Origin of the sequence: Enterobacter cloacae complex sp. SHL018, assembly GCF_049237905.1 — a bacterium.
GTDB classification, from domain to species: domain Bacteria; phylum Pseudomonadota; class Gammaproteobacteria; order Enterobacterales; family Enterobacteriaceae; genus Enterobacter; species Enterobacter hormaechei_C.
In genome coordinates this window covers 345,356-403,026 of sequence record NZ_JBMKJE010000004.1, presented here as the reverse complement: position 1 = coordinate 403,026, position 57,671 = coordinate 345,356, and the positions used below count along the sequence as shown (strand labels likewise).

Here is a 57,671-nt window from a genome sequence, read left to right as displayed (position 1 = left end):
GCCGCCGCCTTAATGGTCACCGCCGTGTCGCCGCCCGCCAGCGAGAGCAGCTGAGACTGTTCGAGCTTGAAATCATAGGCTTTTTCAAACGCTGGCAGGGCATCAGCGCGCTCGATAAACTCTGCCGAGGCCGCGAGCTTAAACTCGCCCTTCTCTTTCAGGTAGCGGCTGAGATCGTCAAGCGAGGTGAGCTTGCCTTTCTCGGCAATATCTTTACGCACCGCGATGGTCCAGGTGTTGTTGGCCGGTGCCGGCGTAAGCCAGACCAGCTTATTTTTTTCCGCGTCCAGCTTTTTGACTTTTTCGTACCCGGCTTTGGCATTTTTCCAGGCCGGATCGTTTTCATCCTTGAAGAAGAATGCCCCGTTGCCGGTGTATTCCGGGTAGATATCCAGCTCGCCGGACGTGATGGCACCGCGTACGACAGGTGTGGTGCCAAGCTGTACTTTATTGACCGTTTTCACGCCGTGGCTTTCGAGTACCTGCAAAATGATATTGCCGAGCAACGCGCCCTCGGTATCAATTTTGGAACCCACCTTAACCGGCTCTGCGGCCTGTAGCGGCAGGCTTAGCGCCGCCAGAAGCACCGCCGATCCTGTTATCCCCTTAATAATCGTCATTCTGCTTTCCTCATTATTTTGTGGCCTTTTTCATAGGCTTGAGACAAAAGCGTAGCTTAAAACAGCGAATTTAACCGTTTTTCGTACGAGATGAGAGGCATCCCCCGCCAGGCGGGGGATGGGGAGGAAGGTAAGATTATTGCAGCTCGAATTCGGCTTTGTTCACGCGGGCGGAATCCACGCCAATGAAGACGTTGAATTTGCCAGGCTCGGCATCGTATTTCATCTGCTGATTCCAGAACTTCAGCGCATTCACGTCAATCGGGAAGCTGACCGTTCTGGTTTCGCCCGGTTTCAGGTTGACCTTCTCGAAGCCGCGCAGCTGTTTCACCGGACGGCTCATGGAGGCCGTGACATCCTGAATGTACATCTGGATCACCGTCGCGCCTTCGCGTTTGCCGCTGTTGGTCACCTCCACGCTGGCGGTCACTTTGCCGTCATGCTTCAGGGTCGGCGCTGACATTTTCACGTCAGAGACCTTAAAGGTGGTGTAGCTCAGGCCATAGCCAAACGGATACAGCGGGCCGTTCGCCTCATCGAAATAACGAGACGTGTACTTGTTCGGCTTGTCGGCGTTATACGGACGACCGGTGTTCAGGTGGCTGTAGTAAACCGGGATCTGCCCGACGGAGCGCGGGAAGGACATCGGCAGCTTGCCGGACGGGTTGTAATCGCCAAACAGCACGTCGGCAATGGCGTTACCGCCTTCGGTACCGGCGAACCAGGTTTCCAGAATGGCGTCAGCCTGCTGGTCTTCTTTCACCAGCGCCAGCGGACGCCCGTTCATCAGCACCAGCACCAGCGGCTTGCCGGTGGCTTTCAGGGCCGCGATCAGATCGCGCTGGCTTTGCGGGATGGTAATGTCGGTACGGCTGGAGGCTTCGTGCGCCATCCCCTGCGCTTCACCCACCACCGCGACCACCACGTCGGACTGCTTCGAGGCGTTCACCGCTTCGTCGATCATCTCTTTCGGCGTGCGCGGATCCACCTTCACCGCTTCCTCATACTGGTTGAGGAAGGTCACGATGTCTTTATCGTTGGTGACGTTCGCGCCTTTGGCGTAAACCACTTTTGCATTTTCACCCACGGCGCTCTTAATGCCGGTCAGCACGGTAACGGACTGATCCGCCACGCCTGCGGCGGACCAGCTGCCCATGACGTCACGCTTGCTGTCGGCCAGCGGACCGACCACGGCAATGGTGCCGGATTTTTTCAGCGGCAGCGTGTCGAGACGGTTTTTCAGCAGCACCAGGCTTTCGCGCGCTACTTCCCGGGCTTCTTTACGGTGCAGACGGCTTTCGGCGTTGGTGTCCGCCGGGTCTGAATCCTTCGGCCCCAGATGGCTGTAAGGATCGTTAAACAGCCCCATGTCATATTTCACGTTCAGCACGTGGCGAGCGGCGTCGTCCAGCTCTGCCATCGTCACTTTGCCGCTCTTCACCAGCCCCGGCAGGTATTTGCTGTAGTACTCGTCGCTCATGCTCATGTTGATGCCGGACTTGAGCGCCACGCGTACCGCGTCTTCCGGATCGGACGCCGTGCCGTGTTTAATCAGCTCTTTAATCGCGCCGTGGTCAGAGACGGTAATGCCCTTAAAGCCCCACTGGTCGCGCAACACGTCTTTCAGCAGCCACGAATCGGAGGTGGCAGGCGTGCCGTTGAGAGAGTTCAGCGCTACCATCACCGCCCCGCTGCCCGCGTCCAGCCCTGCCTTGTATGGCGGCATGTAGTCGTTGAACAGGCGCTGTGGGCTCATGTCGACGGTGTTGTACTCTTTACCGCCCTCCACCGCGCCATAGGCGGCGAAGTGCTTGACGCTGGTCATGACCGAGTAACGATCTGCCGGGCTTTTGCCCTGCATCGCTTCCACCATGGTTTTGCCCATCGTGGCGGTTAAATACGTGTCTTCACCGAAGCCCTCCGAAGCGCGGCCCCAGCGCGGATCGCGGGAGACGTCAACCATCGGCGCCCAGGTCATATTCAGGCCGTCGTCTGCGGCTTCATATGCCGAAACGCGCCCGACGGTTTTCACCGCATCAAGATTAAAAGAGGAGGCTAAGCCGAGGCTAATCGGGAAGACGGTACGCTGGCCGTGCACCACGTCATAAGCGAAGAACAGTGGAATTTTCAGGCGGCTCAGCTCCATCACCTGATCCTGCATCTTGCGGATATCCTGGCGGGTAACGGTGTTAAAAATGGCCCCTACCTGCCCGTCTTTGATCATCTCGCGAATGGCTTCTTTCGGGTTATCCGGACCGACGCTGATCAGGCGCAGCTGGCCGATTTTCTCATCGACCGTCATCTTTTTGAGTAAATCCGTGACAAAGGCGTCGCGGGCTTCGGGCGTGAGCGGGTGATTACCAAACAAATCCTCTGCCAGCGCAGGTTGCAGCGCCAGGCTGACGGCAACACCTACAGAACATAGCCATTTCATGTTGTTATTCTCTCTCATCAATAACCGCGGGAAGCACCCGGCCAGACCGTGCGAAAAGCGCAGTGTGCCATAAAGCCTGAAAACCTTGCAGGGTTATTCTCTGATTTTTCTCATGAATACCCGACCGCTCAACGGCTAATCGCGCTATGCTTTACAGCGAGAAATTTGCCCCACCACAAGGAGTGGAAGATGTCTTCTGTTCGAACTGACGATAACACTACATTTATTAACGAACTGTCTCGCCTGGTTGGTCACTCTCACCTGCTTACCGACCCGGCCAAAACCGCCCGCTATCGTAAGGGCTTCCGCTCCGGCCAGGGCGACGCGCTGGCGGTAGTCTTCCCCGGTACGTTGCTCGAACTGTGGCGCGTGCTCAGCGCCTGCGTTGCGGCAGACAAGATTATTTTAATGCAGGCTGCGAATACCGGCCTGACCGAAGGCTCCACGCCGAACGGCAACGATTACGATCGTGACATCGTGATTATCAGCACCCTGCGCCTCGACAAACTGCACCTGCTGGACAAGGGCGAACAGGTGCTCGCCTTCCCCGGCACCACGCTTTACTCGCTGGAAAAAGCGCTTAAACCGCTGGGACGCGAGCCGCACTCGGTGATCGGCTCATCGTGCATTGGCGCCTCGGTGATCGGCGGGATCTGCAATAACTCCGGCGGCTCGCTGGTGCAGCGCGGCCCGGCTTACACGGAAATGTCGCTGTTCGCCCGTATCGATGAAAACGGCAAGCTGACGCTGGTTAACCATCTGGGGATCGATCTGGGCGTAACGCCAGAGCAGATCCTCAGCAAACTCGACGATGACCGCGTGAAGGACGAAGACGTTCAGCACGATGGCCGTCACGCGCATGACCACGATTACATCACCCGCGTGCGCGATATCAATGCCGATACGCCGGCGCGCTATAACGCCGATCCGGATCGCCTGTTTGAATCCTCCGGCTGCGCGGGCAAGCTGGCCGTTTTTGCGGTGCGCCTCGATACCTTCCCGGCAGAGAAAAAGCAGCAGGTGTTTTACATCGGCACCAATCAGCCGGAGGTGCTGACGGAGATCCGTCGTCATATTCTGGCCGAGTTCACTCACCTGCCGGTGGCGGGCGAGTATATGCACCGGGACATTTACGACATCGCCGAGCGCTACGGCAAAGATACCTTCCTGATGATCGACAAGCTCGGCACCGACAAAATGCCGTTCTTCTTCACTATGAAGGGCCGCACCGACGCGATGCTGGAGAAAGTATCGTTGTTCAAACCGCACTTCACCGACCGCTTTATGCAGAAGCTGGGCAACGTCTTCCCGGCGCATTTACCGGAGCGGATGAAGACCTGGCGCGACAAGTATGAGCACCATCTGCTGCTGAAAATGGCCGGGGACGGCATTGCCGAAGCGCAGAGCTGGCTCACCGAATTCTTCAAAACCGCCGACGGGGATTTCTTTGCCTGTACGCCGGAAGAAGGCAGCAAAGCCTTCCTGCACCGCTTCGCCGCGGCGGGTGCTGCCATCCGTTATCAGGCGGTGCATTCCGAAGAGGTGGAGGATATTCTGGCGCTGGATATCGCCCTGCGTCGCAACGATACCGAGTGGTTTGAACATCTGCCGCCGGAGATCGACAGCAAGCTGGTGCATAAGCTCTATTACGGCCACTTTATGTGCTATGTCTTCCATCAGGATTACATCGTCAAAAAAGGGGTTGATGCACACGCGCTGAAAGAACAGATGCTGGCGCTGCTGCACGAGCGTGGCGCGCAATATCCTGCCGAGCACAACGTAGGACACCTGTACAAAGCGCCGGAGACGCTTAAACAGTTTTATCGCAAAAATGACCCTACAAACAGTATGAACCCGGGCATTGGTAAGACAACGCGGAAGAAATACTGGAAAGAGAGTGCCGAAACAGAGGAACACAATACGCAAGCCTCTGATGAACTCTTATAGCCAAATTTAAGAGATTGTTAAGCCCTCCTCAAACGTACTAGAGTATCTGCCTGTTGCCAGAGAAACGTTTCTCTGGCTTTCCAAACAAGGAGCGGGCAGAACATGTCGGCTGTAGAAATTTTCCCCGAAACTGAAATCGAGGTGCGCGACGCCCTTCCTGACGATGCGCATGCCATCTCGGCGATATACGCCTGGCATGTGCTTCATGGCCGTGCGTCCTTCGAGGAAATTCCTCCCACCGTCGATGAGATGCGTCAGCGGATGAAGAGCGTGACCGACAGCGGTTTACCGTGGCTGGTTGCGCTGTATCGCGGCATTGTTGTCGGCTACTGCTACGCCACGTTTTATCGTCCACGCCAGGCCTACCGGTACACCCTTGAGGAATCCATCTATGTGGATGCCAGCACTACCGGGCGCGGGTTTGGCTCGGCCTTACTCCAGGCACTGATCGCCCGTTGTGAACAAGGACCCTGGCGGCAGATGATTGCCGTGGTTGGTGACGGAAACAATAATGCGGGATCGTTACGGCTGCATAAAAAACATGGCTTCGAGGTTGTCGGTCAACTGCGCAGCGTGGGGTATAAGAAGGGCGACTGGCGGGATACGTTGATCATGCAGCGTCCACTCAACGATGGTGACTGGACGCTGCCGGAGTAGGCGCTTTCGCCCGGTGGCGCTTCGCTTACCGGGCCTACGTATCGGGGCCGCTTTAGGGCCGTAGGCCGGGTAAGGCGAAGCCGCCACCCGGCACAGACAGGCGGCTCAGTCGTTCTGCGCCGTCGCCATCTGTTCCGCTTTCTGCTTTTTATACGCCAGCGCTGAAGCCGGCACCGGCTGCACTTTCCCGGTTTCAATCCAGGTGCGCAGGCGGCTGGCGTCCGCAAAGTGGGTATATTTGCCGAAGGCATCCATCACCACCAGCGCCACTGGCTTACCGTTAAACACGGTGCGCATCACCAGGCAGTGCCCTGCCGCATTAGTGAATCCGGTCTTGGTTAACTGAATATTCCAGTTATCGCGATACACCAGATGGTTAGTGTTGCGGAACGGCAGCGTATACGCCGGGTTCGAGAATGTCGCCATCTCCTCACGCGTGGTACTGAGCTGACCGATCAGCGGGTATTGCTTACTGGCGATCAGCAGCTTGGTTAAATCACGCGCCGTCGAGACGTTATGAATCGACAGACCGGTTGGCTCTACGAAATGGGTATTTTTCATCCCCAGCGCTTTGGCTTTGGCGTTCATCGCGCGGATAAACGCGTCGTAACCACCAGGATAATGGTGGGCAAGGCTTGCCGCCGCGCGGTTCTCAGAGGACATCAGCGCCAGCAGCAGCATATTTTTACGGCTGATTTCACTGTTCAGACGCACGCGAGAGTAGATCCCTTTCATCTCTGGCGTGTGGCTGATATCCACCTTCAGCTTTTCGTCCAGCGGCAGTCGTGCATCAAGCACCACCATCGCGGTCATGACTTTGGTTATGGAAGCGATCGGGCGCACCAGATCCGGATGACTGGCGTAGATCACCTTGTTGGTATTCAGGTCAACGATCATCGCGCTGCCGGACGCAATCTGGGGTTGCGCAGCAGCGGTGGCGACTGCGGTCGTTTTGGCGATGGCTGGCGCGGTAGCGGAGACGCCCAGCAGCAGCGCAAGACTAAGGAGTGACACTCGAAATTTCAGCATGATGAGACTTCTGATAATGATTCACGCACGTTATGACGTACACCGCCTGTGTCAACGGATAAACACAGGCTGGCTTCGGCATCATAGCGATCACCGTGCGTTGTCGCCAGCGGAGAATCATAACCAGATGCTGCATTGCTGGCATTTACGCCAGCAATGCAGGGAACTTAAAAGAGACGGTATCCATAACCCCAAAGAATAACTGTCAGGGCCAGTAGCGCCTCAAGGACCAGTACGCCGATGGCAAGCGTAGAGCTGGAGAAGCTCAGGCCCTCTTCTTTATTGATATTGAGGAAGGTTGGCACCCCTACATACAGCAGATAACCGGTGTAAAAGAGGGCAACCGTACCGATCAGCGCGCACAGCCAGACCAGTGGATAGAGCGCGACAATACCGCTTAAAAACAGCGGGGTCGCGACGTATCCGGCGAAGACCATACAGTGTGCCAGCGACGGGCGCTGCGGATAGTTGCGCGCCATCCAGTGGATGACCCGCCCCATCACCGCCACCCCGGCCAGCATCAGGCCATAAAACAGAATGGCCAGGTACAGTCCGGTAAACCAGGAAAGCTGAACCACGGTGCCGTCACCAAAGTTCCAGCCTATCTGCGTAGTACCAATAAACGCGCAGACCACCGGCACCGCTGCCATCAGCAGGACATGGTGGGTATAGTGATGCGCGACCGTTTCGTTCTCGTTACGGATCACCTGCATTTCACGATCGGGATGGGAGAAAAGTCCCCAGACATGGTTCATAACGCCCCCTTGTTGTCGGCCCGTCAGCGATAGCTTAAGTATAATGCAGGCTTTAGATTATTTTATGTACAGTGGGAAATTTCCGTTGATTGCCGCGCGGTTGATGGATGGGGTATATGATTAACGCAGGCACAGTAAGGGAGATGACGTTTACGTAATGGATATCAACGGTCTTATTGAACAATATGGATACGCCGCGCTGGTGATCGGCAGCGTCGCGGAAGGCGAAACCATCACGCTGCTGGGCGGGGTGGCCGCACATCAGGGATTGCTGAAATTCTCGCTGGTGGTCGCCGCCGTCGCGTTGGGCGGTATGATTGGCGATCAGCTGCTCTACTTTCTGGGGCTGCGCTTTGGCCCAACGCTTTTGCAACGTTTTGCTAAGCATCAAAAGAAAATTCGCCGTGCTCAGCGGCTTATCCAGCGACGTCCCTGGCTGTTTGTGATTGGTACCCGCTTTATGTACGGCTTTCGCATCATCGGGCCAATACTGATTGGCGCGAGCCGCTTACCGCCGAAAATCTTCCTGCCGCTGAACATTCTCGGGGCGATTGCCTGGGCGCTGATTTTCACCACGCTTGGCTACGTGGGTGGCGAAGTAATAGGTCCGTGGCTGCATAATCTCGATCAGCATCTTAAACACTGGGCCTGGTTGATCCTGGTTGTTGCAGTGGTGATTGTGGTACGGCTGTGGCTCAAGCATCGCGAAAAGCGGCGGGATGAAGAGTGAGTTCGGCCTGCTGCCCCTCACCCTACCCCTCTCCCCAAACGCTATACACCCTCTCCCCTTGGGGGTGAGGGGAATGCTTATTCCGCAGGCTTAAACTGCGGATTCGCCAGCATAAAACCGCCGTCGACGATAAACGACTGCCCGGTGGTGTAGCTGGCGTCGCTGTCACACAGCCACGCCACCAGGCTGGCAATTTCTTTGGTATGCCCTGGCCGTGCCAGCGGGATTTCCGGCATTGCGCCTTCTTTCACTTCGCTGTCGTCCATATCATTCATCGGCGTGGCGATCGCTCCGGGCGCAACGGCGTTCACCAGAATCTTATGTTTAACCAACTCCAGCGCCATCGACTTTGTTAACCCGCCCAGCGCATGTTTGGCCGCCGTATAGGCGCTGGCGTCCGGCAATGGCGTATGTTCATGCACCGAGGTGATATTCACGATCCGCCCCCCTTCCCCCTGCTTCACCATCTGACGCGCCGCGATTTGCGAGCAGAGAAACGCGCCGTCCACGTCAACGGTGAATATGTGCCGCCAGTCGTCAAACGACAGGTCCAGAAATGGCGCTTTATTCATCGCCCCGGCATTGTTAACCAGCACATCCAGCCGCCCGAAACGCGTAATCAGGGTTTCAATGGCCTTTGCGCCTTCCGGCAAATTGCTTAAGTCGAGATGAATGGCCTCGGCACGCTGCCCGCGCGCTTCAATTTCACGGCAGGTTGCCAGCGCCCCTTTCTCATCTGAATGCCAGGTTACTCCGACATCAAACCCGCGTTCGGCCAGCATCAGGGCCGTCGTTTTGCCAATTCCTGAATCCGATGCGGTAACAATTGCGACTCGCGTCATACTCACCTCCTGATAATCTGCAAAGAGGTAAGTATAGATAATGCGCAATGTTAGCCGTGATGATATCCGCCACCCAGCGCGGAGGTGAGCTGGAGCGTGGCATCCACGTACTGACCTTTCAGCATGAACCCGGTAATACGCTCTTTGAGCGCCGGAATTTTTGCTTCACTCACTCGGGAGCCGGCAATGATCCCGGCGCTGAAACGCGCCTGTGCCAGCGCAACGACGCGCGCCGCATCTTTTTCGATCTGCTGCTGGTGCTGATTTTTGGCGGTCAGCGTTTCCACTTCGCTGGCCGTCCGGGCAACCTGGTTTACGGCATCTACCACGGCCTTGTTGTAGTTCGCCACGGAGAGGTTGTTTTGCGCCTGGGCGATATCCAGGTTCGCATTCAACCGACCGCTGTCAAAAATTGGCAGCGTCAGCCCGGCGGTTACGCCCATTTGCTGCGCAGATGAGCGGAACAGGTCACTCAGGTGCAATGCATCCTGCTGCAAGAATGCCATCAAATTGATGTCAGGGTAGAACGCGGCTCTGGCGGCATCCACTTCGCTCATGGATGCTTCGATATACCAGTGCGCCTCCTGCAAATCCGGGCGCCGAGCCAGCAGTTCATAACCGAGCGTTGACGGCAGCGACGCCTCTGCATCAGGTAAGGCATGCCGGGCGAGCGTGACTGAAGGGGTATGGGTCAACGCATTCAGACGCGCCTCAATGACCTTCATTTTGCCGTGCACGTCAGCGAGCTGCTCATCGGTTTTGCTGGCATTAATATCCGTTTCAACGCCTTCCACCGAGGAGGTAATGCCGTGCTGATAAAGCTCACGATCGGCACCGATGATATTTTCCTGCTCCCGTTTGATTTGCGCGAGTACGTCACCCACCGCGGCCTCGGTCTGCCAGTCCCAGTACAGCCGCGCGACGCTGCTGGCGAGCAGCTGGCGGGTCTGCTCCAGCTCCGCTTTTTGCGCATTCACCTGACCGATGCGGGCCTCAATTTGGGCGCGGTTTTTACCCCATAAATCCAAATCCCAACCCGCCGTCAGACCAAAGGTGCCGTTGGTGTACCAGGGGCCGGTTGTCCCCGCCGCCGGATCGGTCAGCGCAAATGGACCCATCAGCCCCTCTGCCGACATTTTTTGCCGTTCAACATCTGCGGAAAAATCCAGCTGTGGACCCTCAGCAGCGACAGCGGCTTTCGCCTGTGCTTCCGCCAGGGTAATACGCTGACGGGCAATTTGCATATCCGGCGCATCCGCCAGCGCTTTGTCGATCAGCGCGTTGAGCTGGGGGTCGTTAAAGTCTTTCCACCATTCGCTTTTTGGCCAGTCGGCATGACGCAGTTGGGTATTTACAGCTGCGGCGGCGGTTTGCGTTTTTACTGGAGACACCGTGGCATGTTCCGGCGCGCAGGCGGCCAGCATAAAAACAAGAGGAGCACTCAGAGATAAAGTAAGAGAACGTATCATTACGCCATGAACTCAAAAAAAATAAAGGCGCAACTTACGCTTACTGACGTTCCGTTTTTTAGTAACGCGTGGCAATCCGCATATTGTTATACATTTTCATATCCGGAAATTTATTCCCCAAGACAATGATTTAATTTCATGTATTCATGCTAATTATGAATTGGCTGCTACACTTACTTCGACAGACATACGCAGGAGAGGCGAATGAAAATATTATTGTGGGTTATTTTGATTATATTTCTGATAGGGCTGCTGGTGGTAACCGGCGTATTCAAGATGATTTTCTGATTCTGTTGCCCGGCTCCGCGCCGGGCAAACACTTCACACTTCGCTCAGGATTTTGACTGGATCACCCGGGCAATATCCGCAGACGTCTGTAGCGTACGGATCTCCTGAAATAATCCCAGCGCGTCGTCGTACTCTTTACGCAAATAACTCAGCCACTGCTTAATGCGCGCGACGTGATACAAGCCGGTATCGCCCTGCTTTTCCAGCCGCGTGTATTTTTGCAGTAGTTTCACCACATCCGCCCACGGCATCCGCGGCTCATTATATTTCACCACCCGGCTGAGGTTCGGCACGTTCAGCGCACCGCGGCCAATCATCACGGCATTACAGCCGGTCTCTTTGAGGCAGGCCTGCGCGCTCTCATAATCCCAGATTTCGCCGTTGGCAATCACCGGGATCGTAAGCCGTTTGCGGATCTCGCCAATCGCCTGCCAGTTAATGCGCTCGGCTTTATAACCATCCTCTTTGGTTCGCCCGTGCACCACCAGCTCGGTGGCGCCCGCCTGCTGCACCGCGTCAGCAATTTCAAACTGCTTATCGCCACTGTCCCATCCCAGACGCACTTTGACCGTCACCGGCAGATGCGATGGCACCGCCTCACGCATGGCCTTTGCGCCGCGATAAATCAGCTCCGGATCTTTAAGTAGCGTCGCCCCCCCGCCGCTGCCGTTGACCAGCTTTGACGGACAGCCGCAGTTCAGATCGACGCCGTACGAGCCAAGCGTTACCGCGCGGGCGGCATTTTCAGCCAGCCACTCAGGATACTGGCCGAGCAGCTGGACGCGCACCAGCGTACCGGACGGGGTGCGGCTCTGACGATGCAGTTCCGGGCAGAGACGATAAAATGATTTTTCTGGCAGCAACATATCGACCACGCGCAGAAACTCCGTCACGCAGAGATCGTAATCGTTCACCTCGGTAAGCAGCTCGCGCACGAGAGAGTCGAGCACACCTTCCATCGGGGCCAGTAAAACACGCATTCTGAGTACCTGTGAAAAAAGACGCGCTATAGTAGCTGCTCTCTATGTATGTTGAAAGCCCGGCGTTCCATTGCGGAATGTCTGGTATGCCCAAAATTCATGATGTGATCCGTGGCACATTTTCAGGTTTAATTGTATGATGAATACGTCTCAGCAAGGACTTTCACCATGAGCAAATCACTGAATACTATCTGGCAATACCTTCGCGCCTTCGTCCTCATTTATGCCTGCCTGTACGCCGGCATTTTTATCGCTTCGCTGCTGCCGATTACGATACCCGGCAGCATTATCGGCATGCTGATCCTGTTTGTGCTACTGGCATTACAGGTGCTGCCCGCGAAATGGGTTAATCCGGGGTGCTTCGTTCTCATTCGCTATATGGCCCTGCTTTTTGTGCCTATCGGCGTTGGGGTGATGCAGTATTACGATGTGCTTAAAGCGCAGTTCGGCCCGATTGTGGTCTCCTGCGCCATCAGTACGCTGGTGGTATTCCTGGTCGTCAGCTGGAGTTCACACATTGTGCATGGCGAACGCAAGGTCGTCGGGGAGAACACAAAAAAATGATGGCGAATATCTGGTGGTCCCTGCCGTTAACCCTGGTGGTGTTCTTTGCTGCGCGTAAGCTTGCGGTGCGTTTCAAAATGCCGTTGCTCAACCCGCTGCTGGTCGCCATGGTGGTGATTATTCCTTTTCTGCTGCTCACCGGCATTCCTTATGAGCGTTACTTCGCCGGGAGCAAGATCCTCAACGATTTGTTGCAGCCTGCCGTGGTGGCGCTGGCGTTTCCTTTATATGAGCAACTGCATCAGATCCGCGCGCGCTGGAAATCCATCATTACCATCTGCTTTGTGGGTAGCCTTGTTGCGATGATCACCGGTACCTCGGTGGCCTTATTGATGGGCGCGTCGCCGCAGATCGCCGCCTCTATCCTGCCTAAATCCGTCACCACGCCGATTGCCATGGCCGTGGGCGGCAGCATCGGGGGCATTCCGGCCATCAGCGCCGTGTGCGTGATTTTCGTCGGTATCCTGGGCGCGGTGTTTGGTCATACGCTGCTGAATATCATGAAAATTCGGACCAAAGCGGCACGCGGTCTGGCGATGGGTACCGCCTCGCACGCGCTGGGCACCGCACGCTGCGCGGAACTGGATTATCAGGAAGGGGCATTCAGCTCGCTGGCGCTGGTGATCTGCGGGATTATCACTTCCCTGGTCGCGCCGTTTATCTTCCCGATTATTCTGGCAGTCATGGGCTAAAATTTGCGATGCGTCGCGCAAATTTCATTTTCATTTCATAAGTTGCACACATAATGAGATTTGGATCACATATAAAGGCCGTACGGCTCCGTACACTACCGATCCATTAACCTTGATGAGGCAACGTCATGCATCCACGTTTTCAAGCTGCTTTCTCTCAGCTTGCAGAGAATTTGCAATCAGCCCTGGCTCCGGTTCTGGCGGATGCGCATTTCCCCGCCCTGCTGACGGCAGATCAGGTCACGACCCTTAAACAGGCAACGGGGCTGGACGAAGACGCGCTGGCTTTCGCCCTGCTGCCCCTGGCGGCTGCCTGCGCCCGCGCTGACCTTTCCCATTTTAACGTAGGCGCAATTGCGCGCGGCGTGAGCGGAACCTGGTACTTCGGCGGAAACATGGAGTTCATCGGTGCGACCATGCAGCAAACCGTCCACGCGGAGCAGAGCGCCATCAGTCACGCCTGGCTGCGCGGCGAAAAAGCCCTGCGCGCCATCACCGTCAACTATACCCCTTGCGGCCACTGCCGCCAGTTTATGAATGAGCTGAACAGCGGTCTTGAACTGCGTATCAACCTGCCGGGACGCGCACCGCATACGCTGGGTGATTACCTGCCGGATGCTTTCGGCCCGAAAGATCTTGAGATCAAAACCCTGCTGATGGACGAGCAGGACCACGGTTATGCGCTCTCGGGAGATGAGCTGAGCGAAGCGGCCATTGCCGCCGCCAATAAAAGCCACACGCCATACAGCAAATCTCCAAGCGGCGTCGCCCTTCTGTGCCGCGACGGCCGCATCTTCACCGGCAGCTATGCAGAGAACGCCGCATTTAACCCGACGCTGCCTCCGCTCCAGGGTGCCCTGAACCTGCTTAGCCTGAACGGGTATGACTACCCGGATATTCAGCGTGCAATCCTGGCTGAAAAGGCCGATGCGCCGCTGATCCAGTGGGACGCGACCGCAGCCACGCTGAAAGCGCTGGGCTGTTCAACCATCGACCGCGTGCTGCTGGCATAATCTGTTCGGCGGGCAGAGTTGCCCGCCAGTCTGACGAAAAACCCCTCAGTTGAATCGCTGTTTCTTGCGCTAACCAGGCGGGTACAGTAGCCTGAGGGAAATTTCATCATCGGTACGAGCCATCTGCATGTTAAAGCGCGTGTTTTACAGCCTGTCTGTCCTGGTCGGCATACTGCTGTTGATCGTGCTGGGTCTCGACCGCTGGATGAGCTGGAAAACAGCCCCCTACATTTTTGATGACCTACAGGATCTCCCCTACCGTCAGGTTGGTGTGGTGCTTGGCACCGCCAAGTATTACCGCACTGGCGTCATAAATCAGTATTACCGGTATCGTATTCAGGGCGCGCTGAACGCCTATAACAGCGGCAAGGTGAACTATCTGCTGCTGAGCGGCGATAACGCGCTGCAAAGCTATAACGAGCCGGTGACGATGCGCAAAGATCTGATTGCCGCAGGCGTCGACCCGGCCGATATCGTGCTCGACTATGCCGGATTCCGCACGCTTGATTCCATCGTGCGTACCCGCAAGGTGTTCGACACCAATGATTTCATCATCATTACCCAGCGTTTCCACTGCGAGCGGGCGCTGTTTATCGCCCTGCATATGGGCATTCAGGCGCAGTGTTATGCGGTGCCATCGCCAAAGGATATGCTGAGCGTGCGCGTACGTGAGTTTGGCGCTCGTTTTGGCGCGCTGGCTGACCTGTACTTATTCAAACGTGAACCGCGCTTTTTAGGCCCGCTGGTGCCGATCCCAACGATGCACGAAGTGCCGGAGAATGCACAGGGTTACCCGGCGGTAACGCCAGAGCAGTTGCTGGAAATTCAGAAGAAGTAATAACTTTTGTCCTGTGGCGGCTTCGCCTTACCCGACCTACGATCGCGATTTTGTAGGCCCGGTAAGCGTCGCGCCACCGGGCAAAAAAAGGCCCGCTACGTGAGCGGGCCTTTTCATTCTGAAGATCTTACTTCTTACGCGCGTACTTCAGTGAATCCAGCGCAACCGCGAAGATGATGATGGCGCCCTTGATGATGTACTGCCAGTAGGGGTTCACGCCGATGTAGGTCAGGCCGTAGTTGATAACGGTGAAGATGATCACACCGGTCACCACGCCCAGCACGGTCCCCACGCCGCCGCTGAAGGAGACGCCGCCAACCACGCAGGCTGCAATCGCATCCAGTTCGTACATAAAGCCGAGGTTGTTGGTTGCAGAGCCGATACGGCCCGCTTCCAGCATCCCGCCGAAGGCGTAGAAGACCCCGGACAGGGCGTAAATCATCAGCAGGTTCAGAGCCACGTTGACCCCGGACACTTTCGCCGCTTCAGGGTTACCGCCGATAGCAAAGATGTTTTTACCGAAGCGGGTTTTGTTCCACAGGATCCAGACGAACGCCACCGCAATCAGCGCATAGAAGGTGATGTAGGAGAGACGGAAGCTGCCCAGCGCAACAAACCCCTGCGTGAAGGTCGAGAAGCCGCTGTCGAAGCCAGAGATTGGAGACGCGCCGACGAAATCGTAGTACAGGGAGTTGATACCATAAACGATGATCATCGTGCCAAGCGTGGTGATGAATGGCGTCACGTTCAGGTAAGCAATGATGATGCCGTTAATCAGGCCAATTACCGCGCCGATGGCGCACACGATCAGGATCACCACGAAAATCGGCATGGTCGCCATCTCCGGGAACACCTTGTTGGCGTTTTCCATCGACTGCAACAGGGTTGCCGCAATGACCGCCGCCAGACCCACCTGGCGCCCTGCCGAAAGGTCAGTCCCCTGGGTAACGATAAGTCCCGCCACGCCAAGCGCGATAATAATACGTACGGAAGACTGGGTCAGAATGTTACTCAAGTTCAGCAGACTTAAGAACGTAGGGTCCTGGAAAATAATAATCGCCAGCAAGACTAAAAGAACAACGTAAATACCGCCTTCTTTCAGATAAGTGAGAAAACTTTTTTTATTTAACGCACTCATGAGGAGCCCCTGATCTTAAAGGTGCAAAGACGCAAGACGCAAAATTTCGTTTTGCGTTGTCGTTTTGGTTTCAACAATACCGGCAACGAGACCATTGCTCATAACCAGAATACGGTCTGTGATCCCTAACAATTCCGGCATTTCGGAAGAAATAATAATGATCCCTTTATCTTTTTTCGCCAGCTCGGCGATCAGCTGGTAAATCTCAAATTTTGCACCCACGTCGATACCGCGCGTAGGTTCATCCAGCATCAGAATTTCAGGCTGGGTTAATAGCCAGCGACCAATAATGACTTTCTGCTGGTTCCCTCCCGAGAGTGAGCCAATTTGCGTGCGGTGGCCCGGCGTTTTCACGCGCATGGAGTCAATCACCCACTGGGTATCGCTCTTCATGCGGGAATTATCCAGCAGCCCGACTTTATTTTTATAATTGCGAATATTAGAAATTAACGAGTTAAAGTTAATATCCAGATAAGCGTAAATACCGGTGGAACGACGCTCTTCCGTCACCAGCGCAAAGCCATTATTAATGGCTTCGTTGGCGTTGTGGTTGTTGATCTTCTTACCGTGCAGCGTAATGGTGCCTTCGGCTTTCTCACGGATACCAAACAGGGTTTCCACGATATCGGTGCGCTTGGCGCCCACCAGCCCTGCGATGCCAAGGATCTCCCCCTTGTGCAGATCGAAAGAGACATCGCGGATAGACGGCTGACGCAGCGAGGTCAGGTTACGCACCTCCAGAATCACTTCGCCTGGCTTGTTTTCTTTATCCGGGAAGCGCTGGTTCAGAGAACGGCCAACCATCATGGCGATGATCTTGTCCATATCCAGCCCTTCCAGCGGCTGGGTGGCGATCCACTGGCCGTCGCGCAGGATGGTGATTTCATCGCACAGCTGGAAGATCTCTTCCATTTTATGTGAGATATAGACAATGCCGCAGCCGCGATCTTTCAGCTTACGAATAATGGTAAAAAGGTGGTTAACCTCTTTTTCCGTTAATGACGATGTCGGTTCATCCATGATCACGATTTTCGCATCATAGGAGAACGCTTTGGCAATTTCGATCATCTGCATCTGGGAAACGGATAATGTCCCGACGCGTGCGCGCGGGTCGATATCAATATCCAGCTCATCAAAAATGGCTTTGGTGTCGCGATACATTTTATCCTGATCGACAAAGACACCTTTGGTTGGATAACGACCCAACCACATATTATCCATAACTGAACGTTGCAGAACCAGGTTTAATTCCTGGTGTACCATCGAGATACCGTTCTCCAGCGCTTCTTTCGCTGAATGGAAGTCGATCTCTTTTCCCTGAAAAAGAATGCTGCCAGAATCTTTTTGATAGATCCCAAAGAGGCATTTTAATAATGTTGATTTACCCGCACCGTTTTCACCCATTAACGCATGAATAGAGTGTGGACGAACTTTTAAATTAACATTATCGAGCGCCTTAACACCGGGGAATGACTTGTTGACACCGGTCATTTCCAACAAGTATTCACCGGACGACTGAGTAGTTGTGCTGACCATAATTATACCTTGTTGGCCTCGCATATCGCGTTATAAAAGGGCGCAACGAATTGCGCCCAGTGAAGACAATGCAGATAACTTATTTACCGATAAACTCAGCCAGGTTGGACTGGTCTACGCCCACGTAAGGAACGCGAACGATTTTGTTGTCAATTTTCCAGTTAGTCCCGTCAGCGGCGCCTTTACCGTCGGCCAGGTTTTTCGCCAGATCGAAGGTGGCTTTCGCCTGGTTGTTGGCATCGTTCAGCACGGTACCGGCCATAGCGCCAGATTTCACCAGCGCCAGCGCTTCTGGCAGGGCATCCACACCGAATACAGGAATGGCGGATTTGTTGTGGGCTTTCAGCGCTTCTACCGCACCCATTGCCATCGCATCGTTGTTGGCGATGACCACTTCAATTTTGTTGGCGTTCGGGCCAGACAGCCACGCGTCCATCTTATCTTTCGCCTGAGCGGTGTCCCACATTGCGGTGTCTAACGCCAGCTGCTGGGTTTTCAGGCCCTTGTCGTTCAGCTCTTTAATAACGTAGGTGGTACGTGCTTCAGCATCCGGATGGCCCGGTTCGCCTTTCAGCAGAACGAACTGAATCTGACCATCTTTGTTCAGATCCCAGTTCGGGTTCGCCGCCCAGTGTTTCGCAATCAGATCGCCCTGGATAATCCCGGACTCTTTGGAGTCGGTACCCACGTAATACGCTTTGTCGTAGCTGTCCAGCGCCTTACGGGAAGGTTCTTTGTTGAAGAAGACAATTGGCACGTTCTGGCCGCGCGCTTTCTCGATCACCGTGCCTGCCGCCGCTGGGTCAACCAGGTTAATAGCCAGCGCTTTCACGCCTTTTGCCAGAAGAACGTCAATCTGATCGTTCTGTTTGGACTGGTCATTCTGGGAGTCATTCATCAGCAGCTGCACGTCTGGCGCTGATTTAGCATCTTTTTCAATTGCTTTACGCACAACGGACATGAAGTTGTCGTCGTATTTATAGATAGTCACGCCAATACGGGTATCCGCTGCGTGCGCTGCTGCGCCAAAAAGCATGCTTGCCATGACAGCAGACAGAGTCAACACCTTCTTATTCATGGTATCTCCGGTTTTTTTTATGCAGGGTAGTTCTTGTGAAAAACGGTCGGCGGGCAGAAGTTAATAAAACGTTACTGATCGCCGAAGTTCACTTATAAAATGTCCAGCTTCCGTGTTCGGTAACGCTCCAGAAATGCGTTTTATTCGTTGTTTGAGGCATGCTGGTAACGGTAAAAGTGAATAATCACCGTTACATTGTGTTTCAGCCCCTAAAACGCTGACATCATAGACAGCGGCTTGTTAAGATACTGTGAATTTACTCACAGATTGAAAACGGTTACATCACGTGATGTTATCAGTTAGTGATCGGAGCCACAGTTTGTCGGATAGCGACCGAATGGCGGCGAACTAAAGTCGGCATAAAACAATGCGTTGCTTCAGGATCTAACAGCCCTGCCGCCCCCTGTAACGCCAGCTCTGTCGCCAGTTTCGCCATCGACGCAATGGGGTAACGCACCGTTGTCAGCTGCGGATCGGTGTAACGGGCAATCGGGATATCGTCAAAGCCGATCAGCGATAAATGCTGCGGCACCGCAATGCCGTTGTCTTTCAGCGCGGTAAGCGCACCTGCCGCCATGCTGTCGTTATAGGCAAACACGGCCGTCAGCTGAAGATTACGCCCCAGCAGTTCCACCATTGCCGCTTCACCGCCCTGCATGTCCGGCGAACCGGTACCTACCCAGCTTTCCAGCGGCGCAATGCCCTGCTCTTTCAGGGCGTTTTGCCAGCCCTCGCGGCGCATCATGTCGTCTTCAATACCGTGGCTGGAGGCCAGATAACCAATGCGCTGATGGCCGTTGCTGATGAGCATCCGCGTCGCCATCATCGCGCCGCTGATGTTATCCAGACCGACGCAGCGGTGCGCGTAGCCGGGGACGATACGGTTGATCAGCACCATGCCGGGGATCTGCTCCATAAACCCGGCCAGCTCTTCATCGCTCAGGGCTTTAGAGTGCACAATCAGGGCGTTACAGCGCTGGCGGATCAGTACCTCAATGGCATAACGCTCTTTTTCAGCCTCGTGATAGCTGTTGCCAATCAGCACATATTTCTGGTGCTGCTGGGCAACGACGTCCACCGCTTTGACCAGCGCGCCGAAGAAGGCGTCCGACACGTCCATCACCACTACGCCAATGGTATCGCTGACCTGCGTCGCCAGCGCCTGGGCATTAGCGTTTGGCCGGTACCCCAGCTGGGTCACGGCTTTCATTACGGTTTCACGCGTTTCAGGGCTGACCAGCGCACTGTTGTTCAGCACGCGGGAGACAGTAGCAACAGAAACACCCGCCTGGCGGGCGACGTCACGAATGGTGATCATATTCACCACCCTTTAAAGGATTGCAGCAACTCACAGACACCCCCTGTGTTTAGCAAGGTGGCTATTCTGGCAGCGAGAGAGAGGAGACTACGTGAAGAAGCTCACACAGATGAAAACGCTTACATCCGTTTTGTTAATGATTGTGATCCAGATCGTTATCTGGATGTATTACGCAATGACACGCCCGAAGCACGGGCGGTTAACCGTCGCCATGCCCATTCCAGCGGGCCCTGGCGGAAAAAACGCAGCCAGACAACCGAAAACACCACGTTAACAATCCAGACCGGAATAACAAACGCCAGCAGCGTCAGGCGGTCGAATTTCATAAACAGGCCGAATCGGTAGAAAAGCGTGGTGCATATCAGCGTTTGCAGGATGTAATTGCTTAACGCCATCCGCCCAACGCAGGCCACCGCACTGACGATCCACAGGCGGGAAAGCTGGGGCCAGAAGCCGTAGATCAGCGCCGCATAGCCAATAGTCTGGAACGGCGCGCTCAGTTCGCGCGGCACCTGCAACAGGAATGCACACCAGCGGTAATCCCACTGAAGATGCCACTGCATCATCACCGCCGGGAGGTTGATGATCACGCCGAGCAGCACCAGCCCTGCTCCCGTACGACGATAGTGTCGCAGGCTAAATTCCCCTTTCAGCCAGCCGGTGCGCATCAGGGCTGCGCCCATCAGCATCATCCCCGCCAGCTGCCAGCCGTATTGCGCGCCCAGCGCCAGCAGATTATCGCCGAGCATATCGGCCCGGTTGCCTATCGCTTCCAAGCCGCCTTTCAGCTTCCAGAACTGCTCATATTGCAGGTTGGCCGCATCCGGGATCCATGAACGACTGGTGGAAGCATCGGCAATCATGCCAAGCAGCAATAACACGGCCAGTCCCATGACATAGAGCATCACGCCGGTATTAAACAGGCTTTTCACACCGGGCGCGTCGCGGATCAGCCGCCAGCAAATCAGCCCCACCAGACCATACGCGAGCAGAATATCGCCGTCCCAGAACAGCAGCCCGTGAATAAAACCGAGGATAACCAGCAGCGTTAAACGCGACTGGATCCAGCGCGTACCGCGTTTGAGGAGAAGCTGAAGTCCCGCGCCAAACAGAAGCGCAAAGAGGGTCAGGAATTTAACCTGTGCAAAGAGATCGAGGATTGCCCACGTCCAGGCGTCGCTGCGCGTGATGTCGCCATACCACGCAGGATTCAGATAGGCGGCCTTCGGCAGACCGAAGGCACTGATATTCAGCAGCAGGATACCGAGAATGGCGACGCCGCGAACAAAATCGAGCGTGACGTTTCGCTCCATGGTCCCTGCCCTGTCTGATTAGTTGTGGTGACGCACGGCGCGCAGGAACTCCTGGCGGGTGTTCTGGCTCGATTTGAACAGGCCGCCCAGCGAAGTGGTGGTGGTTGCGCTGGTTGCATCACGCACGCCGCGCGCCTTCACGCAGTAGTGCACCGCGTCGATAGACACCGCCACGTTGTTAGTACCCAACAGAGTTTGCAGTGCGGTCAGGATCTGCTGCGTCAGACGCTCCTGCACCTGCGGACGCTGGGCAAAAAACTGCACGATGCGGTTGATCTTGGACAGGCCAATGACCGTATCTTTTGGAATATAGGCCACCGTCGCTTTACCATCGATGGTCACAAAGTGATGCTCGCAGGTGCTGGTCAGCGTGATATCGCGTACCGTCACCATCTCATCGACCTTCATCTTATTTTCAATGACGGTGATTTTCGGGAAGTTCGCGTAATCCAGGCCGGAGAAAATTTCGTCGACGTACATCTTCGCGATGCGGTGCGGCGTCTCCATCAGGCTGTCGTCGCTCAGATCGAGATTCAGCAGTTGCATGATCTCCGTCATATGGCCGGCGATCAGACTCTTGCGGGTATCATTGTCCAGCTCCTGCACGGGCGGGCGCAGTGGCGTTTCAAGACCGCGCGCAACCAGCGCTTCATGGACAAGGGCTGCTTCTTTACTGAGTGATGACATTCTTTTCTCCTGCAGGTGTGGCGTCTTTTGCCCTCGTTGTGGCAAAAGTGTGCGCTCATTGTGCGTGAGGCGACGCACATAATCCAGTATTCACGACGATAATTATTGCAATTGCTGTTGCCTTTCAGCCTGACGGTTCCAGACTAACGCTCCGCCAACGAACAGCGCGATCCCCGCCAGCCCCAGCGCAGGTTCCAGCCGATGCGTGAGCCAGGTCGACAGTGCCGACGTGACCGGACCCACCAGCTGACCAATGGCATACCCGGTGGTGAGCAGTCCCGCCATATAACGCGTGTGGTCTGGCGCCAGCTCGCGACCGTACAAAAGAGAGAGCTGCACGGCGCAGAGGAACCCGCCGCCCACCAGCAGCCCACCCGTCAACAAGCCGCCTATGCCCGGCAGCAGCCAGGCCGCCAGCACGCCAATCCCCTGTAACCACAGAACAATCGCCAGCCTGCGGTTAGCGCTTGATGTATGCCGCAGGGCAATGCTGAGCGCAATTCCCACCACCGAGGCGGCGCCAAATATCGGCCAGACAAACTGGGCAAACAGGCTGCCAGGAAAACGCACCGCCGCCATTTGCGATAAAAAGGTCGCCGGGAGGATATAGCCGAACCCTGCCAGGCTGTAGCTCCAGACCAGACGCTTGAGATCTGCGGTCAGCAGCAGCGGTTCAGGCGCGGTACCGGGCCGATGGAGCTGCCCGGACCGCGGCAGGTAGCGCGCCACCAGCACAATCAGCACCAGCGCCAGTACGCCGTAGATTTGCCATGCCGCCCCGGCGGACAAGGATTTCGCCTGAATATAGACCGCCAGCAGGCCGCTCAGGGCGATGCCGGCCCCGGGTCCGGCAAAGACGGCCGCACTGAGTCCCGGTTTGCCCAGCTGCCCCAGCCGCTCGTTGGTCCAGGCGGCAATCAGCACCATCGACCAGCCGCTCATGCAGCCGATCACAAAGCGCAGCAGACCGTGAACAACGGCATTATCTGCCGCCGCGGAGAGCAGCGTTAGCGCCACCGCACCGGTGATGCCAAGCCAGAGACGCGTTTCAACGAAGCGATGGGCGCGCATGGCATCCCATGCCCCCACCAGATAGCCCAGATAGTTCATTGCCGCCACCAGCCCCGCGCTGGTAAGCGTGAGTTGCCCGGCGGCTATCATCAGCGGCACCTGAGGCGTGAAGGCGAAGCGCCCTATCCCCATCGCCACGACCAGAACCACAAATCCGCTGAGCGCGATACGCAGCGCCATGATCGCTCCAATTGTTAAAGAAAAGTAAATTTATGATGCAACATCTCGCCGTCCTGCGAAAGTGAAAGTTGCTCACAGGTCAATGAAAACTCTGTATTATGCGTTTTATGAATCGTCTTACCTTTAAGGAGCCCTGCATGGAACTGCTCGAAGAGCATCGTTGTTTTGAAGGTCGACAGCAGCGCTGGCGGCACGACTCCACCACGCTGAATTGTGCTATGACGTTCAGCATTTTCCTGCCCCCTGCGGACAATCCACCGGTGCTGTACTGGCTTTCAGGCCTGACCTGCAACGACGAAAACTTCACCACCAAAGCGGGTGCCCAGCGTATTGCCGCCGAACTGGGCATTGCGCTGGTGATGCCAGATACCAGCCCGCGTGGCGATGACGTGGCCGACGATGCCGGATACGATTTGGGTAAAGGCGCCGGGTTCTATCTCAACGCCACGGAACAACCGTGGGCGAGCCATTACCGCATGTATGACTACATTCGCGATGAACTGCCTGCCCTGGTGCACTCTCAGTTCGCGGTCAGCGAGCGCTGCGCGATAAGCGGACATTCGATGGGGGGCCACGGGGCGCTGATAATGGCGCTGAAAAATCCGGGGAAATACACCAGCGTGTCCGCATTTGCGCCGATTGTGAACCCAACGCAGGTGCCGTGGGGGCAAAAAGCCTTTACGCACTATCTGGGTGAAGATGCAGAAAAATGGCAGGAATGGGACAGCTGCGCGTTGATGCTGGCGAGCGATTCGGTGAATGCGATCCCAATGCTTATCGATCAGGGCGATGCGGATCAGTTCCTCGCCGGACAACTACAGCCTGCGGTGCTGGCGGAAGCCGCGCGCCAGAAGGACTGGCCGCTAACGCTGCGCATTCAGCCGGGATACGACCACAGCTATTACTTCATGGCGTCCTTTATTGAGGATCATCTCCGCTTCCATGCGGAGCATCTGTTCAGATAAGTTCCGCCTTTTGCCCGGTAGCGCCTCCTGCCTACCGGGTCTTCCCCTCCCCCTCTTTACATACTTCTATCCGCTTGAATCCAGCCTGATTTCTGTCGCCGACACCCAAACACAAATGATTTCAATTATCATTTGTGTTTACAATTCTACATTCTTTTGTACAATTCCAGGCTCTTCTCCATCTCAAAGAGTTCTTACAAGACAAAAACATACAGTTCTCAGGGTTATCCCGATGGAGTTTTATTCATTTTTATACGGAATGTACAAATGACAATACCGCGCATTAAGCTCCTGGCCGTCGCCATTGGCGCTGCCACATGTTCCCCCTTCGTTCACGCAGCCGATCAGGACACCGTTGTCGTCACCGCGACGGGTTTTGAACAAAAAATCCAGAATGCCCCCGCCTCCATCTCTGTGATTTCAAAACAGCAGATTGAAGATAAAGCCTACCGTGATGTTACCGATGCCCTGAGAGACGTCCCGGGCGTTGTCGTCACTGGCGGCGGGAGCAGCAGTGATATCAGTATTCGCGGCATGGCCTCTCAGTACACCCTGTTCCTGGTGAACGGCAAACGCGTCAGTACGCGAAGCACCCGCCCCAACAGCGACAACTCGGGTATTGAACAAGGCTGGCTGCCGCCGCTGGAGTCCATTGAGCGCATCGAGGTCATCCGCGGCCCGATGTCCTCGCTTTACGGCTCCGATGCTATGGGTGGCGTAATTAACGTCATTACCAAAAAAGTCTCGAACACTAAAGCCTGGACCGGTTCGTTGCATGGCGATGCGACCTTCCAGGAAAACAATGATTCCGGCGATATCTTCCAGACCAACGCCTACGCTTCTGGTCCCCTGATCGACGGACTGCTGGGCGCAAAAGTGACGGGGCTGTTGTCACGCCGCGCAGAAGATAAAATCGTGAACGGCTATAACGAGCAGAAAATGCGTAACGGTGGCATTACGCTGAACTTCACGCCGGACGAGAAGAACGATTTCGACCTCGACTTTGCTCGCGAGCTTCAGGACAGAAACAGCACCCCGGGGATGTCGAAAGCGGCTGAAACCTGCCGGGGAACAACCTGTACGCCAAATACCAAAAGCGACTCGCGCTATGAACACACGACCTACTCGTTAACCCACAGCGGGTATTACGACGACTTCAATACCACCAGCTATATCCAGCAGGAAGAGACCAATAATCCAGGTCGCAAAATGCGCTCCTATAACACCACCTTCAACAACCAGAACCAGATTTTCCTCGGCGATCATACGTTGACCCTCGGCGGGCAGTATCGTTATGAGAAACTGCGCGACAAGGGTAATCAGCTGGAAGCTGCTGACGGCCTGAACAAACTGACGCGCTGGAGCTGGGCCCTGTTTGCCGAAGATGAATGGGCAATGACGGAAAGCTTTACGTTGACCGGCGGCCTGCGTATGGACAAAGACCAAAACTACGGTACTAACTGGACGCCGCGCGGTTACGGCGTATGGCACCTGGCCGATCAGTGGACGTTAAAAGGCGGGGTTTCGGCTGGCTATCGTGCGCCGGATCTGCGTCAGTCGTCTGCCAGCTGGGGCCAGGTAACGGGTGGCGGCCGTCTTGACGGTATCATCGTTGGCAACCCGGATCTGAAACCAGAGAAGAGCCTGAGCGAAGAGCTCGCCCTGCTCTGGGATAACAACGATAACCTGAATGCCGGCGTAACGCTGTTTAATACCGACTTCAAGGACAAGATTACGGAAGTTCGCCGCTGTAACAGCAGCGCCGATCCCGCCTGTACGATTGGCGATCACAGCTATGATTTCGTCAGCGATCGCGTCAACGTGGACAAAGCCAACATGCGCGGTGTGGAGTCCTCCTTCGGGTGGAAGATCACGCGTGATGTGAACTGGACTGCAAACTACACCTATACGGAGTCCGAGCAGAAGAGCGGCCAGTTCTCCGGCAAGCCACTGAACAAAATGCCGAAACACATGTTCAACACCACCCTGGACTGGCAGGCGACGCCAGATGTCGGATTCTGGAGCCGTCTGAACCTGCGCGGTAAAACGTCTGAGTACCTGAGCCGCACGTCAATGTCCCAGGGTACGCCGTCCTACACTCAGGTTGATGTAGGTATGCGCTACAACGCCAACAAAAACCTGCTGGTTACTGCCGGTGTGTATAACGTGCTCGATAAGCAGATTGATTACGATACGTATGACACCGTGCTGGATGGCCGTCGCTATACCGTCGGCATGACCTACAGCTTCTGATCTGCCCATAAAAAAGCCCGCTCAACTGAGCGGGCTAAAAGAGAGGAAGTGCGGTTATTGTTTAAATCGTTCCGGGAAATCCATTTCACTGTAGCGAACGAAGCGTGTTCCTTTCGTCAGTTTGTAGCCAAACCAGATGATCAGGAACAGCGGAATGCCAATATAGGTGGCCGTGACGGCGCCCCAGTCAATGGTGTCCGCAAGGAAGGCCTCATAGTTCTGACCCAGGGTAATGATCAGGCACAGAACGAAGGCGAAGATCGGCCCCAGCGGGAAGAACCCTGACCGGTACGGCAGATTATTCAGATCATGCCCCTGCTTGACGTACCCGCGACGGAAACGGTAGTGGCTGATGGCAATGCCCAGCCAGGCAATGAAGCCCGTCATACCAGAGGTGTTAAGCAGCCACAGGTAGACCGTCTGATTGCCGAACATGGAGGTCAGGAAACAGAGACCCGCAATTACCGTGGTCGCATACAGCGCGTTGCGCGGCACGCCACCGCGAGACAGTTTCGAGAAAATACGCGGCGCTTTACCGTCGCAGGCCAGGGTGTAGAGCATGCGGGTGGAGGCGTACATCCCGGAGTTACCCGCAGACAGTACCGCCGTCAGGATCACCGCGTTCATCACCGCCGCGGCAGAGAGCAGGCCCGCGTGCTGGAAGACCAGCGTGAACGGGCTGACGCTGATGTCTTTCACATCATTACGCAGCAGGCTTGGGTCGGTATACGGAATAATCAGGCTGATAATCAGGATCGCGAACACATAGAACAGCAGGATACGCCAGAACACCTGACGCACCGCGCGCGGAATGTTCTTCTCCGGGTTTTCGGATTCACCGGCCGCGATACCAATCAGCTCGGTACCCTGGAAGGAGAAGCCGACAATCATCGCCACGCCAATCATCGCCGAGAAGCCCCCGGCAAACGGCGCATCGCCTATAGTCCAGTTACTCCAGCCCGCCGGTTCAGCCCCTTTGAAAATACCAACGATCATCGCCACACCGACGACGATAAAGATGATGACGGTTGCCACTTTAATCAAAGAGAACCAGTATTCCGCTTCGCCAAAGCCGCGCACGGAGATGTAGTTCAGCAGGAAGATGACCGCCAGGAACAGGGCGCTCCAGATCCAGCCTGGCGTGTCCGGGAACCACCAGGTCATCACCAGCTGTGCGGCGACGAGGTCAACGGCGATGGTCACCGCCCAGTTGTACCAGTAGTTCCAGCCCAGCGCGAAGCCGAAGCCTTCCTCAACGTATTTTTGTCCGTAGGTCGAAAACGAACCAGACACCGGCATGTATGCCGCCAGTTCACCCAGGCTGGTCATCAGGAAGTAGACCATCAGGCCAATCAGGATATAAGAGAATAGTGCCCCACCCGGGCCGGCTGCCGAAATTGTTGCGCCAGAGGCAACGAAAAGACCCGTACCGATGGAGCCGCCAATGGCGATCATCGTCAGGTGACGCGCCTTAAGTGCGCGACGTAGCGCGGGCGCTTCTGTGGTTTTAGTTTCTGAAACCATGTGAAAATGCTGTCCATTCAATAAATGAGGCGCGATTGTAGCAGACGATCTGCGTTGCTTCCGGCAGAAATGCTCAGTTATAAGAGAGCTTCATGACTCGGCCAGGATTATAAGTAAAGCATAAAAATGTGGGGTGATAAGCGCACATAGCCCCGGTAAGCGAAGCGCCACCGGGGAACGTTAAATGGCGCAGTAGCGCAGAAAACGCTGGAGCGAGCTGGAAAGGTGTTTCTGACGATGATGGATGCACCACAGCGTGCGCACCAGCTTCGGCAGCGGAACGGGGATCTCAACCAGAGAGCCGGTTTCCAGCTGTTCGGCAATCACCCGTCGGGAAAGACAGCTAATGCCCAGGCCATGACGCACCGCATGCTTAATCGCCTCGGAGTTACCTAACTCCATCCCTAACTGGAACTGCGGCAGATGGGACAGCAGCAGATAATCGACAATCTCACGCGTGCCGGAGCCCTGCTCTCGCAGGATCCACTGCGCCTGCGCCAGACGCTCCAGCGTCACCTCGCCCTGGAGTAAAGAAGAGGCCGGGGAGGCAAACACCACCAGCTCATCCTCCAGCCAGGGTTCCGCAATGATATCCACGTTGTGGCACGGCCCTTCGATAAGCCCGATGTCCACGCGGAAATCGATCACCGCGTTGATCACGTCCTGGCTGTTGCCGACGCTCATTTCCAGCGGCAGGGTCGGAAAATCCCGGCGGTAGCGGGCAATCACTTCCGGCAGGATGTAGTTACCGATCGTGCTGCTGGCGTAGACGCGAATAGCGCCGTTGTCCTCGCGGAACAGCTGTTCGATCTCCGTTGCCTGCTCCAGCAAGGCCAGGGCACGCGGGTACAGCAGGCGGCCATGTTCGTTCACCACCAGCCGCTTTCCTACCCTGTCGAAAAGCTGAACGCCCAGTTGCCCTTCAAGATCGGTCAAGGCCGCGCTAACGGCGGACTGCGAGAGCGCCAGCATTTGTGACGCCTGGGTTGTCGAGCCGCTTTTCAGCACCTCGGCAAAAACTTCCAGCTGACGCAATGTAATGTGCATGGTTGCTTACCACTTATAAAGATTGATTATAAATATATAATCAATTTTATTTTTAAGCTACAGCGCCGTAACCTTTAGCCAGACAAAGGAGAAGGTTATGTCAGAAATCACCTTACAACATCATCGTACAGTGTGGCACTTCGTGCCGGGTCTCGCGCTCAGCGCCGTGGTTACCGGCGTGGCTTTATGGGGCGGGAGTATACCGGCGGTTGCCGGCGCAGGGTTCAGCGCCCTGACGCTGGCCATTCTGCTCGGCATGGTGGTCGGGAACACCGTTTATCCACACATCTGGAAATCCTGCGACGGCGGCGTGATTTTCGCCAAGCAGCATTTATTACGTCTCGGGATCATCCTTTATGGCTTCCGTCTCACCTTTTCGCAGATTGCGGATGTCGGTGTCAGCGGGATTGCCATTGACGTCCTGACCCTTTCGAGCACCTTTTTACTGGCGTGCTTTATCGGCCAGAAGATCTTTGGGCTGGACAAACAGACCAGCTGGCTGATCGGTGCGGGTAGCAGCATCTGCGGCGCGGCGGCGGTACTGGCAACAGAACCCGTCGTTAAAGCCGAAGCCAGTAAAGTCACGGTTGCCGTCGCGACGGTAGTTATCTTCGGTACGCTGGCGATCTTCCTGTATCCGGCCATGTATCCGCTGGTGGCGCACTGGTTTAGTCCGGAAACCTACGGCATTTATATCGGCTCAACCATGCACGAAGTGGCGCAGGTGGTGGCGGCAGGTCACGCCATTAACCCGGAAGCGGAAAACGCGGCGGTCATCGCCAAAATGCTGCGCGTGATGATGCTGGCCCCGTTCCTGATTTTCCTCGCGGCGCGGGTTAAACAGCTTGCTCCGGCAGGCGGCACCGAGAAAAGCAAAATCACCATTCCGTGGTTTGCGATCCTGTTCATCGTGGTCGCTGTCTTCAACTCTTTCCACCTGCTGCCAAAAGCGATGGTGGATATGCTGGTGACGCTGGATACGGTCCTGCTGGCGATGGCGATGGCGGCGCTGGGCGTCACCACACACGTCAGCGCGCTGAAAAAAGCCGGCGCGAAACCGCTGCTGATGGCGCTGGTGCTGTTCATCTGGCTAATCGTTGGCGGTGGTGCGATTAACCTTGCGGTACACAGCCTGTTGGCATAAACCATCTCGTCCTTCTCCTGTTAACCCGCTATCATAGGCATTTCGGGTTAACAGGAGTCTTTTTATGAAATATGTTGGAGCGCACGTCAGCGCTGCCGGTGGCCTTGCGAATGCCGCCATTCGCGCCGCCGAAATCGAGGCGACCGCTTTCGCCCTGTTCACCAAAAACCAGCGCCAGTGGCGCGCCGCAGCGCTCACCGCTGAAGTGATTGATGATTTCAAAGCCGCCTGTGAGAAATACGGCTACGGGCCTGGCCAAATCCTTCCCCACGACAGCTACCTCATTAACCTCGGTCACCCGGTTGCCGAGGCGCTGGAAAAATCCCGCGAAGCGTTCCTGGATGAGGTTCAGCGCTGTGAACAGCTGGGGCTGACGCTGCTGAACTTCCATCCCGGCAGCCATCTGATGCAGATTGACGAAGACGCCTGTCTGGCGCGCATCGCCGAGTCCATCAACATGACGCTGGATAAAACCCAGGGCGTGACGGCGGTGATTGAGAATACCGCCGGTCAGGGCAGCAACCTCGGCTTTAAGTTTGAGCATCTGGCGGCGATCATCGACGGCGTGGAAGATAAATCCCGCGTGGGGGTGTGCATCGATACCTGTCACGCCTTTGCCGCCGGCTATGACCTGCGCACAACCGAGGCCACGAAAAATACCTTCGAGGAGTTCGAGCGTATTGTCGGTTTTAAATACCTTCGCGGTATGCACTTAAACGATGCGAAAAGCGCGTTCGGCAGCCGCGTTGACCGCCACCACAGCCTGGGCGAAGGCAACATCGGCCATGATGCGTTCCGCTTTATCATGCAGGACGCCCGCTTCGACGGTATTCCGATGGTGCTCGAAACCATTAACCCGGATATCTGGGCGGAAGAGATTGCCTGGCTGAAGGCGCAGCAAACCGCTGAACAGGCGGCATAAAAAAAGCCGGGCTGCTTACGCACCCGGCTTTTTTTGTAGGTCGGGTAAGGCGAAGCCGCCACCCGACACCTCTTTTAGGCTGCTTTTGCGACCACTTCCGCTTCCGGGCGCTTCAGCACCGCGTAAGACAGGCCTGCCACCAGCGTACCGGCAACAATCGCCAGCAGATAACCCAGCACCGGCGTGATGGCGCCAGGGATGAGCAGGACGAACAGACCGCCGTGCGGCGCCATCAGTTTCGCACCTACTGCCATGGAGATAGCCCCCGTCACCGCACCACCCACGATACAGCACGGCAGAACACGCATTGGATCGCGTGCCGCAAACGGGATTGCGCCTTCGGTGATGAAGCACAGGCCCAGCACCAGCGCCGCTTTACCGCCTTCCTGCTGCGCTTTATCGAACTTACGGCGGGCAATAATCGTCGCCAGACCGAGCGCCAGCGGAGGCACCATACCGGCCGCCATGATCGCCGCCATCGGCGCGTAGGTCTGGGTACTCAGCAGGCCAACGCCAAACGCATATGCCGCTTTGTTCACCGGACCCCCCATGTCGGTACACATCATACCGCCGAGGATTGCGCCCAGCAGCACCGCGTTCGCCGTCCCCATGGTTTGCAGCCAGTGGGTCAGACCTTCCAGAATGCCCGCGACCGGCTTACCAATCAGGTAAATCATCGCCAGACCGACCACCAGGCTGGAAATCAGCGGGATGATCAGGATAGGTTTCAGCGCCTCCATACTCTGCGGTAGCTTCAGCTTCGAGCTGATCACCTTCGCCACATAACCGGCGAGGAAACCGGCAATGATACCGCCGATAAAGCCAGAACCGGTGCTCACGGCGAGCATACCGCCGATAAGACCCGGCGTCAGACCCGGACGGTCAGCAATGGAGAAGGCGATAAAGCCCGCCAGCACCGGCACCATCAACGCAAACGCGGAGCCGCCGCCAATCTGCATCAACGCGGCCGCCAGTGTGCCCGGCTCTTTAAACGCCTCGATACCAAAGGCGAAGGAGAGCGCAATACACAGGCCGCCCGCCACCACCATCGGCAGCATGTAGGACACGCCGGTCAGCAGGTGACGATACGCGCCCGCAGACTCTTTTTTCCCTTCGGTCGCAGTTTTAGCCGCACCGGTTGCCTGATACGGTTTGGCTTCTGCCAGCGCCTTATCAAACTCCTGCGCGGTCTTCTTCAGCGCCAGGCCGGTAGAGGTACGGTACATCGGCTTGCCGGCAAACTTCGCCAGATCCACTTCGATATCCGCCGCCACAATCACCAGATCGGCTTCCGCCACCTCTTCCGGCGTGATGGCATTGCCCGCACCAACAGAGCCGCGGGTTTCAACCTTCACCCACCAGCCACGTTTTTTCGCTTCGGTTTCAATGGCTTCAGCCGCCATAAAGGTGTGCGCCACACCTGTCGGGCAGGCCGTTACCGCAACAATGCGTTTCGGCCCAGCGGCGGCAACCGGCGCCGCCTCAACAGGTGCGCTGTAAACCGTCGCATGACCTTTTGCTTCGCTCAGAAACAGTTCAGGGTGTGCCACCGCGCGATTAATATCACCCAGCCACACTTTTTTGCCGTTCAGGGCGCTGTCAGCGGGGATTTTGTCGCCCAGAACAATCGCCATTTCAGCATCACCCGGGTTATCAATGATATCCAGATGCGCTTTTTGTGCCGCCGCGCCCAGCAGGGTCTTCGCCATATAGGCACGAGCCTGTCCGAGACCGGAGTCAATGATCAGCAGCGTTTTCATTATTCCTCTCCTGCTGTTAGTTAAAAGGTTTTAAGTCAACGCGCGCCATCATCGCGGCTAACTGGGTACGATCGGTAATACCGACATTGCTCTGGCTCACGGCCAGGGCCGCAACGGCGGTAGCAAGACGTAAGGTATGTTCACTGGATTCGCGCATCAGCAGACCGTAGATCAGGCCGCCAACCATCGAATCCCCGGCACCCACGGTGCTGACCACCTCCATTGAAGGCGGTTTGGCAATCCATTCCCCGGAGGCGTTAACCCACAGGGCACCTTCTGCACCCAACGAAATCACCACGTGAGCGATACCCTGCTCGCGCAGCGCATGGGCAGCGTCAATCACATCCTTTAATTCTGGCAGCTTACGGCCCGCCCAGATCTCCAGTTCGCGGCGGTTAGGCTTAACCAGCCATGGCGAGGCTTTCAGACCGGCGACCAGCGCGTCGCGGCTGCTGTCGAAAATAATGCACGGGCACTGGCTGCGCAGGCGCGTCATCCAGTCGGTGAACGCTTCCGGGCTGACGCCGGACGGCAGACTGCCGCTGACGCACACCATGTCAAACTGGCCCAGCCAGCTCAGGGAATCGGCAACAAAGCGCTCCCAGTCAGCCGGGGTCACTTCGAAGCCGGAGAAGTTCAGATCGGTCACTTCACCGTCTTTCTCGGTCAGCTTAACGTTGATGCGGGTACGGCCCTGCACAACCTGAAAACGGTTAGCGATGCCCAGTTCACTGAACAACTGCTGAAAACCATCCTGGTTGTCTTTACCGAGGAAGCCGCCTACGGTGACGTCGATGCCGAGATCTTTCAGCACCTTCGCCACGTTAATCCCTTTTCCTGCGGCATGCAGGCCGGTCGTCCGCACCAGGTTGACTTCGCCACGCTCAATTTCCGGGCAGAAGCCCACCAGATCGTAAGCCGGGTTCAGCGTAATGGTCGCAACACGTCTGCTCATTATGCGCCCTCCCCCAGACCGGCCGCGATGGCGTCGCCAATCGCTTTCAGCGCTTGTTCAGCATCCGCACCCTGCGCGGTAAAGCGCAGACGATGGCCTTTCTTCACGCCCAGCGCGACAACTTTCATCAGACTGCGCCCGTTGGCTGGTTTACCCGAACCGTCCAGATTGGTCACGGTGATCTCACTTGCAAATTGTTTAATGGTATTCACCAGCATGGTGCCCGGACGGGCATGCAGGCCGTGTTCGTTACGCACCACGTACTCTGCGCTCAGCAGGTCATCCGTCAGCGCATCGTCGCTGGTCAGCAGGGCCAGCACCGTCGCCGCGTCTGCGTTCAGCAGTTTTTCAGCTTTATTGTTCAGCAGCAGATCGCCCAGACGCTTCAGCACGGATACCGGCTGATCGTCCGCCATGGCGACCGTTACCAGCATCGCGGCGCGTTCGCCGTCTGTCTCAAAGGCAACCGCAGCACGGCTGACCGCGATAGCGCTACGCAGGTTGCCTTCCGCACTGTCGTTCAGCCAGATGCCCTGACCCAGGTTTAATGGCTTATCATTGATGGCGCGCGTCACAAAAGTGGTATCTGCCGCTCCCACTTCTTTCAGGCGGGCCGCGTTCAGCGCCTGGAGCGTCAGCAAATCGGACGCAACGACGTCCAGCGTCAGGGTTTCATTATCCAGCTTCAGCGCTTCGCTCTGTTTTTCGCCCATCAGCAGGGCACGCAGCTCTTCAGCAGTGGTGGCGGATTTAAGCTGTTCCGCGACGGCATCATCACTCAGCACGTGCGTCAGCTGACGCAGCAGGCCCAGGTGTTCGTCACCGCTGGCCGCGATGCCGATCGCCACGTAAGCCACCTGACCCTCGCCCCACAGCACGCCCTGCGGGAACTGGAAGACCTGCACGCCGGTTTTCAGCACCTGATCGCGGGTGTCCGTGGTGCCGTGCGGAATTGCAATACCGTTACCGAGAAAGGTGGAGGTCTGCTGTTCACGCGCCAGCATGCCGTTGACGTAGCCGTCAGCCACGTTGCCAGCCTGCACGAGCGCAGCGGCGACCTGGCGAATAGCCTCTTCTTTATTCCCGGCCTGTTCGCCCGGGTGAATATCCTGAACAGATAACTGGAACATGATTCTCCTCTCCTGCTGAAATTGAATCGTTTCAGCTTAACTGAGAAACCAGGCGCTAACCTGCTTCGTCAGGACAGGCAAGATAGCGCTGAAACGTTTCAAGAAGTCTTGTCTTTTCTACAAAAGGTTGCAAGAAAAGTTACATTTCTTGATGCAGAATTTAGAAGTGCAGCACATTTCTTCTTCAGTCGGGAGGTTTTTGCTGATGTTCAGCAAACAGGTTCAGCACGCTTCAGCGAAACGGCGATAAACTGAAATGCTATTTTGATTTATTGTGGCAATCTTGATTTTGACCTCTGTTTATTTAATGACAGGCGGCGTAAACTCCGCCTCTCTCTGTTACTCGCAAAGACTGAACATGCATAACACCCCCGCTGCCGCCTCACCAAAGCCTTTTGATTTGACGTCAACGGCGTTTTTGATCGTTGCTTTTCTCACCGGTATTGCCGGTGCGTTACAAACGCCTACGCTGAGCCTGTTTCTGACCAACGAAGTTCACGCCCGCCCGGCGATGGTTGGCTTCTTCTTCACCGGGAGCGCCATCATCGGCATTTTCGTCAGCCAGTTTCTAGCCGGGCGTTCAGACCGCAAAGGCGATCGCAAAAGCCTGATCGTTTTTTGCTGCCTGCTCGGGGTGTTTGCCTGCCTGCTGTTTGCCTGGAACCGTAACTACTTCATTCTGCTGTTCGTGGGCGTCTTCCTGAGCAGTTTCGGCTCGACCGCCAACCCGCAGATGTTCGCCCTTGCCCGCGAGCATGCCGACCGCACCGGGCGAGAAGCGGTGATGTTCAGCTCGATACTGCGCGCGCAGGTGTCGCTGGCCTGGGTGATTGGCCCCCCGCTCGCCTACGCGCTGGCGATGGGTTTTGGCTTTACGGTGATGTACCTCAGCGCAGCCGTGGCCTTCGTGGTATGCGGCGCAATGGTCTGGTTCTTTCTGCCCTCCATGCGCAAAGAGCCGAAAGTGGCGACCGGTACGCTGGAAGCTCCGCGACGTAACCGGCGCGACGCGCTGCTGTTATTCATTATCTGTACGCTAATGTGGGGAACCAACAGCCTCTATATCATTAATATGCCGCTGTTTATTATTGATGAGCTGCATCTGCCGGAGAAGCTGGCCGGGATCATGATGGGAACCGCCGCGGGGCTTGAGATCCCCACCATGCTGATTGCGGGCTATTACGCGAAGCGCTTTGGCAAGCGCTTTTTGATGCGCGTCGCCGCCGTAGCCGGGCTGCTGTTTTATGTCGGTATGCTGACGGTTCATACGCCAGCCCTGCTTCTTGCTTTACAGCTGCTGAACGCCATTTACATCGGTATTCTGGCCGGTATCGGCATGCTCTACTTCCAGGATCTGATGCCGGGTCAGGCAGGCTCTGCCACCACCCTTTATACTAATACCACCCGCGTGGGCTGGATTATTGCAGGCTCACTGGCGGGCGTTGTGGCTGAAATCTGGAACTATCATACGGTGTTCTGGATTGCGCTGGTGATGTGCGTCCTGACGCTGAGCTGCCTGACGCGAATCAAAGACGTTTAAGGCGCGGTGAGCGCTTCCAGCTCAAGCAGATAAGTGATGGCCTGCTGGCGCGTACTGCCGCACATTTCGGCGGTTGGCTGGAGCCCGGAGCACACCTTCGGGCGCAGGGGCGAGCCAAAGATCATGCACAGGTTAGTGTCAGAGAGCTGAACGCAGCGGGTATTGGCAGGCTTGCCCTCCGGCATGCCTGGAATGGGGCTTGAGATGGACGGTGCGGTACAGCACGCGCCACAGTCGGAACGACAATCCATACATGCTCTCTGTTGGTGGCAGATGCCCGCGCAGTCGGGCATTGCGCGCACAGTAACACCTTTTATGTATTGATAGCAAAACCCACGAATTCCGCTTGCCTGAAAGGCCGCGCGCGAGTAATTTGGCGCGATATTTTTTACCTCCCGTAAACAGGATTACTGCAATGCCAAGAGCGAACGAAATTAAGAAAGGTATGGTACTGAATTACAACGGCAAACTGCTGATTGTGAAAGATATCGACATTCAGGCACCCAGCGCCCGCGGCGCAGCAACGCTGTACAAAATGCGTTTCTCCGATGTCCGCACCGGCCTGAAAGTGGAAGAACGTTTTAAAGGCGACGATATCGTCGATACCGTGACCCTCACCCGTCGCTACGTTGATTTCTCCTACATCGACGGCAACGAATACGTGTTCATGGATAAAGAAGATTACACCCCGTATATCTTCACTAAAGATCAGATCGAAGAAGAGCTGCTGTTTATTCCTGAAGGTGGGATGCCGGACATGCAGGTGCTGACCTGGGATGGCGTGCTGCTGGCGCTGGAGCTGCCGCAGACCGTTGATCTGGAAATTGTTGAAACGGCACCGGGCATCAAAGGCGCGTCTGCAAGCGCGCGTAACAAACCGGCTACCCTGACTACCGGTCTGGTCGTACAGGTGCCAGAGTACCTGTCAGCGGGCGAGAAAATCCGTATCCATATCGAAGAAAAACGCTATATGGGTCGTGCTGACTGATCGTGCTTTTCGCCCGGTGGCGCTACGCTTACCGGGCCTACAAAAAACCGGCTCTGATGCCGGTTTTTGTGTTTTTGTAGGCCGGGTAAGGCGCAGCCGCCACCCGGCAACAACCTTTACAGCAGTTCAGGATACTTCGTCATTTTCAGCGCCAGCTCGATACCGCGCACTTCCGCCATCCCTTTCAGACGGCCAATCGCCGAATACCCTGGATTCGTTTTCTTGCGCAGATCGTCCAGCATCTGGTGCCCGTGATCCGGACGGAACGGGATTGGACGCACATCCCCCGCCTGCTTACGACGTACCTCTTCAGAGAGAATGGCATCCACCACCGCAACCATGTTCACGTCGCCGCCAAGATGGGCTGCTTCGTGGAAGGTTTTCGGGTTCTCTTCACGGCAGGTTGCACGCAGGTGGGTGAAATGAATGCGATCGCCGAAGGTTTCGATCATCCGCACCAGATCGTTATCCGCCCGCACGCCATACGAGCCCGTACACATGGTAAAGCCGTTGTAGATGCTGTCCACCGTCTCTTTCAGCCACTGCATATCTTCAATGGTCGACACGATACGCGGCAGGCCAAGAATAGGACGCGGTGGATCGTCCGGATGAACCGCCAGCCGCACGCCGACTTCTTCTGCCACCGGAACAATAGCGCGCAGGAAGTGCGCCATGTTTTCACGCAGCTGGTTTTTATCGATATCGCCATATTCCGCCAGGCGCGCGCGGAACTGATCGAGGGTATAACCCTCTTCCGCACCGGGCAGGCCCGCGATGATATTGCGAACCAGCTTCTCAATGTCCGCTTCACCGGCGGCATTGAACCACGCCAGCGCCTGCTGCTGCTCTTCGGCGGTGTAGTCTGCTTCCGCCCCCGGACGCTTCAGAATGTGCAGTTCGAAAGCCGCAAAAGCGATTTGATCGAAACGCAGCGCCTTCGAACCATCGGCCATTTCATATTCCAGGTCGGTACGCGTCCAGTCCAGGATCGGCATAAAGTTGTAGCAGACGGTATCAATACCACAGGCTGCCAGGTTACGCATGCTCTGCTGATAATTCGCAATCCAGGTATCACACTCACCGGAGTGGGTTTTGATATCTTCGTGAACCGGAATACTTTCCACAACAGACCAGGTTAACCCCTTCTCTGCCAGCTGAGCCTGACGCTTTTGGATTTCCTCTACCGGCCACACCTGACCGTTCGGAATATGATGCAGCGCCGTGACCACACCCGTTGCGCCAGCCTGACGCACATCATCAAGAGAAACCGGATCGTTCGGCCCGTACCAACGCCAGGTTTGTTCCATTGCCCCACCCTCTCAAGTTGTTATACCAATATGTGTTACTTCAATGACGACTACCATACATGTTTAATCGAAGTGGTCAATACAGCACGCGACATTGATTGATCAAACTCACATAACAGGGATATTTACGGCTTACCAATTTAATTTGTTGTCATATAACTTTACACTGGCATTGTTAATTAATGGTTAATCAGGTGTGTATTACATGAAGACTATTGCCTCCACCGCGCTTCCTGCTCATGTCCAGCAGCCCCGCTACGATCGCGAGCAGTTACGCTCCCGCATCGTCCATTTCGGTTTTGGCGCGTTCCACCGGGCGCATCAGGCGTTGTTAACAAACCGGGTACTGAATGCCAAAGGAGGCGACTGGGGAATTTGTGAGATTAGCCTCTTTAGCGGCGATGTCCTTATGGGCCAGCTCCGGGCGCAGAATCATCTGTTTACCGTGCTGGAGAAAGGTGCCGAAGGCAATCAGCCCATTATTATCGGTGCGGTAAAAGAGTGCCTGAACGCCAAACTCGACTCGCTGGCAGCCATTATTGAGAAATTCTGCGAACCGCAGGTGGCAATTGTCTCCCTCACCATTACCGAAAAAGGCTACTGTATCGATCCGGCGACGGGAAAACTGGATATGCGCAACAGCCGCATCCTGCACGATCTTGAGCACCCGTCTGAGCCGCATTCCGCGCCGGGTATTCTGGTTGAAGCCCTTCATCGCCGCCGCGAGCGGGGCCTGCCGGCGTTTACCGTGCTCTCCTGCGACAATATTCCCGACAACGGCCATGTGGTGAAAAACGCCGTTCTTGGCATGGCCGGAAAGCGTTCCGCAGAGCTGGCCGCATGGATCGAGGCGCACGTGAGCTTCCCTGGTACCATGGTCGACCGAATCGTGCCCGCCGCCACCGACGTCTCACTCGCGGAAATCACCCAGGAACTTGGCGTTGAAGATCCCTGCGCCATCAGCTGTGAACCGTTCATTCAGTGGGTAGTGGAAGATAACTTTGTCGCCGGGCGTCCGGAGTGGGAGGTCGCAGGCGTACAGATGGTTGAGGATGTCCTGCCCTGGGAGCAGATGAAGCTGCGGATGCTGAACGGCAGCCACTCCTTCCTCGCGTATCTGGGCTACCTTGCCGGCTACGCGCACATAAATGAATGTATGCAGGACGACAGTTTCCGCGAGGCGGCCGGCAGGCTGATGCTGAAAGAGCAGGCCCCTACGCTGCGCATCACCAACGTTGATCTGACAGCCTATGCTGACAGCCTGCTTGACCGCTTCGCCAACCCGGCCCTACAGCATCGTACATGGCAAATCGCCATGGACGGCAGCCAGAAGCTGCCTCAGCGCATGCTGGAAGGGATCCGCATGCATCTTGAGCGTAACACCGCCTGGCCATTACTGGCGCTGGGGGTGGCGGGCTGGATGCGCTACGTCAGCGGTACGGACGAACAGGGCAACGCCATTGACGTACGCGATCCGCTGAGCGACAAGTTTCAGGCCATTGTCGCTACCAGCAGCGACGCAGAACGCGTTAGCGCCCTGCTGACGCTAAATGAAATCTTTGGCGACGACCTGCCGCAAAACCCTGTCTTTGTCGAGGCAATCACCAGCGCGTACCAGCGCCTCGTCCGGCTCGGCGCGCGCCAGGCCGTTATCGAAACGTTAAAAATTTAGCGATTATTGCGTTTAAGGCGAACGGTTTTATGCTCCGTTCGCCCTCCCTCTTCTCAATGCCCGATTTTTTCGTCAGGATGATAGATAGTTGTTACTACATCACAATTATTTATCGGAGCGCACGTGACCAAAACCAACCTGATCACCGGTTTTCTAGGCAGCGGTAAAACTACGTCCATTCTGCATTTGCTGGCCAATAAAGACCCGGCGGAAAAGTGGGCCGTGCTGGTCAACGAATTTGGCGAAGTGGGGATCGACGGCGCGTTGCTCGCCGACAGCGGCGCGATGGTGAAAGAGATCCCGGGCGGGTGTATGTGCTGCGTGAATGGTCTGCCGATGCAGGTCGGGCTGAATACGCTGCTGCGTCAGGGCAAGCCGGACCGTCTGCTGATTGAGCCCACCGGGCTGGGGCATCCTAAGCAAATCCTTGATTTACTGACCGCCCCGGTATACGAGCCGTGGCTTGAGCTGCGTGCGACGCTTTGCCTGCTCGACCCCCGCCAGCTGCTGGATGAAAAAGCGATCAATAATGACAATTTCCGCGACCAGCTCGCCTCGGCAGATATTATCGTGGCGAATAAATCCGATCGCGCGACGGCTGAGAGTCAGGCCGCGTTCCAGTCCTGGTGGCAGCAGGCTGGCGGTGGACGTCAGTATGTGCAGACGACCCAGGGCAACATTGATGGCGCCTTGCTCGACCTTCCCCGCCTCAACCAGACGCAACTGCCTGCCAGCGCTGAGCATTCGCATAGCCACGGCGCGAAGCAAGGCCTGGCTGCACTGAGCCTGCCGGAGCATCAGCGCTGGCGTCGCAACCTGAATAGCGGCCAGGGGCACCAGGCCTGCGGGTGGATCTTCGATGCCGATACGGTTTTCGACACCATTGGTATACTGGAATGGGCGAGACTCGCGCCGGTTGAGCGGGTAAAAGGGATCATGCGCACTCCGGATGGTCTGGTGCGCATTAACCGTCAGGGCGAGGATTTCTTTATTGAAACCCAGAACGTCGCGCCACCCGACAGCCGGATAGAGTTAATTAGTGCGGTTAATACCGACTGGAATGCCCTCCAGTCAAGCCTGTTGAAGCTTCGTTTAAGTTTGGGCGGCTAACGTTGCCCCTGATTTCACACATTGCTGAAGACTATGACGACTCGACTTCCTGCTATTTTATTGCTCAACGCTGCCGGCCTGGCGATCTTTTTCTCCTGGTATATCCCGGCGGATCACGGTTTCTGGTTCCCGCTGGATTCCGGGCTGTTCCACTTCTTTAACCAGGCGCTGGCGGAGAGTGAAGCCTTCCTGTGGCTGGTGGCGATCACCAACAACCGCGCGTTTGACGGCTGTTCGCTGCTGGCAATGGGCTGTCTGATGCTCTCCTTCTGGCTGAAGGAAGACAAAACGGGTCGTCGCCGTATTCTGATTATCGGCCTGGTGATGCTGCTGACGGCCGTGATTATCAACCAGCTGGCGCAGCATCTGATGCCGGTTAAACGCGCCAGTCCTTCGCTCTTTTTCCCGAATATTAACCGCGTCAGCGAGCTGCTTCATATTCCAACCAAAGATGCCTCGAAGGACAGTTTCCCGGGCGACCACGGTATGATGCTGCTGATTTTTGCAGGCTTCATGCTGCGCTATTTTGGTAAAAAAGCCTTCACCATCGCCCTGGTTATTGTGGTGGTATTTGCATTCCCGCGGGTGATGATTGGCGCTCACTGGCTGACAGATATCGCAGTAGGCTCCCTCACGGCGGTGTTAATTGGTTTACCGTGGGTGCTGATGACCCCATTGAGCGATCGCATAATAGGCATTTTTGATCGCTATCTTCCTGGCAAATTTAAACAAGCCGGAAACAAATAAATAACGAAAATTAACACCATTCATCAGGGATCGTTTTCGATCCCTGCGTCACTTCTTTTCGGCGTCATTCAACGCTGTCATCATCCCGTCATACAATTCGTGATAAAAATGAAGCAATTGCAGGGATTACCGATATGAATGGCGGCATTTTGAGCAATTCCGCGCTGTAACTTTGTGTATCACATTTTCTTATAAAAAAACGGACTTTTTTGCTCGCAATACCCCGTGCAATCGGTTAACCTCGAACTCGTTTTGCCCCACTGAGATAATTATTATCATGGTGAATAATTTTGTGCGTTGAGCCACAGTTTTCACCATAAAGAATTGTCTCATTGTGAACAGATTATTAGTCTCGTCACGGTTGGCATTTTTATAACGATATTTTCGTTAAGGACTTCAAGGGAAAACAAACAAAATGGTCAAATCTCAACCAATCTTGAGATATATCTTGCGGGGGATCCCGGCGATTGCAGTGGCGGTTCTGCTTTCGGCATGTAGTACGACGAATACCGCGAAGAATATGCATCCTGAGACGCGTGTTGTGGGAATGGAAGATTCCTCTTCACTGCAAGCCTCTCAGGATGAATTTGAAAATATGGTACGTAATCTCGACGTTAAGTCGCGTATTATGGATCAGTATGCTGACTGGAAAGGCGTGCGTTACCGTCTGGGCGGCAGCACCAAGAAAGGCATCGATTGTTCCGCGTTCGTACAGCGTACGTTCCGTGAGCAGTTTGGGTTAGACCTTCCGCGTTCTACTTATGAACAGCAGGAAATGGGCAAATCCATTTCGCGCACTAAACTGCGCACGGGCGATTTAGTCCTGTTCAGAGCGGGTTCAACCGGTCGACACGTTGGCATCTATATCGGTAACGATCAGTTTGTCCATGCTTCCACCAGCAGTGGTGTGACGATTTCCAGCATGAACGAACCTTACTGGAAGAAGCGCTACAACGAAGCTCGCCGCGTTCTGAGCCGTAGTTAATATTGCTGTCGTATCGTTGGTTATCCCTTGGCTGGCGATACGATAAAAAAAGCACTGCTCCGGCAGTGTTTTTTTTTGCCCGTTACACTGATAACTATCCAGCGGCATTTCAGGAATCACGACATCTATGTTTACCCGCTACTTCTCCAGCAACCGCAAGATTCTGTTTCTCAGTTTCCTTACGGGGTTATTCACTGCCCTGCTCCTGGGAGCATTACAGTTTTACTGGAGTTATCACAAGCGAGACGTCAGATTCGATACCCTTATTACCGATTTAAGCGTCTACATGGAGAGCTATTTCGATGAGCTCAAAATGTCGATTGATACGCTCCAGCCACTCACGCTGAACAGCTGCGAGGAAGTGAGTGCCGCCCTGACCTCCCGGGCGGCTTTTAGCATCAACGTGCGCGCTTTTTTGCTGGTAAGGGATAAAAACGCCTACTGCTCTTCCGCCACCGGTCCGATGAATGTCCCTCTGGAAGCGCTTATTCCTGAACTGCACATCAATAAACAGGTTGATATGGCGCTCCTGCCGGGCACTCCTATGCTGCCGGACAAGCCCGCGATTGCCATCTGGTATCGCAACCCACTGGTGAAGGACGGCGGTGTATTTACCTCCGTTAATCTTAACCTGACTCCTTATCTCCTCTACACCTCAAGACAGGATGAGTTTGCCGGTATTTCCATCATTATTGGCGATTATGCGTTATCAACCCATTCCGGAACGCTGGTCCCTGCGCGTGATTTGCCTGATATCCCGGTCCGTACCGCCACACTGAAAAATGTGCCACTGACCATCCATGTTTATGCGGAAGCCTGGACGACCGATGAAGTGCTGTACGCCCTGTTTTTCGGCCTGGTCTGCGGGATCGCGGCGGGCCTGTTGAATTTCTATATTCTTACTATCCGTCTTAATCCGGGGAAAGAGATCCTCACGGCCATCAAGCGCGACCAGTTTTACGTGGTCTATCAACCCGTCGTGGATGCGCAGTCGCTCAAAATGACCGGGCTGGAAGTCCTGATGCGCTGGAAGCATCCGGTGATGGGAGAAATTCCACCGGATGCCTTTATTAACTTCGCTGAAGCGCAGAAGCTGATTGTCCCGCTGACGCTGCATCTTTTTGACCTGATTATCCGCGATGCCCCTGTCCTGCAAACGGTGCTCCCGCCTGGGGCCAAGTTTGGGATCAACATCGCGCCCGGGCATCTGCATGCGGAAAGCTTTAAAGAGGATATGCGCGCGTTTGCCGCCGCCCTTCCACCCGATCACTTCCAGATTGTGCTGGAAATAACCGAGCGCGATATGATCAACCACCGCGAGGCTAATCAGCTGTTCGAATGGCTGCACGAAGAAGGTTTTGAAATTGCCATCGATGATTTTGGCACCGGCCACAGCGCGCTGATCTATCTGGAACGCTTCACGATGGATTACCTGAAAATTGACCGTGGCTTCGTGAATGCCATCGGGACTGAAACCGTCACCTCGCCAGTGCTTGACGCGGTGCTGACGCTGGCAGAACGCCTGAATATGTTAACCGTTGCCGAGGGTGTTGAAACGCCGGAGCAGGCGGCGTGGCTGCGCGAGCATGGCGTGAACTATCTTCAGGGCTACTGGATCGGCCGCCCGATGCCGCTGGAGCAGTTCAGGACGTGGCAACCCGACATCACGCTCGGGGAATAATTTCACAATCACGGCGCTGTCCCTTATTATTCTGTTCAACCGAGCCTGCCTGTGAACAAAGGGATCCGCCGCACTATGATTATGCGCGTTGTGTTGACGCTATTGGCGCTGGTGAGCCTGTCGAGCCAGGCGCAGACCATCAAAGAGAGCACGGCCTTTGCCGTCATTGGCGAGCCGAAGTACGCGGTTAACTTTAACCACTACGATTACGTTAACCCCGCCGCCCCGAAAGGCGGAAACGTGACGCTTTCCGCCACGGGAACGTTTGACAACTTTAACCGCTTTGCCCTGCGCGGCGTGGCGGCAGCGCGTACCGAATCCCTCTATGACACGCTGTTCGTCACCTCCGACGACGAGCCCGGCAGCTATTATCCCCTGGTTGCTGAGAACGTGCGTTACGCCGATGATTTCAGCTGGGCAGAAATCGCGATTAATCCGCGGGCGCGTTTTCACGACGGTACGCCGGTTAGCGCCCGTGACGTGGCATTCACCTTTCATAAATTTATGACCGAAGGCGTGCCGCAGTTTCGTCTGGTGTACAAGGGCACCACGGTGAAAGCCATCGCCCCGCTGACCGTGCGAATCGAACTCCCTGAGCCGAACAAAGAGAATATGCTGAGCCTGTTCTCCCTGCCCGTCATGCCCGAATCCTTCTGGAAAAATCATAAGCTGAGCGATCCTCTCTCTACCCCGCCGCTGGCCGGAGGGCCGTATCGCATTACCGACTGGCGAATGGGCCAGTACGTGATCTATTCCCGGGTGAAAGATTACTGGGCAGCCACGCTGCCGGTAAACCGGGGCCGCTGGAACTTCGATACAATCCGCTACGACTACTACCTGGATGATAACGTGGCCTTCGAGGCATTTAAGGCGGGCGCGTTTGATTTACGTGTCGAGAACAGCGCCAAAAATTGGGCGACCCGCTATATCGGAAAAAATTTCGCGAAAGGCTATATCGTTAAAGACGAACACAAAAACGAATCCGCGCAGGACACGCGCTGGCTGGCGTTTAATATTCAGCGCCCGGTTTTTTCCGATCGTCGGGTGCGTGAAGCCATTACCCTGGCGTTTGATTTCGAATGGATGAACAAAGCGCTGTTTTACGGAGCCTACAGCCGGGCGAACAGCTATTTCCAGAATACTGAATATGCCGCCCGTGATTATCCCCACGCGGACGAGCTGGTTTTGCTGGCGCCAATGAAAGCGGAGCTCCCGCCGGAGGTGTTCACCCGCGTATTTGAACCGCCCAAATCCGACGGAAACGGGTTCGACCGGGACAACCTGCTGAAAGCCAGCAACCTGCTGGATGATGCTGGCTGGGTGCTGAAAAATCGGCAACGGGTTAATGTGCAAACCGGTAAACCGCTCAGCTTCGAACTGCTGATTGCCTCCGGCGCAAACGATCAGTGGGTGCTGCCATTTAAGAAGAACCTTGCCCGGCTTGGCGTCACCATGAATATCCGCCAGGTCGATATGGCCCAGTTAACCAACCGCAAGCGCAGTCGCGATTACGACATGATGCAGACCCTGTGGGCCGCGCAGCCGTGGCCGAGTTCAGATCTGCAAATCTCCTGGGCATCGGGGTATATCGACTCCTCGTACAACGCCCCGGGCGTAAAGAGCCCGGTGATTGATGCGCTGATTGCAAAAATTGTCGCCGCTCAGGGCGATAAGAACAAGCTTCTGCCGCTTGGCCGCGCGCTCGATCGGGTCTTAACCTGGAACTATTACATGCTGCCGATGTGGTATATGGGCGAAGATCGCGTGGCCCGCTGGGATAAATTCTCCCTGCCTGCCGTTCGCCCGGTCTACACCCTCGGCTTTGACACCTGGTGGTATGACGTGAATAAAGCCGCAAAACTGCCCGCAGAGCGGCGTTAAGGAGTGACGATGGGCGCTTATCTTATCCGCCGGCTGCTGTTAGTGATCCCGACGCTGTGGGCCATCATTACCATTAACTTTTTTATCGTCCAGATCGCCCCCGGCGGTCCGGTGGACCAGGCAATTGCGGCAATAGAATTTGGTCACGCTGGCGGCATGCCGGGCGGCGGCGGTGAAGGAATGGGGGCCAGCCATGCCCGGACGGGCGTGGGCAACATCAGCGAAAGCCACTACCGGGGCGGTCGCGGACTGGATCCGGAGGTGATCGCCGAGATCACCCATCGCTATGGTTTTGACAAGCCGCTGCACGAGCGTTATTTCAGGATGCTCTGGGATTATGTCCGTTTCGATTTTGGCGACAGCCTGTTTCGCAGCGCCTCGGTATTAACCCTGATCAAACAAAGCCTGCCGGTTTCCATCACGCTCGGACTGTGGGGGACGCTGATTATTTATCTGGTCTCCATTCCGCTGGGGATCCGAAAAGCGGTCTACAACGGTAGCCGTTTCGATATCTGGAGCAGCACATTCATTATCATCGGCTACGCTATCCCGGCGTTTCTGTTTGCCGTGCTGCTGATTGTCTTTTTCGCCGGCGGCAGTTATTTCGACCTCTTCCCGCTGCGCGGGCTGGTCTCTGCGGATTTCAGCACCCTGCCGTGGTATCAGAAAATCACCGATTACTTCTGGCACATCACGCTTCCGGTGCTGGCAACGGTCATCGGCGGTTTTGCGGCGCTTACGATGCTGACCAAAAACGCCTTTCTTGATGAGATCCGCAAACAGTACGTCGTCACCGCGCGCGCCAAGGGCGTCGGTGAAAAGCAGATCATGTGGAAGCACGTTTTTCGTAACGCCATGCTGCTGGTGATTGCCGGTTTCCCCGCCACGTTCATCAGTATGTTTTTTACCGGCTCGTTGCTGATAGAAGTGATGTTCTCGCTCAACGGATTAGGGCTGCTGGGCTATGAGGCCACCGTCTCCCGTGATTATCCGGTGATGTTTGGCACACTCTACATTTTCACCCTGATCGGCCTGCTGCTGAACATCATCAGCGATATCAGCTATACGCTGGTCGATCCCCGTATCGATTTTGAGGGCCGCTGATGTCGCGTTTAAGCCCCGTCAATCAGGCCCGCTGGGCGCGTTTTCGCCACAACCGTCGCGGCTACTGGTCGCTGTGGATCTTCGCCGTCCTGTTCGCCTTAAGTATGTGTTCGGAACTGATTGCCAACGATAAACCCCTGCTGGTGCATTTCAAAGACCGCTGGTATGTGCCGGTGCTGACCACCTACAGCGAAAGCGATTTTGGCGGCCCGTTTGCGACGCCAGCCGAGTACCAGGACCCCTGGTTACGTGAACAGATCGCGCAGCACGGCTGGGCTATCTGGGCGCCGATTCGTTTTGGCGCGAACAGTATTAACTTCGCCACGTCCACCCCCTTCCCTTCGCCGCCTTCCGCGCAAAACTGGCTGGGAACGGACGCCAACGGCGGCGATGTGCTGGCGCGCATTCTCTATGGCACCCGCATCTCGCTCCTGTTTGGGCTGCTGCTGACGCTCTTTAGCAGCGTAATGGGCGTTGTGGCGGGCGCCGTGCAGGGCTATTACGGGGGTAAAATAGATTTATGGGGACAACGCGTGATTGAAGTCTGGTCCGGTATGCCGACGCTGTTTCTGATTATCCTGCTGTCCAGCGTGGTACAGCCTGGCTTCTGGTGGCTGCTCGGGATCACCGTCCTGTTCGGCTGGATGGCGCTGGTCGGCGTGGTGCGCGCGGAGTTTCTGCGTACGCGAAATTACGACTATATTCGCGCTGCGCAGGCGTTAGGCGTGAGCGATGGCGCAATCATCTTCCGCCACATGCTTCCCAATGCGGTGGTGGCGACCCTCACCTTCCTGCCGTTTATTTTGTGCAGCTCCATCACCACCCTGACGTCGCTTGATTTTCTTGGTTTCGGTTTGCCGCTGGGCTCACCGTCCCTTGGCGAACTGCTGTTGCAGGGCAAAAACAATCTCCAGGCCCCCTGGCTGGGCATCGCCGCATTCCTCTCCGTGGCGGTGCTCCTTTCCCTGCTGATTTTTATTGGCGAAGCCGTGCGCGATGCCTTCGATCCCAACAAGGCGGTATGACATGACCCGGCCTCTTCTGAGTATAGAGAACCTGTCGATTGCGTTTTCAAAACAGGGCGAATCACGCACGGTGGTGACGGATTTATCGTTGCAGATCCAGCGCGGAGAGACGCTGGCGCTGGTCGGGGAATCCGGCTCCGGTAAGAGCGTTTCGGCGCTGTCGGTGCTGCGCCTGCTCCCTTCCCCGCCGGTCAGCTATCCGCAGGGGGATATTCTGTTCCATGGACAATCGCTGCTGAACGCTGACGAGCAAACCCTGCGCGGCATTCGTGGCAACAACATCGCCATGATTTTTCAGGAGCCGATGGTGTCGCTCAACCCACTGCATACCCTGGAAAAACAGCTCTATGAAGTGCTGTCACTTCATCGGGGAATGCGTAAAGAGGCAGCGCGGGGTGAAATTCTGGACTGCCTTGAACGCACCGGTATCCGTAATGCGGCGAAACGGCTGAACGATTTCCCGCACCAGCTTTCCGGCGGCGAGCGCCAGCGCGTGATGATTGCAATGGCCCTGCTCACGCGCCCCGAACTGCTGATTGCCGATGAACCTACTACCGCGCTGGACGTCACGGTACAGGCACAAATTCTGCAACTGCTGCGCGAACTGCGCGACGAGCTGAACATGAGCCTGCTGTTTATTACGCACAACCTGAGCATCGTGAAAAAGCTCGCTGACGCGGTGGCCGTGATGCAAAACGGCCGCTGCGTGGAACAGAACCGGGCATCCGCCCTGCTGAGCGCGCCTCAGCACCCGTATACACAGCGCCTGCTCGATAGCGAACCCGCTGGCGACCCGGTTCCGCTTAACGCTGACAGCGCGCCGTTGCTGAGGGTTGAGGGGCTGTCGGTGTCATTCCCGATCCGCAAAGGCATTTTGCGTCGCGTGGTCGATCACAATCATGTTCTGAAAGACATGAGCTTCGCTCTGCGTCCGGGCGAATCGCTTGGGCTTGTGGGCGAGTCCGGTTCAGGCAAAAGCACCACCGGCCTGGCGCTGCTGCGCCTGATCGCCTCTCAGGGAAGCATTGTTTTTGACGGCATGCCGCTGCAAAACCTGAATCGCCGGATGATGCTTCCCGTGCGCCCGCGGATGCAGGTGGTATTTCAGGATCCAAACTCTTCGCTTAACCCGCGCCTGAGCGTATTACAGATTATTGAAGAGGGCCTGCGCGTCCACCAGCCGACAATGACGGCGCAACAGCGTGAAATCGACGTGATGCGGGTGATGGCGGAAGTGGGTTTAGATCCCGAGACCCGGCACCGGTATCCGGCTGAGTTTTCCGGCGGACAGCGCCAGCGTATAGCGATTGCCCGCGCGCTGATCCTGAAACCGGAGCTGATCGTGCTGGACGAGCCAACCTCTTCCCTGGACCGCACCGTGCAGGCGCAAATTCTGGCGCTGCTGAAGGGGCTACAGGAAAAGCATCGGCTGGCCTATATCTTTATCAGCCACGATTTACAGGTGGTGCGTGCGCTTTGCCATCAGGTGGTGGTATTGCGGCAGGGAGAAGTCGTTGAGCAGGGAGAGTGCCAGCGCGTATTCACCGCGCCGACGCAGGATTACACGCGCCAGCTATTGTCCGCTGACTAGCACTCAGAAAGGATATTGACCGGAGAACGGCTCGGCAATGGCCACGCCGAAGTTTTTCAGCCGACAGGTGGCGGCAAACTCATCCTGGCTGTTAACAAACAGGCACGGCTCACCTTCGCATTCCAGCACGGAGCTGTCCACTTCGATGTCCGTCAGCGCCTGGCTGAGACGTTCCATGACCGGCCACGCATTTTCATCGCTCGGGCTGAGCAGTTTGAGGGCCACCAGACAATTATCCTCCCCGGCAACGCTTTGCGGAATCGGTTCAACTTTCGAACCTGCAAAACCCGTCGACCAGCGATAGCTCTGGGGCAAGCGATGGACAATGGAGAGTTGTAATGTATTCACGTTCAGATCCCCGGAAGCAAATTTACTTCACAATTTATTTACATTTATAGTAACACATCATCGCCAACCTGCACTGTTTAGCGGATTTTATAGGCGTTGCAGGCTCGCGTCGGCGCTATATGTACCCGTTTCTGCGATCTAACTCAACCTTTTTAAATACAATGATGTGACTTTTTACATAAATAGATTTTACATAAAAGAAACAAACACAGGGTAAACGAACGGAGGGTTGGTTGATATGGGTCAACAAAAAGGCCCGTCACGGGCCTTAAGTGGTCATTTATGCGCCGTCTTTCGCGGCCGGCTGGCGTAAAGATAGAAGAGAATGGAGCAGGTCGCGCAGAGGGCAATCGCCCACAGCATCGGCCAGGCGGTATTAAACGTCGCCGTCGAGAGCAGCGCCCCGACTATCGCGCCAATTCCGAAACGGAACGTTCCTGCCAGCGACGAGGCGGTGCCTGCCATATGCGGAAATTCGTCGAGGATCACCGCCATCGCGTTGGATGAAACCATCGACACGCAGCCGACAAACGCCGCCACGCCCACCACCAGCGCCCAGAAACCGACGCCCAGCAACGCGCTCAATACCAGCCAGATAGCCATCACGAACTGGATCCACAGCCCGGCGCGGAACATATTCAGCGCCCCAACCCGCCGGACAAAGCGGCTGTTGATAATGGTCATCACAAACAGGAACACAATATTCAGCGCGAAGTAGTAACCAAAATGCTGGGGTGACACATGGTTCAGTTCGATGTACACAAACGGCCCCGCGCTCAGGAACGAAAACATTCCAGCAAAGCTGAAGCCGCTGGCCAGCATATAGCTCAGCACACGTTTATGGCGAAACAGCGAGGCAAAGTTGCCAAGCGTGGTGCGAACGTGGAACTTCTGACGTCGCTCGACCGGCAGCGTTTCATCGATAAAGACGAAGATCATCACCGAGGCCAGCAGCGCGGCAATCGCCAGGATCCAGAAAATCGCATGCCAGCTGAACCACACCAGGACCGCCCCGCCCACCATGGGGGCGACCAGCGGCGCAATTGTCGTGACCAGCATGACGAACGACATCATGCGTGAGAACTCTTCCTTCGGGTAGACGTCGCGCATCAGCGCGTTAATCACCACGCTTGCCGCAGCAGCCGCCAGGCCATGGAAGAAGCGCATCACAATCAGCTGATCGATACTCTGCGCCAGCGCGCAGGCCACCGCCGCCGCGGCAAATATCAATGTCCCGCCCAGGATAACCGGTTTACGCCCCAGGCTGTCGGCCATTGGGCCATAAAAGAGCTGACCGAGGGCAAAACCAAGAATGTAGGTGCTGAGCGTCATCTGCGCGCTGCCTGCCGGTACGCCAAACTGCGCGGAAATCACCGGCAGCGCGGGCAGATACATATCGATAGACAGCGGCATCAGCATGGCCAGCAGGCCAAGGATAAATACAATTTTAAACGACGAGTGTGGCCTGGTGGTCACAGGGTTCTCCTGAATTTAGCGTGAAGGCAGCCCGACGCTGGCAATCTCTTCTTCCGTCAGCGGGCGATATTCCCCTGGGGCCAGGTCTGGATCGAGTTCAATCGCGCCGATACGTTCACGATGCAGCCCCACAACGTGGTTGCCCACGGCGGCAAACATCCGCTTCACCTGATGGTAGCGGCCTTCACTGATGGTCAGACGGACGTCCGTGGGGGTGAGGATTTCCAGCACCGCCGGTTTGGTCAGATCCTTCTCATTATGCAGCTGAACGCCTTTCGCGAATTGCTCTGCCGTGTCATCCGAGACCGGAGACTTAAGCATCACCCGATAGGTTTTCTCACAGTGATGGCGCGGGGAGGTGATGCGGTGCGACCACTGGCCGTCATCGGTCATCAGCACCAGGCCGGTAGTATCGATATCCAGTCGCCCTGCCGCATGCAGCTTGTGCGCCACAGGTTCGTCGAGGAAATAGAGCACCGTCGGGTGATCCGGATCGTCCGTTGAACAGACGTAACCTTCCGGTTTGTTGAGCATGAAGTAGCGCGGGCCATTCTGCTGGGTCAGCGGGTTGCCGTCATACTCCACCTGGTGCTCAGGCTGGAGTTTAAAAGCGCTGTCTTTCACAATGTCGCCGTCCACGGTTACGCGGCTGGCGCGAATTTCACGCCCGGCAATAGCGCGGCTTACGCCGAGTTGCTGAGCGATAAACTTATCAAGTCGCATGAAATCTTTTTAGCCTTAATGGTGCTGGAAGTCGGACTACGCGTCCGAAAAAGAAGCAGTCAGAAACAGTTCAGTATAATGGTCTGGTTGCGCCACTCAAGGGAAAAAGTTTCGTGGCATACTATATGCGAGTTAACTGAATAGAGAAGCCATGACGTTCACATTACGCCCCTATCAGCAGGAAGCCGTTGATGCCACCCTCGCCTGGTTTCGCAAGCATCGGGAGCCCGCCGCCATCGTTCTCCCGACCGGAGCCGGTAAAAGCCTGGTGATTGCCGAACTGGCGCGCCTGGCCCGCGGACGCGTGCTGGTGCTGGCGCACGTCAAAGAGCTGGTGGCGCAAAACCACGCCAAATATTGCGCGCTCGGCCTGGAGGCCGACATTTTTGCCGCCGGACTGAAGCGCAAAGAGAGCCACGGAAAAGTGGTGTTTGGCAGCGTACAATCCGTTGCGCGCAACCTGGAACTGTTTCGCAGCGAGTTTTCCCTGCTGATTGTCGATGAGTGTCACCGCATCAGCGATGACGACGACAGCCAGTATCAGCAAATCCTCACTCATTTGAAAAAGGTGAATCCTCACCTCCGTCTGCTTGGCCTCACCGCCACGCCGTTTCGTCTGGGCAAGGGCTGGATTTATCAGTTTCATTATCACGGCATGGTGCGTGGCGATGAAAAGGCCCTGTTCCGCGACTGTATCTATGAGCTTCCGCTGCGCTACATGATCAAGCATGGCTACCTGACGCCGCCGGAGCGGCTGGATATGCCCGTCGTGCAGTACGATTTCAGCCGCTTACAGGCGCAGAGCAACGGGCTGTTCAGCGAGGCAGATCTTAACCATGAGCTGAAAAAACAGAAGCGGATCACGCCGCATATCATCAGCCAGATTGAAGAGTTCGCACAAACGCGCAAAGGGGTGATGATTTTTGCTGCCACTGTCGAACACGCGCGCGAAATTACGGGGCTGCTGCCCGCCGACGACGCGGCGTTAATTACCGGTGAAACCCCCGGCCCGGAGCGCGACAGCCTGATTGAGGACTTCAAAGCTCAGCGGTTCCGCTATCTGGTGAATGTCTCCGTACTAACCACCGGCTTTGACGCCCCGCACGTCGACCTGATTGCGATTCTTCGCCCGACGGAATCCGTCAGCCTGTATCAGCAGATTGTTGGCCGCGGGCTGCGTCTGGCGCCGGGCAAAACCGACTGTCTGATCCTTGATTACGCCGGTAACCCGCACGATCTCTATTCGCCGGAAGTCGGCACGCCAAAAGGCAAGAGCGACAACGTGCCCGTTCAGGTTTTTTGCCCTGCCTGCGGGTTTGCCAACACCTTCTGGGGGAAAACCACCGCCGACGGCACGCTGATCGAACATTTTGGCCGCCGCTGTCAGGGCTGGTTTGAAGACGATGAAGGCCATCGCGAACAGTGTGACTTCCGCTTCCGCTTCAAAAACTGCCCGCAGTGCAATGCCGAAAACGACATTGCCGCCCGCCGCTGTCGGGAGTGCGACACGGTCCTGGTCGACCCGGACGACATGCTGAAAGCGGCGCTGAAGCTGAAAGATGCGCTGGTGCTGCGCTGTTCCGGCATGGCCTTACAGCCCGGCGCGGATGAAAAAGGCGAGTGGCTAAAAATTACCTACTACGACGAGGATGGCGCAGACGTCAGCGAGCGGTTCCGGGTCCAGACGCCCGCCCAGCGCACCGCGTTTGAGCAGCTCTTTATCCGCCCGCACACCCGCACGCCTGGCGTGCCGCTGCGCTGGCTAACCGTGGCCGATATCGTGCGCCAGCAGGCGTTACTGCGCCATCCTGATTTTGTTGTCGCCCGTAAAAAAGGGCAGTTCTGGCAGGTGCGTGAGAAGGTCTTTGACTATGAAGGACGCTTTCGCCGGGCAAACGAATTGCGCGGTTAACGGGACTTTTCGTTGATGCGCGAGCCATTTGAGTATAAAATGCCGCCCGCTTCACATCCGTGAGGCAGAACACTCACCTGCTGCTGGGTCGCCTGTAGTAGGGTTTTAAATACAGAGAGAAATCAATGTTCACTATCGAAGCAGAAGTACGTAACGTGCAGGGTAAGGGTGCGAGCCGCCGCCTGCGTACCGCAAACAAGTTCCCGGCTATCGTTTACGGTGGCGAAGCTGCTCCAGTTGCTATTGAACTGGATCACGACAAAGTATGGAACATGCAGAACAAAGCTGAATTCTACAGCGAAGTTCTGACCATCGTTGTTGACGGTAAAGAAGAAAAAGTGAAAGTTCAGGCTGTTCAGCGTCACGCGTTCAAGCCAAAACTGACTCACATCGACTTCGTTCGCGCGTAATCGCAAACCTGTCGAGAAAAACCCCGCGTTTGCGGGGTTTTTTTATGGCTGTTACTTACCGCCTGAAGTGCGACGCTGAAGCTGGTCGCGCAGATTCGGCGGTGTGCCTTTAATGGTCAGCGTGTCGGTGGCCGGGTCCCAGAAGATACGTTCCCCGAGCAGCATGGCATCAAAGTTAATGGTTAACCCACCGCCGCTACCGGCAAATTTCGTCAGCTGACGCAGCGTACTGCGATCCGCCGGGAAGCTCTCTTCCAGCTCATAGCCTTTTTCCGCAGTAAATTCCTGGAAGCTGACTTCGCTGACGCCTGCCAGCTCTTTGGACAGCGACTCCAGCTCAATCTCTTCTCCAGCCTGTAGCTGCTCGTTGCAGTAGCTGTAAACCTGCTGACGCACGGTCTGACGCTCAGATTTATCAAGCTGCGCCTCAGCCGTAAAGTCATCCACCGCCTGGAGGAGACCTTTGTTCTGCGCTTTGGCATTCAGCCCTTCGCTGGCGCCGAGGAAGTCCATAAAGAAATCCGCCACTTTGCGGCCCACGCGGCCTTTAAGGAAGGTCAGATAGCGCGTTGATTCCGGGTTGGTTTCCCATTCGGTTAAATCGATACGCGCCACAATATCCGCATGGTTGATATCCAGGTAGTGCGTTGAGCTGATATCCAGCTGCTCGTTCACGCGCATACTGCTTAAGTTATTCAGCACGGTGACCAGCAGATACTCTACCGCCAGATAGCGGTAGTGGCAGAACAGGACGATACCGCCATCGGCGAAGGGATATTTCGCCAGCTCGTCACGCAGACGGCCAGTAGCAGCGCGGCTGAATGCCAGGAAATCCTCTTCGCCCTGACGTTGCAGGCGCAGGCTATCCGCCAGTTCGCTCTCTTCGCTGAACAAGCCATAGGCTTTATTTTTCGCGCTGTAGACGCGATGCAACTCCGCCATCATCTCGACAACGGTAGGCGTTGGTTCCAGTAACGAATCGCGCAGCACCACTTCAAGGGTTTGCTCATCACGCTTGATAAGCTGGTGCAAGGCAATCTGGTTGATTTCCAGACTCATGATAAACTCTCCTTTTAGACCGGGCGGTATTCAACCACCACCAACGCATGTGTGCAACAGAAGATAAAAAAGGGGAAAAAAAGCTGTTGCTACGGTAATATGTCGCCCTTCTCTCAACAAACTGATTTTGATTTATGCCACAACATTCCCGCTACAGTGACGAACACGTTGAACAATTGCTCAGTGAGCTGGTCAACGTACTGGAAAAACATAAAACGCCAACCGATCTCTCCCTGATGGTTTTGGGAAATATGGTTACCAACCTGATCAATACCAGCGTTGCTCCGGCTCAGCGTCAGGCGATCGCCAAATCTTTCGCCCAGGCTTTGCAGTCCTCCGTTAGCGACGACCAGGCACACTAAGGGAAACGAACAACAGTTTATGGTGACGAATCGTCAGCGCTACCGTGAAAAAGTCTCCCAGATGGTCAGCTGGGGGCACTGGTTTGCCCTGTTCAACATTCTGTTGGCGATGGTGCTCGGCTGCCGTTATCTGTTTGTGGCGGACTGGCCAACCACGTTAACCGGGCGCATCTACTCGTGGATGAGCCTTGTTGGTCACTTTAGCTTTCTGGTCTTCGCCACCTATCTGCTGATCCTGTTCCCACTGACGTTTATCGTCATGTCGCAGCGGCTGATGCGCTTCCTGTCCGCCATTCTTGCGACGGCGGGCATGACGCTGTTGCTGATCGACAGCGAAGTCTTTACCCGCTTCCACCTGCACCTGAATCCTGTCGTCTGGGAGCTGGTAATTAACCCGGATCAGAACGAGACCGCGCGCGACTGGCAGCTGATGTTTATCAGCGTGCCGATCATCCTGCTGATCGAAATGCTGTTCGCCACGTGGAGCTGGCAAAAACTCCGCAGTCTGACCCGACGCCGCCATTATGCGAAGCCCGTCGCGGCGCTCTTTTTCGCCTCATTTATCGGTTCGCACCTGATGTATATCTGGGCAGATGCGAACTTCTACCGCCCGATTACCATGCAGCGCGCGAACCTGCCGCTCTCCTATCCGATGACGGCGCGTCGTTTCCTCGAAAAACACGGCCTGCTGGACGCGCAGGAGTATCAGCGTCGTCTGGTCGAACAGGGTAATCCGGAAGCGGTCAGCGTGCAGTATCCTTTGAGCGATCTGAAATATCGCGACATGGGCCGCGGTCAGAACGTGCTGCTGATTACCGTCGATGGCCTGAACTATTCCCGCTATGAGAAGCAGATGCCAGCGCTGGCTGAA

51 protein-coding genes (2 of these 51 running past the window's edge) are annotated in these 57,671 nt (G+C 55.9%); 26 read left to right on the top strand and 25 right to left on the bottom strand.

The window, feature by feature from the left end:
• Together osmF and bglX are read right to left on the bottom strand one after the other, a co-directional pair.
• Positions 1-620 carry the 5' portion of a glycine betaine ABC transporter substrate-binding protein OsmF gene (gene osmF, locus ACOTY5_RS17455; RefSeq protein ID WP_045141686.1) on the bottom strand. 298 nt of this gene lie to the left of the window's left edge, so the window shows 620 of its 918 coding nt (coding positions 1-620); its start codon is at positions 618-620; its stop codon lies beyond the left edge, outside the window.
• 136 nt (positions 621-756) lie between these two features.
• Positions 757-3,054, bottom strand: a complete 2,298-nt coding sequence (gene bglX / locus ACOTY5_RS17450; protein ID WP_062934046.1) for a beta-glucosidase BglX — start codon at positions 3,052-3,054, stop codon at positions 757-759.
• 189 nt (positions 3,055-3,243) lie between these two features.
• Here bglX and dld point away from each other — a divergent pair, with 189 nt between their 5' ends.
• Both dld and ACOTY5_RS17440 read left to right on the top strand, forming a co-directional pair.
• The gene (dld, locus tag ACOTY5_RS17445; RefSeq protein WP_015572331.1) at positions 3,244-5,001 is read left to right on the top strand and encodes a D-lactate dehydrogenase; all 1,758 of its coding nucleotides are present in this window, start codon (positions 3,244-3,246) and stop codon (positions 4,999-5,001) included.
• 102 nt (positions 5,002-5,103) lie between these two features.
• Positions 5,104-5,658, top strand: a complete 555-nt coding sequence (locus tag ACOTY5_RS17440; RefSeq protein WP_015572330.1) for a GNAT family N-acetyltransferase — start codon at positions 5,104-5,106, stop codon at positions 5,656-5,658.
• 105 nt (positions 5,659-5,763) lie between these two features.
• Here the strand turns inward: ACOTY5_RS17440 and pbpG are convergent, their stop codons facing one another.
• Both pbpG and ACOTY5_RS17430 read right to left on the bottom strand, forming a co-directional pair.
• Positions 5,764-6,687 carry a D-alanyl-D-alanine endopeptidase gene (gene pbpG / locus ACOTY5_RS17435; RefSeq protein ID WP_015572329.1) on the bottom strand — a complete coding sequence of 308 codons (924 nt, stop codon included), beginning with the start codon at positions 6,685-6,687 and terminating at the stop codon, positions 5,764-5,766.
• A 167-nt stretch (positions 6,688-6,854) separates the two neighbouring features.
• Positions 6,855-7,442, bottom strand: coding sequence for a Yip1 family protein (locus ACOTY5_RS17430; RefSeq protein WP_003859296.1), 588 nt, complete (start codon positions 7,440-7,442; stop codon positions 6,855-6,857).
• Positions 7,443-7,599: 157 nt separating this feature from the next.
• Here ACOTY5_RS17430 and ACOTY5_RS17425 point away from each other — a divergent pair, with 157 nt between their 5' ends.
• The gene (locus tag ACOTY5_RS17425; protein WP_015572327.1) at positions 7,600-8,172 is read left to right on the top strand and encodes a DedA family protein; all 573 of its coding nucleotides are present in this window, start codon (positions 7,600-7,602) and stop codon (positions 8,170-8,172) included.
• Positions 8,173-8,249: 77 nt separating this feature from the next.
• On the opposite strand, the gene ACOTY5_RS17420 is transcribed toward ACOTY5_RS17425, so the two are convergent.
• The 3 genes from ACOTY5_RS17420 to dusC all read right to left on the bottom strand — a co-directional run bounded on the left by ACOTY5_RS17420 (position 8,250) and on the right by dusC (position 11,751).
• On the bottom strand, positions 8,250-9,014 hold the full coding sequence (locus tag ACOTY5_RS17420; protein WP_023295053.1) for an SDR family oxidoreductase: 765 nt from the start codon (positions 9,012-9,014) through the stop codon (positions 8,250-8,252).
• 50 nt (positions 9,015-9,064) lie between these two features.
• Positions 9,065-10,483: a multidrug resistance outer membrane protein MdtQ gene (gene mdtQ, locus ACOTY5_RS17415; protein ID WP_045141689.1), complete on the bottom strand. Its 1,419-nt coding sequence runs from the start codon at positions 10,481-10,483 to the stop codon at positions 9,065-9,067.
• A gap of 332 nt (positions 10,484-10,815) precedes the next feature.
• Complete coding sequence (dusC, locus tag ACOTY5_RS17410) at positions 10,816-11,751, bottom strand: tRNA dihydrouridine(16) synthase DusC (RefSeq protein ID WP_045141690.1); 936 nt, start codon at positions 11,749-11,751, stop codon at positions 10,816-10,818.
• Positions 11,752-11,919: 168 nt separating this feature from the next.
• Between dusC and ACOTY5_RS17405 the strand changes: the two genes are divergently transcribed.
• From ACOTY5_RS17405 to sanA, 4 genes are all read left to right on the top strand, one after another.
• Complete coding sequence (locus tag ACOTY5_RS17405; RefSeq protein ID WP_062934045.1) at positions 11,920-12,315, top strand: CidA/LrgA family protein; 396 nt, start codon at positions 11,920-11,922, stop codon at positions 12,313-12,315.
• Complete coding sequence (locus ACOTY5_RS17400; RefSeq protein WP_015572322.1) at positions 12,312-13,007, top strand: CidB/LrgB family autolysis modulator; 696 nt, start codon at positions 12,312-12,314, stop codon at positions 13,005-13,007. Before ACOTY5_RS17405 ends, ACOTY5_RS17400 begins: the two co-directional genes overlap by 4 nt.
• Positions 13,008-13,135: 128 nt before the next feature.
• A complete protein-coding gene (cdd, locus tag ACOTY5_RS17395) occupies positions 13,136-14,020 on the top strand; it encodes a cytidine deaminase (protein WP_045141692.1) in 885 nt (294 codons plus the stop codon).
• A gap of 127 nt (positions 14,021-14,147) precedes the next feature.
• Complete coding sequence (sanA, locus tag ACOTY5_RS17390) at positions 14,148-14,858, top strand: outer membrane permeability protein SanA (RefSeq protein WP_017383381.1); 711 nt, start codon at positions 14,148-14,150, stop codon at positions 14,856-14,858.
• 127 nt (positions 14,859-14,985) lie between these two features.
• Here sanA and mglC read toward each other — a convergent pair whose 3' ends face one another.
• The 7 genes from mglC to ACOTY5_RS17355 all read right to left on the bottom strand — a co-directional run bounded on the left by mglC (position 14,986) and on the right by ACOTY5_RS17355 (position 23,179).
• Positions 14,986-15,996 carry a galactose/methyl galactoside ABC transporter permease MglC gene (gene mglC, locus ACOTY5_RS17385; protein WP_003859318.1) on the bottom strand — a complete coding sequence of 337 codons (1,011 nt, stop codon included), beginning with the start codon at positions 15,994-15,996 and terminating at the stop codon, positions 14,986-14,988.
• Positions 15,997-16,011: 15 nt separating this feature from the next.
• Positions 16,012-17,532 (bottom strand): galactose/methyl galactoside ABC transporter ATP-binding protein MglA, encoded by a 1,521-nt coding sequence (gene mglA, locus ACOTY5_RS17380; protein ID WP_003859320.1) that lies wholly within the window; start codon positions 17,530-17,532, stop codon positions 16,012-16,014.
• 79 nt (positions 17,533-17,611) lie between these two features.
• Positions 17,612-18,610: a galactose/glucose ABC transporter substrate-binding protein MglB gene (gene mglB / locus ACOTY5_RS17375; protein ID WP_017383382.1), complete on the bottom strand. Its 999-nt coding sequence runs from the start codon at positions 18,608-18,610 to the stop codon at positions 17,612-17,614.
• Between the two features lie 295 nt (positions 18,611-18,905).
• On the bottom strand, positions 18,906-19,928 hold the full coding sequence (galS, locus tag ACOTY5_RS17370) for an HTH-type transcriptional regulator GalS (protein WP_045141693.1): 1,023 nt from the start codon (positions 19,926-19,928) through the stop codon (positions 18,906-18,908).
• 155 nt (positions 19,929-20,083) lie between these two features.
• Positions 20,084-21,241, bottom strand: a complete 1,158-nt coding sequence (yeiB, locus tag ACOTY5_RS17365; RefSeq protein ID WP_045141694.1) for a DUF418 domain-containing protein YeiB — start codon at positions 21,239-21,241, stop codon at positions 20,084-20,086.
• An 18-nt stretch (positions 21,242-21,259) separates the two neighbouring features.
• Complete coding sequence (folE, locus tag ACOTY5_RS17360; protein ID WP_015572317.1) at positions 21,260-21,928, bottom strand: GTP cyclohydrolase I FolE; 669 nt, start codon at positions 21,926-21,928, stop codon at positions 21,260-21,262.
• Positions 21,929-22,030: 102 nt separating this feature from the next.
• On the bottom strand, positions 22,031-23,179 hold the full coding sequence (locus ACOTY5_RS17355) for a YbfB/YjiJ family MFS transporter (RefSeq protein ID WP_017383385.1): 1,149 nt from the start codon (positions 23,177-23,179) through the stop codon (positions 22,031-22,033).
• A gap of 137 nt (positions 23,180-23,316) precedes the next feature.
• On the opposite strand from ACOTY5_RS17355, the gene fghA reads away from it, so the two are divergent.
• A complete protein-coding gene (gene fghA / locus ACOTY5_RS17350) occupies positions 23,317-24,144 on the top strand; it encodes an S-formylglutathione hydrolase (protein ID WP_017383386.1) in 828 nt (275 codons plus the stop codon).
• A 267-nt stretch (positions 24,145-24,411) separates the two neighbouring features.
• Positions 24,412-26,397, top strand: a complete 1,986-nt coding sequence (locus ACOTY5_RS17345) for a ligand-gated channel protein (RefSeq protein WP_015572315.1) — start codon at positions 24,412-24,414, stop codon at positions 26,395-26,397.
• A gap of 54 nt (positions 26,398-26,451) precedes the next feature.
• On the opposite strand, the gene ACOTY5_RS17340 is transcribed toward ACOTY5_RS17345, so the two are convergent.
• Both ACOTY5_RS17340 and yieE read right to left on the bottom strand, forming a co-directional pair.
• Entirely contained in the window at positions 26,452-27,921 is a 1,470-nt protein-coding gene (locus tag ACOTY5_RS17340; protein ID WP_006811308.1) for an amino acid permease, read from the bottom strand.
• A gap of 180 nt (positions 27,922-28,101) precedes the next feature.
• The gene (gene yieE / locus ACOTY5_RS17335) at positions 28,102-28,968 is read right to left on the bottom strand and encodes a DNA-binding transcriptional regulator YeiE (protein ID WP_017383387.1); all 867 of its coding nucleotides are present in this window, start codon (positions 28,966-28,968) and stop codon (positions 28,102-28,104) included.
• Between the two features lie 97 nt (positions 28,969-29,065).
• Between yieE and ACOTY5_RS17330 the strand changes: the two genes are divergently transcribed.
• Both ACOTY5_RS17330 and nfo read left to right on the top strand, forming a co-directional pair.
• The gene (locus ACOTY5_RS17330; RefSeq protein ID WP_032619320.1) at positions 29,066-30,112 is read left to right on the top strand and encodes a YeiH family protein; all 1,047 of its coding nucleotides are present in this window, start codon (positions 29,066-29,068) and stop codon (positions 30,110-30,112) included.
• A gap of 64 nt (positions 30,113-30,176) precedes the next feature.
• Positions 30,177-31,034 (top strand): deoxyribonuclease IV, encoded by an 858-nt coding sequence (nfo, locus tag ACOTY5_RS17325; protein ID WP_017383389.1) that lies wholly within the window; start codon positions 30,177-30,179, stop codon positions 31,032-31,034.
• 74 nt (positions 31,035-31,108) lie between these two features.
• Here the strand turns inward: nfo and fruA are convergent, their stop codons facing one another.
• Genes fruA through fruB form a run of 3 tightly spaced genes read right to left on the bottom strand, consistent with a single transcriptional unit; the run spans position 31,109 to position 34,879 of the window.
• Positions 31,109-32,794: a PTS fructose transporter subunit IIBC gene (fruA, locus tag ACOTY5_RS17320; RefSeq protein WP_045141695.1), complete on the bottom strand. Its 1,686-nt coding sequence runs from the start codon at positions 32,792-32,794 to the stop codon at positions 31,109-31,111.
• Between the two features lie 16 nt (positions 32,795-32,810).
• Positions 32,811-33,749, bottom strand: a complete 939-nt coding sequence (fruK, locus tag ACOTY5_RS17315) for a 1-phosphofructokinase (protein WP_006811313.1) — start codon at positions 33,747-33,749, stop codon at positions 32,811-32,813.
• Positions 33,749-34,879, bottom strand: coding sequence for a fused PTS fructose transporter subunit IIA/HPr protein (gene fruB / locus ACOTY5_RS17310; RefSeq protein ID WP_017693041.1), 1,131 nt, complete (start codon positions 34,877-34,879; stop codon positions 33,749-33,751). Before fruB ends, fruK begins: the two co-directional genes overlap by 1 nt.
• Positions 34,880-35,237: 358 nt before the next feature.
• On the opposite strand from fruB, the gene setB reads away from it, so the two are divergent.
• Positions 35,238-36,419, top strand: a complete 1,182-nt coding sequence (gene setB / locus ACOTY5_RS17305) for a sugar efflux transporter SetB (RefSeq protein ID WP_015572310.1) — start codon at positions 35,238-35,240, stop codon at positions 36,417-36,419.
• Here the strand turns inward: setB and ACOTY5_RS17300 are convergent.
• Complete coding sequence (locus tag ACOTY5_RS17300; protein ID WP_003859353.1) at positions 36,416-36,670, bottom strand: YkgJ family cysteine cluster protein; 255 nt, start codon at positions 36,668-36,670, stop codon at positions 36,416-36,418. The two genes, setB and ACOTY5_RS17300, sit on opposite strands and share 4 nt — an antisense overlap.
• A 164-nt stretch (positions 36,671-36,834) precedes the next feature.
• On the opposite strand from ACOTY5_RS17300, the gene yeiP reads away from it, so the two are divergent.
• Positions 36,835-37,407 (top strand): elongation factor P-like protein YeiP, encoded by a 573-nt coding sequence (yeiP, locus tag ACOTY5_RS17295; protein ID WP_003859355.1) that lies wholly within the window; start codon positions 36,835-36,837, stop codon positions 37,405-37,407.
• A 116-nt stretch (positions 37,408-37,523) separates the two neighbouring features.
• Here yeiP and uxuA read toward each other — a convergent pair whose 3' ends face one another.
• Positions 37,524-38,714 carry a mannonate dehydratase gene (uxuA, locus tag ACOTY5_RS17290; RefSeq protein ID WP_421631980.1) on the bottom strand — a complete coding sequence of 397 codons (1,191 nt, stop codon included), beginning with the start codon at positions 38,712-38,714 and terminating at the stop codon, positions 37,524-37,526.
• A gap of 205 nt (positions 38,715-38,919) precedes the next feature.
• On the opposite strand from uxuA, the gene ACOTY5_RS17285 reads away from it, so the two are divergent.
• From ACOTY5_RS17285 to yejF, 9 genes are all read left to right on the top strand, one after another.
• Complete coding sequence (locus ACOTY5_RS17285; protein WP_045141696.1) at positions 38,920-40,386, top strand: mannitol dehydrogenase family protein; 1,467 nt, start codon at positions 38,920-38,922, stop codon at positions 40,384-40,386.
• Between the two features lie 123 nt (positions 40,387-40,509).
• Positions 40,510-41,496 (top strand): CobW family GTP-binding protein, encoded by a 987-nt coding sequence (locus tag ACOTY5_RS17280; RefSeq protein WP_017383393.1) that lies wholly within the window; start codon positions 40,510-40,512, stop codon positions 41,494-41,496.
• 33 nt (positions 41,497-41,529) lie between these two features.
• Complete coding sequence (locus tag ACOTY5_RS17275) at positions 41,530-42,243, top strand: phosphatase PAP2 family protein (protein ID WP_421631978.1); 714 nt, start codon at positions 41,530-41,532, stop codon at positions 42,241-42,243.
• A 415-nt stretch (positions 42,244-42,658) separates the two neighbouring features.
• Entirely contained in the window at positions 42,659-43,228 is a 570-nt protein-coding gene (gene mepS / locus ACOTY5_RS17270; RefSeq protein ID WP_003859364.1) for a bifunctional murein DD-endopeptidase/murein LD-carboxypeptidase, read from the top strand.
• A gap of 127 nt (positions 43,229-43,355) precedes the next feature.
• Positions 43,356-44,909, top strand: coding sequence for a cyclic di-GMP phosphodiesterase (locus tag ACOTY5_RS17265; protein ID WP_032671775.1), 1,554 nt, complete (start codon positions 43,356-43,358; stop codon positions 44,907-44,909).
• 75 nt (positions 44,910-44,984) lie between these two features.
• Positions 44,985-46,790, top strand: coding sequence for an extracellular solute-binding protein (locus ACOTY5_RS17260; RefSeq protein ID WP_017383396.1), 1,806 nt, complete (start codon positions 44,985-44,987; stop codon positions 46,788-46,790).
• 9 nt (positions 46,791-46,799) lie between these two features.
• A complete protein-coding gene (locus tag ACOTY5_RS17255) occupies positions 46,800-47,894 on the top strand; it encodes a microcin C ABC transporter permease YejB (protein ID WP_003859369.1) in 1,095 nt (364 codons plus the stop codon).
• A complete protein-coding gene (locus ACOTY5_RS17250) occupies positions 47,894-48,919 on the top strand; it encodes a microcin C ABC transporter permease (RefSeq protein WP_015572302.1) in 1,026 nt (341 codons plus the stop codon). The genes ACOTY5_RS17255 and ACOTY5_RS17250 overlap by 1 nt, the downstream gene beginning before the upstream one ends.
• 1 nt (position 48,920) lies before the next feature.
• Complete coding sequence (yejF, locus tag ACOTY5_RS17245) at positions 48,921-50,510, top strand: microcin C ABC transporter ATP-binding protein YejF (RefSeq protein WP_032103234.1); 1,590 nt, start codon at positions 48,921-48,923, stop codon at positions 50,508-50,510.
• 3 nt (positions 50,511-50,513) lie between these two features.
• On the opposite strand, the gene ACOTY5_RS17240 is transcribed toward yejF, so the two are convergent.
• The 3 genes from ACOTY5_RS17240 to rsuA all read right to left on the bottom strand — a co-directional run bounded on the left by ACOTY5_RS17240 (position 50,514) and on the right by rsuA (position 53,057).
• Positions 50,514-50,858, bottom strand: a complete 345-nt coding sequence (locus tag ACOTY5_RS17240) for a YejG family protein (RefSeq protein ID WP_003859372.1) — start codon at positions 50,856-50,858, stop codon at positions 50,514-50,516.
• Positions 50,859-51,134: 276 nt separating this feature from the next.
• Positions 51,135-52,334 (bottom strand): Bcr/CflA family multidrug efflux MFS transporter, encoded by a 1,200-nt coding sequence (locus ACOTY5_RS17235; protein WP_003859373.1) that lies wholly within the window; start codon positions 52,332-52,334, stop codon positions 51,135-51,137.
• A 15-nt stretch (positions 52,335-52,349) separates the two neighbouring features.
• Positions 52,350-53,057, bottom strand: a complete 708-nt coding sequence (gene rsuA / locus ACOTY5_RS17230; protein ID WP_045141698.1) for a 16S rRNA pseudouridine(516) synthase RsuA — start codon at positions 53,055-53,057, stop codon at positions 52,350-52,352.
• 151 nt (positions 53,058-53,208) lie between these two features.
• Between rsuA and ACOTY5_RS17225 the strand changes: the two genes are divergently transcribed.
• Together ACOTY5_RS17225 and rplY are read left to right on the top strand one after the other, a co-directional pair.
• Positions 53,209-54,969, top strand: a complete 1,761-nt coding sequence (locus ACOTY5_RS17225; protein WP_017693032.1) for a DEAD/DEAH box helicase — start codon at positions 53,209-53,211, stop codon at positions 54,967-54,969.
• Between the two features lie 125 nt (positions 54,970-55,094).
• Positions 55,095-55,379 (top strand): 50S ribosomal protein L25, encoded by a 285-nt coding sequence (rplY, locus tag ACOTY5_RS17220; protein ID WP_015572298.1) that lies wholly within the window; start codon positions 55,095-55,097, stop codon positions 55,377-55,379.
• A gap of 51 nt (positions 55,380-55,430) precedes the next feature.
• On the opposite strand, the gene yejK is transcribed toward rplY, so the two are convergent.
• On the bottom strand, positions 55,431-56,438 hold the full coding sequence (gene yejK / locus ACOTY5_RS17215) for a nucleoid-associated protein YejK (protein WP_017693031.1): 1,008 nt from the start codon (positions 56,436-56,438) through the stop codon (positions 55,431-55,433).
• A 134-nt stretch (positions 56,439-56,572) separates the two neighbouring features.
• On the opposite strand from yejK, the gene ACOTY5_RS17210 reads away from it, so the two are divergent.
• Together ACOTY5_RS17210 and yejM are read left to right on the top strand one after the other, a co-directional pair.
• The gene (locus ACOTY5_RS17210; protein ID WP_001135586.1) at positions 56,573-56,800 is read left to right on the top strand and encodes a YejL family protein; all 228 of its coding nucleotides are present in this window, start codon (positions 56,573-56,575) and stop codon (positions 56,798-56,800) included.
• Between the two features lie 19 nt (positions 56,801-56,819).
• Positions 56,820-57,671: the start of an LPS biosynthesis-modulating metalloenzyme YejM gene (gene yejM, locus ACOTY5_RS17205; protein ID WP_045141699.1), read on the top strand. 909 nt of this gene lie beyond the right edge of the window; only the first 852 of its 1,761 coding nucleotides appear in the window; it begins with the start codon at positions 56,820-56,822; the stop codon falls past the right edge of the window.

Coding starts and splice junctions, on each gene's coding strand:
- bglX (WP_062934046.1), bottom strand. CDS start 3,054: ATGAAATGGCTATGTTCTGTAGGTGTTGCCGTCAGCCTGGCGCTGCAA.
- dld (WP_015572331.1), top strand. CDS start 3,244: ATGTCTTCTGTTCGAACTGACGATAACACTACATTTATTAACGAACTG.
- ACOTY5_RS17440 (WP_015572330.1), top strand. CDS start 5,104: ATGTCGGCTGTAGAAATTTTCCCCGAAACTGAAATCGAGGTGCGCGAC.
- pbpG (WP_015572329.1), bottom strand. CDS start 6,687: ATGCTGAAATTTCGAGTGTCACTCCTTAGTCTTGCGCTGCTGCTGGGC.
- ACOTY5_RS17430 (WP_003859296.1), bottom strand. CDS start 7,442: ATGAACCATGTCTGGGGACTTTTCTCCCATCCCGATCGTGAAATGCAG.
- ACOTY5_RS17425 (WP_015572327.1), top strand. CDS start 7,600: ATGGATATCAACGGTCTTATTGAACAATATGGATACGCCGCGCTGGTG.
- ACOTY5_RS17420 (WP_023295053.1), bottom strand. CDS start 9,014: ATGACGCGAGTCGCAATTGTTACCGCATCGGATTCAGGAATTGGCAAA.
- mdtQ (WP_045141689.1), bottom strand. CDS start 10,483: ATGATACGTTCTCTTACTTTATCTCTGAGTGCTCCTCTTGTTTTTATG.
- dusC (WP_045141690.1), bottom strand. CDS start 11,751: ATGCGTGTTTTACTGGCCCCGATGGAAGGTGTGCTCGACTCTCTCGTG.
- ACOTY5_RS17405 (WP_062934045.1), top strand. CDS start 11,920: ATGAGCAAATCACTGAATACTATCTGGCAATACCTTCGCGCCTTCGTC.
- ACOTY5_RS17400 (WP_015572322.1), top strand. CDS start 12,312: ATGATGGCGAATATCTGGTGGTCCCTGCCGTTAACCCTGGTGGTGTTC.
- cdd (WP_045141692.1), top strand. CDS start 13,136: ATGCATCCACGTTTTCAAGCTGCTTTCTCTCAGCTTGCAGAGAATTTG.
- sanA (WP_017383381.1), top strand. CDS start 14,148: ATGTTAAAGCGCGTGTTTTACAGCCTGTCTGTCCTGGTCGGCATACTG.
- mglC (WP_003859318.1), bottom strand. CDS start 15,996: ATGAGTGCGTTAAATAAAAAAAGTTTTCTCACTTATCTGAAAGAAGGC.
- mglA (WP_003859320.1), bottom strand. CDS start 17,532: ATGGTCAGCACAACTACTCAGTCGTCCGGTGAATACTTGTTGGAAATG.
- mglB (WP_017383382.1), bottom strand. CDS start 18,610: ATGAATAAGAAGGTGTTGACTCTGTCTGCTGTCATGGCAAGCATGCTT.
- galS (WP_045141693.1), bottom strand. CDS start 19,928: ATGATCACCATTCGTGACGTCGCCCGCCAGGCGGGTGTTTCTGTTGCT.
- yeiB (WP_045141694.1), bottom strand. CDS start 21,241: ATGGAGCGAAACGTCACGCTCGATTTTGTTCGCGGCGTCGCCATTCTC.
- folE (WP_015572317.1), bottom strand. CDS start 21,928: ATGTCATCACTCAGTAAAGAAGCAGCCCTTGTCCATGAAGCGCTGGTT.
- ACOTY5_RS17355 (WP_017383385.1), bottom strand. CDS start 23,179: ATGGCGCTGCGTATCGCGCTCAGCGGATTTGTGGTTCTGGTCGTGGCG.
- fghA (WP_017383386.1), top strand. CDS start 23,317: ATGGAACTGCTCGAAGAGCATCGTTGTTTTGAAGGTCGACAGCAGCGC.
- ACOTY5_RS17345 (WP_015572315.1), top strand. CDS start 24,412: ATGACAATACCGCGCATTAAGCTCCTGGCCGTCGCCATTGGCGCTGCC.
- ACOTY5_RS17340 (WP_006811308.1), bottom strand. CDS start 27,921: ATGGTTTCAGAAACTAAAACCACAGAAGCGCCCGCGCTACGTCGCGCA.
- yieE (WP_017383387.1), bottom strand. CDS start 28,968: ATGCACATTACATTGCGTCAGCTGGAAGTTTTTGCCGAGGTGCTGAAA.
- ACOTY5_RS17330 (WP_032619320.1), top strand. CDS start 29,066: ATGTCAGAAATCACCTTACAACATCATCGTACAGTGTGGCACTTCGTG.
- nfo (WP_017383389.1), top strand. CDS start 30,177: ATGAAATATGTTGGAGCGCACGTCAGCGCTGCCGGTGGCCTTGCGAAT.
- fruA (WP_045141695.1), bottom strand. CDS start 32,794: ATGAAAACGCTGCTGATCATTGACTCCGGTCTCGGACAGGCTCGTGCC.
- fruK (WP_006811313.1), bottom strand. CDS start 33,749: ATGAGCAGACGTGTTGCGACCATTACGCTGAACCCGGCTTACGATCTG.
- fruB (WP_017693041.1), bottom strand. CDS start 34,879: ATGTTCCAGTTATCTGTTCAGGATATTCACCCGGGCGAACAGGCCGGG.
- setB (WP_015572310.1), top strand. CDS start 35,238: ATGCATAACACCCCCGCTGCCGCCTCACCAAAGCCTTTTGATTTGACG.
- ACOTY5_RS17300 (WP_003859353.1), bottom strand. CDS start 36,670: ATGGATTGTCGTTCCGACTGTGGCGCGTGCTGTACCGCACCGTCCATC.
- yeiP (WP_003859355.1), top strand. CDS start 36,835: ATGCCAAGAGCGAACGAAATTAAGAAAGGTATGGTACTGAATTACAAC.
- uxuA (WP_421631980.1), bottom strand. CDS start 38,714: ATGGAACAAACCTGGCGTTGGTACGGGCCGAACGATCCGGTTTCTCTT.
- ACOTY5_RS17285 (WP_045141696.1), top strand. CDS start 38,920: ATGAAGACTATTGCCTCCACCGCGCTTCCTGCTCATGTCCAGCAGCCC.
- ACOTY5_RS17275 (WP_421631978.1), top strand. CDS start 41,530: ATGACGACTCGACTTCCTGCTATTTTATTGCTCAACGCTGCCGGCCTG.
- mepS (WP_003859364.1), top strand. CDS start 42,659: ATGGTCAAATCTCAACCAATCTTGAGATATATCTTGCGGGGGATCCCG.
- ACOTY5_RS17265 (WP_032671775.1), top strand. CDS start 43,356: ATGTTTACCCGCTACTTCTCCAGCAACCGCAAGATTCTGTTTCTCAGT.
- ACOTY5_RS17260 (WP_017383396.1), top strand. CDS start 44,985: ATGATTATGCGCGTTGTGTTGACGCTATTGGCGCTGGTGAGCCTGTCG.
- ACOTY5_RS17255 (WP_003859369.1), top strand. CDS start 46,800: ATGGGCGCTTATCTTATCCGCCGGCTGCTGTTAGTGATCCCGACGCTG.
- ACOTY5_RS17250 (WP_015572302.1), top strand. CDS start 47,894: ATGTCGCGTTTAAGCCCCGTCAATCAGGCCCGCTGGGCGCGTTTTCGC.
- yejF (WP_032103234.1), top strand. CDS start 48,921: ATGACCCGGCCTCTTCTGAGTATAGAGAACCTGTCGATTGCGTTTTCA.
- rsuA (WP_045141698.1), bottom strand. CDS start 53,057: ATGCGACTTGATAAGTTTATCGCTCAGCAACTCGGCGTAAGCCGCGCT.
- ACOTY5_RS17225 (WP_017693032.1), top strand. CDS start 53,209: ATGACGTTCACATTACGCCCCTATCAGCAGGAAGCCGTTGATGCCACC.
- rplY (WP_015572298.1), top strand. CDS start 55,095: ATGTTCACTATCGAAGCAGAAGTACGTAACGTGCAGGGTAAGGGTGCG.
- yejK (WP_017693031.1), bottom strand. CDS start 56,438: ATGAGTCTGGAAATCAACCAGATTGCCTTGCACCAGCTTATCAAGCGT.
- ACOTY5_RS17210 (WP_001135586.1), top strand. CDS start 56,573: ATGCCACAACATTCCCGCTACAGTGACGAACACGTTGAACAATTGCTC.